The sequence below is a fragment of the Staphylococcus sp. HMSC068C09 genome, assembly GCF_001813735.1.
Taxonomy (GTDB): domain Bacteria; phylum Bacillota; class Bacilli; order Staphylococcales; family Staphylococcaceae; genus Staphylococcus; species Staphylococcus hominis.
In genome coordinates this window covers 1-57,671 of sequence record NZ_KV813733.1, presented here as the reverse complement: position 1 = coordinate 57,671, position 57,671 = coordinate 1, and the positions used below count along the sequence as shown (strand labels likewise).

Annotated in this window: 56 protein-coding genes (1 of these 56 running past the window's edge); 42 read left to right on the top strand and 14 right to left on the bottom strand. The window is 30.4% G+C overall.

Features of this window, described 5'->3' with window-relative positions; genetic code table 11:
* Both HMPREF2930_RS01150 and HMPREF2930_RS01145 read right to left on the bottom strand, forming a co-directional pair.
* Window positions 1-886 carry the 5' portion of a manganese-dependent inorganic pyrophosphatase gene (locus HMPREF2930_RS01150; RefSeq protein ID WP_017175256.1) on the bottom strand. 44 nt of this gene lie to the left of the window's left edge, so only the first 886 of its 930 coding nucleotides appear in the window; the start codon lies at window positions 884-886; its stop codon lies beyond the left edge, outside the window.
* Window positions 887-934: 48 nt separating this feature from the next.
* Window positions 935-1,495 carry a cysteine hydrolase family protein gene (locus HMPREF2930_RS01145; protein WP_002450084.1) on the bottom strand — a complete coding sequence of 187 codons (561 nt, stop codon included), beginning with the start codon at window positions 1,493-1,495 and terminating at the stop codon, window positions 935-937.
* Window positions 1,496-1,628: 133 nt separating this feature from the next.
* Between HMPREF2930_RS01145 and HMPREF2930_RS01140 the strand changes: the two genes are divergently transcribed.
* Together HMPREF2930_RS01140 and HMPREF2930_RS01135 are read left to right on the top strand one after the other, a co-directional pair.
* Window positions 1,629-2,711 carry a glycosyl hydrolase family 28-related protein gene (locus HMPREF2930_RS01140; protein ID WP_029376776.1) on the top strand — a complete coding sequence of 361 codons (1,083 nt, stop codon included), beginning with the start codon at window positions 1,629-1,631 and terminating at the stop codon, window positions 2,709-2,711.
* Between the two features lie 266 nt (window positions 2,712-2,977).
* Window positions 2,978-4,537, top strand: coding sequence for an SLC13 family permease (locus HMPREF2930_RS01135; protein ID WP_017175254.1), 1,560 nt, complete (start codon window positions 2,978-2,980; stop codon window positions 4,535-4,537).
* Between the two features lie 180 nt (window positions 4,538-4,717).
* Here the strand turns inward: HMPREF2930_RS01135 and pheA are convergent, their stop codons facing one another.
* Together pheA and HMPREF2930_RS01125 are read right to left on the bottom strand one after the other, a co-directional pair.
* Window positions 4,718-5,518 (bottom strand): prephenate dehydratase, encoded by an 801-nt coding sequence (pheA, locus tag HMPREF2930_RS01130; RefSeq protein ID WP_017175253.1) that lies wholly within the window; start codon window positions 5,516-5,518, stop codon window positions 4,718-4,720.
* Window positions 5,519-5,548: 30 nt separating this feature from the next.
* Window positions 5,549-6,616 carry a nitric oxide synthase oxygenase gene (locus HMPREF2930_RS01125; RefSeq protein WP_017175252.1) on the bottom strand — a complete coding sequence of 356 codons (1,068 nt, stop codon included), beginning with the start codon at window positions 6,614-6,616 and terminating at the stop codon, window positions 5,549-5,551.
* Between the two features lie 178 nt (window positions 6,617-6,794).
* On the opposite strand from HMPREF2930_RS01125, the gene HMPREF2930_RS01120 reads away from it, so the two are divergent.
* From HMPREF2930_RS01120 to HMPREF2930_RS01075, 10 genes are all read left to right on the top strand, one after another.
* Window positions 6,795-8,264, top strand: a complete 1,470-nt coding sequence (locus tag HMPREF2930_RS01120) for a nicotinate phosphoribosyltransferase (RefSeq protein WP_017175251.1) — start codon at window positions 6,795-6,797, stop codon at window positions 8,262-8,264.
* A complete protein-coding gene (gene nadE / locus HMPREF2930_RS01115) occupies window positions 8,257-9,093 on the top strand; it encodes an ammonia-dependent NAD(+) synthetase (protein ID WP_017175250.1) in 837 nt (278 codons plus the stop codon). Before HMPREF2930_RS01120 ends, nadE begins: the two co-directional genes overlap by 8 nt.
* Before the next feature lie 110 nt (window positions 9,094-9,203).
* A complete protein-coding gene (locus tag HMPREF2930_RS01110; protein WP_017175249.1) occupies window positions 9,204-9,809 on the top strand; it encodes a DUF2179 domain-containing protein in 606 nt (201 codons plus the stop codon).
* Window positions 9,790-9,972 (top strand): NETI motif-containing protein, encoded by a 183-nt coding sequence (locus HMPREF2930_RS01105; protein ID WP_002455112.1) that lies wholly within the window; start codon window positions 9,790-9,792, stop codon window positions 9,970-9,972. The genes HMPREF2930_RS01110 and HMPREF2930_RS01105 overlap by 20 nt, the downstream gene beginning before the upstream one ends.
* Before the next feature lie 222 nt (window positions 9,973-10,194).
* A complete protein-coding gene (purB, locus tag HMPREF2930_RS01100) occupies window positions 10,195-11,490 on the top strand; it encodes an adenylosuccinate lyase (protein WP_017175248.1) in 1,296 nt (431 codons plus the stop codon).
* Window positions 11,491-11,594: 104 nt separating this feature from the next.
* Window positions 11,595-11,897 carry a YerC/YecD family TrpR-related protein gene (locus HMPREF2930_RS01095; RefSeq protein ID WP_017175247.1) on the top strand — a complete coding sequence of 101 codons (303 nt, stop codon included), beginning with the start codon at window positions 11,595-11,597 and terminating at the stop codon, window positions 11,895-11,897.
* 159 nt (window positions 11,898-12,056) lie between these two features.
* Complete coding sequence (locus tag HMPREF2930_RS01090; protein WP_017175246.1) at window positions 12,057-12,749, top strand: heptaprenylglyceryl phosphate synthase; 693 nt, start codon at window positions 12,057-12,059, stop codon at window positions 12,747-12,749.
* Window positions 12,749-14,941 carry a DNA helicase PcrA gene (gene pcrA, locus HMPREF2930_RS01085; RefSeq protein ID WP_070597196.1) on the top strand — a complete coding sequence of 731 codons (2,193 nt, stop codon included), beginning with the start codon at window positions 12,749-12,751 and terminating at the stop codon, window positions 14,939-14,941. The genes HMPREF2930_RS01090 and pcrA overlap by 1 nt, the downstream gene beginning before the upstream one ends.
* A gap of 3 nt (window positions 14,942-14,944) precedes the next feature.
* On the top strand, window positions 14,945-16,948 hold the full coding sequence (ligA, locus tag HMPREF2930_RS01080; protein WP_017175244.1) for an NAD-dependent DNA ligase LigA: 2,004 nt from the start codon (window positions 14,945-14,947) through the stop codon (window positions 16,946-16,948).
* 11 nt (window positions 16,949-16,959) lie between these two features.
* Window positions 16,960-18,159 carry a CamS family sex pheromone protein gene (locus HMPREF2930_RS01075; protein ID WP_017175243.1) on the top strand — a complete coding sequence of 400 codons (1,200 nt, stop codon included), beginning with the start codon at window positions 16,960-16,962 and terminating at the stop codon, window positions 18,157-18,159.
* Between the two features lie 59 nt (window positions 18,160-18,218).
* On the opposite strand, the gene putP is transcribed toward HMPREF2930_RS01075, so the two are convergent.
* Entirely contained in the window at window positions 18,219-19,757 is a 1,539-nt protein-coding gene (gene putP, locus HMPREF2930_RS01070; RefSeq protein ID WP_017175242.1) for a sodium/proline symporter PutP, read from the bottom strand.
* A 421-nt stretch (window positions 19,758-20,178) separates the two neighbouring features.
* Between putP and gatC the strand changes: the two genes are divergently transcribed.
* From gatC to dinB, 7 genes are all read left to right on the top strand, one after another.
* Window positions 20,179-20,481, top strand: a complete 303-nt coding sequence (gene gatC / locus HMPREF2930_RS01065) for an Asp-tRNA(Asn)/Glu-tRNA(Gln) amidotransferase subunit GatC (protein WP_002450027.1) — start codon at window positions 20,179-20,181, stop codon at window positions 20,479-20,481.
* A gap of 1 nt (window position 20,482) precedes the next feature.
* Window positions 20,483-21,940: an Asp-tRNA(Asn)/Glu-tRNA(Gln) amidotransferase subunit GatA gene (gatA, locus tag HMPREF2930_RS01060; RefSeq protein ID WP_017175241.1), complete on the top strand. Its 1,458-nt coding sequence runs from the start codon at window positions 20,483-20,485 to the stop codon at window positions 21,938-21,940.
* Window positions 21,941-21,952: 12 nt separating this feature from the next.
* Window positions 21,953-23,380 (top strand): Asp-tRNA(Asn)/Glu-tRNA(Gln) amidotransferase subunit GatB, encoded by a 1,428-nt coding sequence (gatB, locus tag HMPREF2930_RS01055; protein ID WP_017175240.1) that lies wholly within the window; start codon window positions 21,953-21,955, stop codon window positions 23,378-23,380.
* A 313-nt stretch (window positions 23,381-23,693) separates the two neighbouring features.
* A complete protein-coding gene (locus HMPREF2930_RS01050) occupies window positions 23,694-24,614 on the top strand; it encodes a diacylglycerol kinase (RefSeq protein ID WP_017175239.1) in 921 nt (306 codons plus the stop codon).
* Window positions 24,615-24,744: 130 nt separating this feature from the next.
* Window positions 24,745-26,106, top strand: coding sequence for a 23S rRNA (uracil(1939)-C(5))-methyltransferase RlmD (gene rlmD, locus HMPREF2930_RS01045; protein ID WP_037541699.1), 1,362 nt, complete (start codon window positions 24,745-24,747; stop codon window positions 26,104-26,106).
* Between the two features lie 136 nt (window positions 26,107-26,242).
* Window positions 26,243-26,791, top strand: a complete 549-nt coding sequence (locus HMPREF2930_RS01040) for a DUF3267 domain-containing protein (protein WP_017175237.1) — start codon at window positions 26,243-26,245, stop codon at window positions 26,789-26,791.
* Between the two features lie 108 nt (window positions 26,792-26,899).
* Window positions 26,900-27,970, top strand: coding sequence for a DNA polymerase IV (gene dinB, locus HMPREF2930_RS01035; protein WP_017175236.1), 1,071 nt, complete (start codon window positions 26,900-26,902; stop codon window positions 27,968-27,970).
* 27 nt (window positions 27,971-27,997) lie between these two features.
* On the opposite strand, the gene HMPREF2930_RS01030 is transcribed toward dinB, so the two are convergent.
* Window positions 27,998-28,555: a 3'-5' exonuclease gene (locus tag HMPREF2930_RS01030; RefSeq protein ID WP_017175235.1), complete on the bottom strand. Its 558-nt coding sequence runs from the start codon at window positions 28,553-28,555 to the stop codon at window positions 27,998-28,000.
* Between the two features lie 239 nt (window positions 28,556-28,794).
* On the opposite strand from HMPREF2930_RS01030, the gene HMPREF2930_RS01025 reads away from it, so the two are divergent.
* Window positions 28,795-30,120 (top strand): lipid II isoglutaminyl synthase subunit MurT, encoded by a 1,326-nt coding sequence (locus HMPREF2930_RS01025; RefSeq protein WP_017175234.1) that lies wholly within the window; start codon window positions 28,795-28,797, stop codon window positions 30,118-30,120.
* Window positions 30,108-30,827, top strand: a complete 720-nt coding sequence (locus HMPREF2930_RS01020; RefSeq protein ID WP_017175233.1) for a lipid II isoglutaminyl synthase subunit GatD — start codon at window positions 30,108-30,110, stop codon at window positions 30,825-30,827. The genes HMPREF2930_RS01025 and HMPREF2930_RS01020 overlap by 13 nt, the downstream gene beginning before the upstream one ends.
* Before the next feature lie 44 nt (window positions 30,828-30,871).
* On the opposite strand, the gene HMPREF2930_RS01015 is transcribed toward HMPREF2930_RS01020, so the two are convergent.
* On the bottom strand, window positions 30,872-31,861 hold the full coding sequence (locus HMPREF2930_RS01015) for an FUSC family protein (RefSeq protein ID WP_017175232.1): 990 nt from the start codon (window positions 31,859-31,861) through the stop codon (window positions 30,872-30,874).
* A 173-nt stretch (window positions 31,862-32,034) separates the two neighbouring features.
* On the opposite strand from HMPREF2930_RS01015, the gene map reads away from it, so the two are divergent.
* From map to vraR, 5 genes are all read left to right on the top strand, one after another.
* Window positions 32,035-32,787: a type I methionyl aminopeptidase gene (gene map / locus HMPREF2930_RS01010; protein ID WP_017175231.1), complete on the top strand. Its 753-nt coding sequence runs from the start codon at window positions 32,035-32,037 to the stop codon at window positions 32,785-32,787.
* Between the two features lie 676 nt (window positions 32,788-33,463).
* Window positions 33,464-33,850, top strand: coding sequence for a hypothetical protein (locus HMPREF2930_RS01005; protein WP_017175230.1), 387 nt, complete (start codon window positions 33,464-33,466; stop codon window positions 33,848-33,850).
* A gap of 21 nt (window positions 33,851-33,871) precedes the next feature.
* Window positions 33,872-34,573, top strand: a complete 702-nt coding sequence (gene liaF / locus HMPREF2930_RS01000; protein WP_017175229.1) for a cell wall-active antibiotics response protein VraT — start codon at window positions 33,872-33,874, stop codon at window positions 34,571-34,573.
* Entirely contained in the window at window positions 34,570-35,604 is a 1,035-nt protein-coding gene (locus HMPREF2930_RS00995; protein WP_017175228.1) for a sensor histidine kinase VraS, read from the top strand. The genes liaF and HMPREF2930_RS00995 overlap by 4 nt, the downstream gene beginning before the upstream one ends.
* A 1-nt stretch (window position 35,605) precedes the next feature.
* A complete protein-coding gene (vraR, locus tag HMPREF2930_RS00990; RefSeq protein WP_002450048.1) occupies window positions 35,606-36,235 on the top strand; it encodes a response regulator transcription factor VraR in 630 nt (209 codons plus the stop codon).
* 78 nt (window positions 36,236-36,313) lie between these two features.
* On the opposite strand, the gene HMPREF2930_RS00985 is transcribed toward vraR, so the two are convergent.
* The 3 genes from HMPREF2930_RS00985 to HMPREF2930_RS00975 form a co-directional block, all read right to left on the bottom strand.
* Window positions 36,314-37,516 carry a YihY/virulence factor BrkB family protein gene (locus tag HMPREF2930_RS00985; RefSeq protein ID WP_017175227.1) on the bottom strand — a complete coding sequence of 401 codons (1,203 nt, stop codon included), beginning with the start codon at window positions 37,514-37,516 and terminating at the stop codon, window positions 36,314-36,316.
* A gap of 91 nt (window positions 37,517-37,607) precedes the next feature.
* Entirely contained in the window at window positions 37,608-37,889 is a 282-nt protein-coding gene (locus tag HMPREF2930_RS00980) for a hypothetical protein (protein WP_002450075.1), read from the bottom strand.
* A gap of 5 nt (window positions 37,890-37,894) precedes the next feature.
* Entirely contained in the window at window positions 37,895-38,359 is a 465-nt protein-coding gene (locus HMPREF2930_RS00975) for a low molecular weight protein-tyrosine-phosphatase (protein ID WP_017175226.1), read from the bottom strand.
* 141 nt (window positions 38,360-38,500) lie between these two features.
* Between HMPREF2930_RS00975 and HMPREF2930_RS00970 the strand changes: the two genes are divergently transcribed.
* The 3 genes from HMPREF2930_RS00970 to HMPREF2930_RS00960 are packed head-to-tail and all read left to right on the top strand — an operon-like array spanning window position 38,501 to window position 40,532.
* A complete protein-coding gene (locus HMPREF2930_RS00970; protein ID WP_002450082.1) occupies window positions 38,501-38,707 on the top strand; it encodes a DUF1128 domain-containing protein in 207 nt (68 codons plus the stop codon).
* Between the two features lie 11 nt (window positions 38,708-38,718).
* Window positions 38,719-39,966: an aminopeptidase gene (locus HMPREF2930_RS00965; RefSeq protein WP_017175225.1), complete on the top strand. Its 1,248-nt coding sequence runs from the start codon at window positions 38,719-38,721 to the stop codon at window positions 39,964-39,966.
* A gap of 32 nt (window positions 39,967-39,998) precedes the next feature.
* A complete protein-coding gene (locus HMPREF2930_RS00960) occupies window positions 39,999-40,532 on the top strand; it encodes an acyl-CoA thioesterase (protein WP_017175224.1) in 534 nt (177 codons plus the stop codon).
* A gap of 302 nt (window positions 40,533-40,834) precedes the next feature.
* Here the strand turns inward: HMPREF2930_RS00960 and yfkAB are convergent, their stop codons facing one another.
* Window positions 40,835-41,980 carry a radical SAM/CxCxxxxC motif protein YfkAB gene (yfkAB, locus tag HMPREF2930_RS00955; RefSeq protein ID WP_017175223.1) on the bottom strand — a complete coding sequence of 382 codons (1,146 nt, stop codon included), beginning with the start codon at window positions 41,978-41,980 and terminating at the stop codon, window positions 40,835-40,837.
* Between the two features lie 143 nt (window positions 41,981-42,123).
* Here yfkAB and HMPREF2930_RS11350 point away from each other — a divergent pair, with 143 nt between their 5' ends.
* The 7 genes from HMPREF2930_RS11350 to HMPREF2930_RS00925 all read left to right on the top strand — a co-directional run bounded on the left by HMPREF2930_RS11350 (window position 42,124) and on the right by HMPREF2930_RS00925 (window position 47,761).
* Window positions 42,124-42,285, top strand: a complete 162-nt coding sequence (locus HMPREF2930_RS11350; RefSeq protein ID WP_002450046.1) for an SE1561 family protein — start codon at window positions 42,124-42,126, stop codon at window positions 42,283-42,285.
* A 108-nt stretch (window positions 42,286-42,393) separates the two neighbouring features.
* Window positions 42,394-42,912, top strand: a complete 519-nt coding sequence (locus HMPREF2930_RS00950) for a type 1 glutamine amidotransferase domain-containing protein (RefSeq protein WP_017175222.1) — start codon at window positions 42,394-42,396, stop codon at window positions 42,910-42,912.
* Window positions 42,913-43,363: 451 nt separating this feature from the next.
* Window positions 43,364-44,176 (top strand): monofunctional peptidoglycan glycosyltransferase SgtB, encoded by an 813-nt coding sequence (gene sgtB, locus HMPREF2930_RS00945; protein WP_017175221.1) that lies wholly within the window; start codon window positions 43,364-43,366, stop codon window positions 44,174-44,176.
* Between the two features lie 168 nt (window positions 44,177-44,344).
* Window positions 44,345-45,148 (top strand): recombination regulator RecX, encoded by an 804-nt coding sequence (gene recX / locus HMPREF2930_RS00940; RefSeq protein WP_017175220.1) that lies wholly within the window; start codon window positions 44,345-44,347, stop codon window positions 45,146-45,148.
* Window positions 45,141-45,455, top strand: coding sequence for a YfhH family protein (locus HMPREF2930_RS00935; RefSeq protein WP_002455132.1), 315 nt, complete (start codon window positions 45,141-45,143; stop codon window positions 45,453-45,455). Before recX ends, HMPREF2930_RS00935 begins: the two co-directional genes overlap by 8 nt.
* A 15-nt stretch (window positions 45,456-45,470) precedes the next feature.
* A complete protein-coding gene (locus HMPREF2930_RS00930; RefSeq protein ID WP_017175219.1) occupies window positions 45,471-46,988 on the top strand; it encodes an ATP-binding cassette domain-containing protein in 1,518 nt (505 codons plus the stop codon).
* Between the two features lie 8 nt (window positions 46,989-46,996).
* Entirely contained in the window at window positions 46,997-47,761 is a 765-nt protein-coding gene (locus HMPREF2930_RS00925) for a teichoic acid transporter (RefSeq protein ID WP_019835724.1), read from the top strand.
* A 117-nt stretch (window positions 47,762-47,878) separates the two neighbouring features.
* Here HMPREF2930_RS00925 and HMPREF2930_RS00920 read toward each other — a convergent pair whose 3' ends face one another.
* Window positions 47,879-48,856: a metal-dependent hydrolase gene (locus HMPREF2930_RS00920; protein ID WP_017175217.1), complete on the bottom strand. Its 978-nt coding sequence runs from the start codon at window positions 48,854-48,856 to the stop codon at window positions 47,879-47,881.
* Between the two features lie 135 nt (window positions 48,857-48,991).
* On the opposite strand from HMPREF2930_RS00920, the gene mutY reads away from it, so the two are divergent.
* From mutY to HMPREF2930_RS00905, 3 genes are all read left to right on the top strand, one after another.
* A complete protein-coding gene (gene mutY / locus HMPREF2930_RS00915) occupies window positions 48,992-50,038 on the top strand; it encodes an A/G-specific adenine glycosylase (RefSeq protein ID WP_017175216.1) in 1,047 nt (348 codons plus the stop codon).
* Between the two features lie 92 nt (window positions 50,039-50,130).
* Window positions 50,131-50,673, top strand: coding sequence for a nucleoside tri-diphosphate phosphatase (locus HMPREF2930_RS00910; RefSeq protein ID WP_017175215.1), 543 nt, complete (start codon window positions 50,131-50,133; stop codon window positions 50,671-50,673).
* A 154-nt stretch (window positions 50,674-50,827) separates the two neighbouring features.
* Entirely contained in the window at window positions 50,828-52,564 is a 1,737-nt protein-coding gene (locus HMPREF2930_RS00905) for an ABC transporter ATP-binding protein (protein ID WP_017175214.1), read from the top strand.
* 77 nt (window positions 52,565-52,641) lie between these two features.
* Here the strand turns inward: HMPREF2930_RS00905 and HMPREF2930_RS00900 are convergent, their stop codons facing one another.
* Both HMPREF2930_RS00900 and HMPREF2930_RS00895 read right to left on the bottom strand, forming a co-directional pair.
* Complete coding sequence (locus tag HMPREF2930_RS00900) at window positions 52,642-53,736, bottom strand: FUSC family protein (RefSeq protein WP_017175213.1); 1,095 nt, start codon at window positions 53,734-53,736, stop codon at window positions 52,642-52,644.
* 154 nt (window positions 53,737-53,890) lie between these two features.
* On the bottom strand, window positions 53,891-55,180 hold the full coding sequence (locus HMPREF2930_RS00895) for a glutamate-1-semialdehyde 2,1-aminomutase (protein ID WP_070597194.1): 1,290 nt from the start codon (window positions 55,178-55,180) through the stop codon (window positions 53,891-53,893).
* An 80-nt stretch (window positions 55,181-55,260) separates the two neighbouring features.
* Here HMPREF2930_RS00895 and HMPREF2930_RS00890 point away from each other — a divergent pair, with 80 nt between their 5' ends.
* From HMPREF2930_RS00890 to perR, 3 genes are all read left to right on the top strand, one after another.
* A complete protein-coding gene (locus HMPREF2930_RS00890; RefSeq protein WP_017175211.1) occupies window positions 55,261-55,716 on the top strand; it encodes a peroxiredoxin in 456 nt (151 codons plus the stop codon).
* A 5-nt stretch (window positions 55,717-55,721) separates the two neighbouring features.
* Window positions 55,722-56,672 carry a phosphoglycerate dehydrogenase gene (locus HMPREF2930_RS00885; RefSeq protein WP_017175210.1) on the top strand — a complete coding sequence of 317 codons (951 nt, stop codon included), beginning with the start codon at window positions 55,722-55,724 and terminating at the stop codon, window positions 56,670-56,672.
* A gap of 95 nt (window positions 56,673-56,767) precedes the next feature.
* Window positions 56,768-57,217 (top strand): peroxide-responsive transcriptional repressor PerR, encoded by a 450-nt coding sequence (gene perR, locus HMPREF2930_RS00880; protein ID WP_017175209.1) that lies wholly within the window; start codon window positions 56,768-56,770, stop codon window positions 57,215-57,217.
* Window positions 57,218-57,671 lie beyond the last annotated feature (454 nt).

Genomic DNA, 57,671 nt, shown 5'->3' with positions numbered 1-57,671 from the left:
TACGAGAAACTACACCTGATAAGAAAGCCATACCATCATCTAATTGAACATTGAAGGCTTGACCAACTTTATCCTTTTCAGCCCCGACAACTAAAATTTTAGAATCACTGTTAATAATATCAGTGACAACTAATACAAATAAATCATATTTTTCGTTTGCACTTGTTTCTAACATTGCTTTTTCCAATTCATCTTTACGATTTAAGACTTCATCAATATCTACAGTATTGACTTGAGCAATACGAGTAACATAATCTCCCATATTAAATGATTTAGCATCCATATTTAATAACTCTTCAGCAGATTTATCAGTTGTTGAAGCACCTGCTTTCAACATTTCTAAACCATATTCATCTAAATCGACATTAGCAATGTCTTTTAATGCTTTAGCAGTATTTACATCTTCTTCAGTACATGTTGGAGATTTAAATAATAAACTATCTGAAATAATAGCTGAAATCATTAATCCAGCAATTTCAGGTTTAATCTTAAAGTTACGTTCTTTATACATTTTATAAAGAATTGTAGCAGTACAACCTACAGGTTCTGCACGATAGTATAAAGGGCCTGCTGTTTCAAAGTTCGCAATTCTATGATGATCTACGACATTCACAATATTCGCTTTAGCAATAGTTTCAGCACTTTGTTGGAATTCATTGTGGTCAACTAAGATAACGTCTTGACCTTCTAAATCATCATTTAATAAAGTTGGTGCATCAACTTTAAAATGATCTAATGCATATTTTGTTTCAGCACTCACTTCACCTAAGCGATAAGGAGTTGCTTCAGAATTTCCAGTTTGTTGTTCAAAATCAGCCATGATAATAGCTGAAGATATTGCATCTGTATCCGGATTTTGATGTCCAAAAATATAAGTTTTTGCCATTGATTTATTCACCCTTAATTTTTAAATTTATCCTTATTTTAGCATGTTTTAATTGATAACTTCTACCTTTGCACCTAATGAGTTTTTAAAATGAGCTAAAGCGAACTGATGACCCTCTTCATTAAATGAGGCAACACCTTGTTCAGGGATGATAATATGATAGCCTAAATTATAAGCAGAAATTGCTGTATGGAGTACACATATATCAGTACATACACCTACAATTTCAACAGTATCAATATGTCTTTCTCTTAATAAACTATCTAAAGCAGTACCATAAAAAGAATCATAACGTCGCTTATCTAAATAATGTACAGTATCTTCATTTTTATATTTATCAAAAAATGATTTTACCTTACCATATAATTGACGACCTGAAGTGCCTTCAATGTTATGTGGTGGGAATAATTTAGTTTCAGGATGATACGGGTCTTCTTCAAAATGTAAATCCATCATGAAAAAGATATTATCATGTTGATGTTGATATTGATTGAGTCTTTCTACAATAAACTGTTCAATATCTTGGCCTGGTTTACCACAAGTTAATCGACCGTCATCAGCGATAAAATCATAAGAATAATCTACAACAATCAATGCTTTGTTAGTCATAATAAACATCCCTTTCTTAATAAATGTTTGAATACCTTAAAAAATGTATAATATTAAATTATAAATATAGTATAGCTATACACCATTATGGTTACAAATATATTTAATAACAACATAAGATAGGGGATAAAAAATATTGATCAATGCACAGGATTTTGGTTTAAAAGGAAAACATAAACGAAGAGATACTAAAGCTATACAAAAAGCACTTAATGCCGCAAGATACGGAGAACATACAGTTTATATACCATCTGGGACTTATTATATTAGTAAAGCATTAGTGATATATAATCATACCACTTTAATATTAGAAGATGATACCATCTTGCAGCGTCACTCGAGAGATGCATTGTTAAAAAATGGTAAAAAATTTGGTTTCTATCATGGATATCAAGGAAATGGGCATATTAAAATAAAAGGTGGTATATTTGATATGAACGGTTCAAAGTACCCCTATAATAATACCGCAATGTCTATAGGTCATGCTGAAGATATCGAGTTAATAGATATTACAGTACTTGATGTTGTAGGTGGACATGCACTAGATGCTTGTGGAATCAATGGTTTATATATTAAGAACTGTAAGTTTAAAGGCTTTTTTGATGTAAATGGTGATCGCTCATTTTCTGAAGCAATTCAATTAGACATTCAAGTGCCTGGGTCATTTCCTAAATTTGGTACGACTGATGGCACGATTACCAAAAATGTTGTCATTGAAGATTGCTATTTTGGAAATTCAAACCAATATAAAATGCAAGCTTGGAATAGAGCGATAGGCTCTCATGCCAGTCGTTATAATCGCTTTTACGAAAATATTCATATAAGGAATAATGTGTTTAACGGAATGAATGAATATGCATTAACTCCGTTAAAATCAAAGACAATGTTTATCTCAAATAATACCTTTATAAATTGTAATGGTGGTATTCGTTTTCTTGGAGTTAAAGATGGAAAAAATGCGGCTGATGTTTCTACAGGACAAGTTCAAAAGACTCAAGCTGGAGATAATTTGACTGTAACCGGTAATCATTTCGAAGGAGAAATGAAAAGAGATGCTATACACGTGAGAAGTTATAATAATGTAAAACATACTAATGTTTTTATTGCAGGTAATTCGTTTAATCATTCGACACAAAGATTACATTTAGAAGATATTTCTAATTTGACATTTAATCAAAGTGATAAAGTTAAAGTTAAAAAAATTAATATTGATTAGTATTTAATTTAAAAAGGTATAATTATAGATGAAAAATAAATGATACGCGCTTTATTATGATATATAATAAAGCGTTTTCTTTTATGTTATAATATCATTATTTTCTTTTATGTTATAATATCATTATATATTTTCAAAAAAGTCAGATTTCTATGAGGCTTGTTTGCAATATAATAGGTATCAAATCAACTTTGTTGAGATGATGCCATATTTCTAAAAATAGAATATATTAAGTTAAGTTTCTAATTTTAAAGGGGGAGAATTAGATGACTAAGCAATCAGGTTTTCGAAGAAATGCACAATACTTAACATTTTTTTCTAAAAAAGATCATACAAATCAATCTTATTCTATGGGGCAATTATTGGGGCTCATTTTAGGACCGTTATTGTTTGTTCTTATCTTATCATTCTTTCATCCAGTAGAACTTCCTTTCAAAGGGGTATATGTTTTAGGAATTACGGTGTGGATAGCTATTTGGTGGATTACAGAAGCGATACCAATTGCTGCAACGAGTTTTTTACCACTCATACTTTTGCCTTTAGGACATGTACTTTCGCCTGAACAAGTCTCTTCTGAATATGGTAATGATATTATCTTTTTATTTTTAGGTGGTTTTATTCTTGCAATTGCTATGGAAAGGTGGAATTTACATACACGTGTAGCTTTAACTATTATTAGATATATTGGGGCAAGCACGAGTAAAATATTATTAGGATTCATGATTGCTACAGGATTCCTATCAATGTTTGTATCAAATACAGCGGCTGTTATGATAATGATACCTATTGGTTTAGCAATTATTAAAGAAGCGAATGAGTTGAAAGATGATGACGTTAAATCAGATAGTATTTCGAAATTTGAAAAATCACTTGTTTTAGCAATTGGTTATTCTGGGACCATCGGAGGATTAGGTACACTTATTGGAACACCGCCACTCATTATACTAAAAGGACAATTTGAACAACATTTTGGACAAGAAATTAGCTTTGCTAAATGGATGATTGTTGGTATTCCTACAGTCATTATTTTAATAGCACTAGCATGGGCTTATTTAAGATTTATCGCATTTAGACATGATCTGAAGTATTTACCGGGTGGTCAAACATTGATTGAAGATAAACTCAATCGTCTTGGTAAAATGTCTTATGAAGAAAAAGTAGTTCAAGCTATTTTTATTCTTGCCAGCTTACTATGGATAACAAGAGAATTTATTTTAAAAAATTTTTCAATAACATCTGAAGTTGCAGACGGTACAATTGCAATATTTATTTCTATTTTACTTTTTATATTTCCGGCTAAAAGTAAAGAAAAGCATAAGCGAATTATTGATTGGGAAGTGGCAAAAGAATTACCATGGGGTGTACTTATATTATTTGGTGGAGGCTTAGCTTTAGCAAAAGGAATTTCAGAAAGTGGTTTAGCAAAATGGCTAGGTGAGCAACTGAAAATGTTAGATGGGGTGCATCCACTAGTAATCGTTATTGTCATTACAATATTTGTGTTATTTTTAACAGAAGTGACTTCGAATACAGCAACTGCTACAATGATTTTACCTATTCTTGCTGCGCTATCTGTAGCAGTAGGTGTACATCCATTGTTATTAATGGTACCTGCAGCTATGGCAGCAAACTGTGCTTACATGTTACCAGTAGGAACACCCCCAAATGCTATTATATTTGGATCAGGTAAGTTGAGTATTAAAGAAATGGCTAAAGTAGGAGTTTGGGTTAATTTAATTTCTGCAGTGATTATTATAGTAGTTGTTTATTTCTTAATGCCACATATTTTAGGATTTGATATTTCTGACACATTAAATTTAAAATAAAATTAAATATCTTGAAATCATATATTCATTATGTATGTTTTATCTTAATACTTTAAATAAATACATAAAAAGAGCCTGGGACATCATGAGTTCATGAGTGATCCTAGGCATTTTTAATATGATGCGGTTAGATTTTCAGAATGAGAGGATAACTTCAACACAAATATTGTCCACTCTATTTTATTGACGATGAAAAGCGCCAATAATTTTTACTGAAAAATCTAATGTTTCTAATATCGAGATAACTTTATTCAAATTATCTGATAGACCGGTATCTGCTTGTACAAAGAAACGATACATACCCAGTTGAGTTTTCAGTGGTCTTGATTCAATCCATGATAAATTAATATCAAATAATGCAAATGTAGTCAGTATACTTGCCAGTAATCCAGCTTTGTCATACTTAGGGGTAATTAATAGCATTGTGTTATTCGTTTTAGACTCAAAGTTATTATCATTTTTTATGACTAAAAAACGTGTAACATTATGCGGATAATCTTGAATATTACTCTCTATAGCAGTATATCCGTACATTTCACCACTACCCACAGGAACAATGGCAGCTACATCTGAGGAAATTTTTTCTAATCCTTGAATCGTACTGTCAACATAATCGTAAGAAAATTGATGTTTTTGAATGTATTGGCTTGTTTGACTGATGGCTGGTGCGATAGAGTATACCTTTTTTATATTTTCTACCTTTGAATCACTTGTCGCATATAAACCAAAATTAATATCTAAATGTATTTCCCCATGTGCAAAAACATGTTGTTGAGCCAGTGCATCTGCCACAATGTTTATAGTTCCTTCAATTGAATTTTCTATTGGTACAATTGCTACAGATTGAGCGTCACTATTTACTGCCTTAATGACTTCGTATAAATTAGACTTTGGTATGAAATTAAAGTTATCTTTTGAAAAATATTTTTTAGCAGCTAAATATGAAAATGTACCTTCGGGACCTAAATAATATAAATGCATGATGAATTGTCACCTCATGAATCTTGTACACTAGTGGAATGGACATTTCATCGGTATCGCTTTTTTATAATGGAAATTAGGATCTTTAATAATATTTTTGTATCCATGATGATAATTAGCAGTTAACGTTGGCGATAACGGTGGGGCTAACCATGACCATTTTCCAGTAACATCACGATGATGCTGTTCCTCTTTTTCTTCAAATAATTCAAATTGTTTAGCAGCAGTTAAGTGGTCAACAATAGAAACACCCTGTGATTTAAAAGAGTGATAAACTGCATAATTTAATTCTACTAATGTACGATCTTTATTAAATGAATTATTTTTAAGTGTACCAAATTCAAATGTTTCTGCAACTTTTTCAAGCAAATTATAGCGGTAAGTATCAGTAAAATTACGAACTGCAATTTCAGTGACCATGTACCAACCATTAAAAGGAGCAGTTGGATATGTAATTCCACCTATTTTCAAATCCATATTAGAAATAATAGGAACACCATACCATTTTAAATGTAAATCTTTCAGCTTTGGAAATTGATCATGTTCTATATCAACTTCTTTAATCAATGAAGCTGGAAATTCATGATATTTTATAGGTGAATTTGGTAATTGATAAATAAGAGGAAGCACGTCAAAGTCTGAACCTTTGCCTTTCCATCCCAAATGATTAGCTAATTGCGTTATCTCGCGTTCTGATGGATCGCCTTTATCTTCATATCCTGCGTAACGTATTAATTGATTGTTATATATTTTAGGTGCATCAGTTGAAGAAAATATAGTGATATATGGTTTGATTTTACCGCCATTTGTTGCTTTGCTTAAATGATTATGAAGCGCATCTAAGAAATGTTGTTCTGTATAAATATCTCGTGCATCCACAACGTTTAATGATTCCCAAAATAAGCGGCCGACACATCGATTGGAATTACGCCATGCCATTTTAGCACCATAATTTAGTTCTTCATAAGTATGTGTATAAGTACCTGTTTGATTGATTTCTTTCTCTATCTCAGTGATACGTTTAGAAATAATATGATTTGAGTAATTTAATTCACCATACATAGTTTGGATAAAATTTTTAGCTTCTTCTAATAGCATATAAACACCTCAATAGTATTATAAGCGAGTAACTGATATAACACATACAATAAATACTTATGTCATGAATTTGTCGAATTAAAAAAATTTAATTTTTAAATTAAAGACTATTATCGAAAATACTCACTATTACTGAATTGTGATAAAATATACAAAAAGGTTGTTAGGAGAGATGAGGATGTATCGTTACGAAGATGATAGTTTAATGTTACATAATGACTTATATCAAATAAATATGGCAGAAAGTTACTGGAATGACGGTATTCATGAAAGAAATGCAGTGTTTGATTTGTATTTCAGAAATATGCCATTTGGAAGTGGATATGCTGTTTTTAATGGGTTAAAAAGGATGATTCAATTTATAGAAAACTTCCATTTTAGTGATTCTGATATCGAATATTTACAATCAATAGGATATAAAAATGATTTTTTAAAATATCTTAAAAATTTGAAATTTACAGGGAATATTCGCGCGATGCAAGAAGGGGAATTGTGTTTTGGGAATGAACCATTATTACGAGTAGAAGCGCCATTAATTCAAGCTCAACTTATTGAAACGATTTTACTTAATATTGTAAATTTTCATACGCTTATTACAACGAAAGCTAGTAGAATTCGTCAAGTTGCACCACAAGATACGTTAATGGAATTTGGTACACGACGTGCACAAGAAATTGATGCCGCAGTTTGGGGAGCGCGTGCAGCATATATTGGTGGGTTTGATTCAACAAGTAATGTCCGAGCAGGCAAATTATTTGATATTCCAGTTTCCGGAACTCATGCTCATGCACTCGTTCAAACATATGGTGATGAGTATAAAGCATTTAAGATTTATGCAGAACGACATAAAAATTGTGTGTTTTTAGTAGATACGTTCCACACTTTAAAATCAGGGGTACCAACTGCAATTAAAGTTGCAAAAGAATTAGGAGATTCCATTAATTTTATAGGTATAAGATTAGATTCTGGTGACATTGCATATTTATCGAAAAAAGCTCGTCGTATGCTTGATGATGCAGGCTTTAAAGACGCAAAAATCATTGCTTCAAATGATTTAGATGAGCAAACAATTACCAGTTTAAAGGCACAGGGTGCAAAAGTAGATTCTTGGGGTGTAGGGACTAAATTGATCACGGGTTATGATCAACCAGCCTTAGGAGCAGTTTATAAGCTTGTCGCTGTTGAAAATAATGAAGGTGAATATGTAGATCGTATCAAGCTATCAAATAATGCGGAAAAAGTTACTACGCCTGGTAAGAAAAAAGTATATCGTATTATTAATACTAAAACTGGCAAGGCTGAAGGTGACTATATCACGCTTGAACATGAAAATCCTAATAAAGAAAAACCATTAAAGATGTTCCATCCAGTTCATACTTATAAAATGAAACATGTTAAGCATTTTGAAGCGGTTGATTTACATCATTCAATTTTCGAAAATGGTAAGTTAGTTTATGACTTACCAAGTGAAAAAGAAACTCAAGATTATTTAAAACAATCATTATCACAATTGTGGGAAGAAAATAAACGTTATTTAAATCCACAAGAATATCCAGTAGATTTAAGCACAAGTTGTTGGAATAATAAACAAAAGCGCATTCTTGAAGTGACAGAACATGTTAAGGAAATGGAGGAAGACAATGACTAATTTACAAGATATCGTAGTAAAAGAAATGAAAGTAAAGAAACATATTGATAGTCAACAAGAAATTCGTGAGATTATCCAATTCATTAAAAATTATGTTCAATCACATACATTTATTAAGTCATTAGTACTTGGTATATCTGGTGGTCAAGATTCTACACTCACTGGTAAATTAGCGCAATTAGCAGTTGAAGAACTCCGTAAAGAAGGAAGAGAATGCCAATTTATAGCAGTTAAACTTCCCTATGGTAAACAAAAGGATGCTGATGAAGTAGAAGATGCACTTCATTTTATTCAACCTGATGAAGTGATTACAGTTAATATTAAACCGGCAGTAGATCAAAGTGTAGCATCATTGAAAGAAGCGGGTATTGAACTTACAGACTTCCAAAGAGGAAATGAAAAAGCAAGAGAGCGCATGAAAGTACAATTTTCTATTGCTTCAAATCGTAGTGGTATTGTTATAGGAACGGACCATTCAGCTGAAAATATCACAGGTTTTTATACTAAATACGGTGATGGTGCTGCTGATATTGCACCTATTTTTGGACTGGATAAACGCCAAGGTAGACAGCTTTTGGAATATTTAGAAGCGCCATCACATTTATATGAAAAAGTGCCTACTGCTGATTTAGAAGATGATAAACCTCAATTACCTGATGAGGAAGCATTAGGGGTAACTTATAATCAAATTGATGACTACTTAGAGGGCAAAGAAGTACCAAGTGATGCAAAAACAACGATAGAGAATCATTATGTTAAAAATGCACATAAAAGAGAATTGGCATATACTCGCTATACTTGGCCTAAACATTCACATGCAAAAGAATAAATGAATACGTTAATAATTAAATGATTTAATTACTATTAGTTTTTAGTGACAAAATTATTTGTGACTGATAAAATTATTTCGAATTTTAGTTAAATGAAATGAGGAATAATATGTCAGTAATAACGTCAAATCCATGGATAATGGTATTAGCGATATTCATCATTAACGTTTTTTATGTTACATTTCTTACAATGCGCACAATTTTAACGTTAAAAGGATATCGTTATATGGCAGCAGTAGTAAGTTTTTTTGAAGTTTTAATATATGTTGTTGGATTAGGGCTAGTGATGTCTAGTTTAGATCAAATTCAAAATATTATTGCATATGCCTTTGGATTCTCAATAGGTATCATTGTTGGAATGAAAATTGAAGAAAAGCTTGCGTTAGGCTATACAGTTGTAAACGTAACATCTTCAGAATATGAGCTCGATTTACCTAAAGAGTTACGAAATTTAGGTTATGGTGTTACTCACTATGAAGCACATGGTAGAGATGGAAGTCGAATGGTAATGCAAATTTTAACACCTAGACGTTATGAACGAAAATTAATGGAAACTGTTCGTAGTTTAGATGAAAAAGCATTTATCATTGCGTATGAACCTAGAGCCATTCACGGTGGATTCTGGACTAAAGGTGTTCGAACTAAGAAAGTAAAAGCATATGAAGTAGAAGAAATAGAAAGTGTTGTGGAACATAGTGAAGTTCAAGGTAAATGAAAATGAAACTATTTCAGATTGTATTGCACGTATGAGAAAAGAAGGATACATGCCAGTCAGACGTATTGAAAAACCTGTGTACTTTGAAGATAAACAAGGAAATATAAAGATATTACGACAAGATATTCAATTTGTTGGTAAGAAAATCGAAAACGACATTTAATAACTGCTCATATATAGGTCTTTGACACTTTAGAAGTCAGAGACCTTTTAATATTTTTATAAAGTTCGTAAACCTATATTCAATTAGAATAAAAAATCTTTATACTTTTAGTATAGAATCTGTTAAACTATAAATATAGAGTTAAATACGAACTATTTTACTTAAAATCGATTTAATGTACAGCTTTTTATAAAAATAATTACATAAGATAGGAGTTTAATAATGATTGAACGTTATTCAAGAGAAGAAATGTCTAGTATTTGGACAGACCAAAATAGATATGAAGCATGGTTAGAAGTTGAGATTCTTGCTTGTGAAGCCTGGAGCGAATTAGGGTATATTCCTAAGGACGACGTAAAAAAAATTCGTGAAAATGCTAAAGTTGATGTCAATCGTGCAAAAGAAATTGAACAAGAAACACGTCATGATGTAGTAGCATTTACAAGACAAGTATCTGAAACACTTGGAGAAGAACGTAAATGGGTTCATTATGGATTAACTTCTACAGATGTTGTAGATACTGCATTAAGTTATGTAATTAAACAAGCTAATGAAATTATTGAAAAAGATATTGAACGCTTTATTAAAGTACTTGAAGAAAAAGCTAAAAAATACAAATATACATTAATGATGGGTCGTACACACGGTGTTCATGCTGAGCCAACTACTTTTGGCGTAAAAATGGCATTATGGTATACAGAAATGAAACGTAATTTAAAACGTTTTAAAGAGGTACGTAAAGAAATTGAAGTTGGGAAAATGAGTGGTGCAGTAGGAACATTTGCCAATATCCCTCCTGAAATTGAAAGTTACGTTTGTAAACATCTCGGAATTGACACAGCCCCTGTATCAACTCAAACACTTCAACGTGATCGTCATGCTTATTACATTGCAACTTTAGCGTTAATTGCGACATCATTAGAAAAATTTGCTGTAGAAGTTCGTAATTTACAAAAAACTGAAACGAGAGAAGTTGAAGAAGCATTTGCAAAAGGTCAAAAAGGATCATCAGCAATGCCGCATAAACGTAATCCAATCGGTTCAGAAAATATTACAGGTATTTCAAGAGTGATTCGTGGTTATATTACGACTGCTTATGAAAATGTCCCATTATGGCATGAACGAGACATTTCTCATTCTTCTGCAGAGCGAATTATGTTACCAGATGTAACAATTGTATTAGATTATGCTTTAAATAGATTTACTAATATTATCGACCGTTTAACAGTATTTGAAGATAATATGAGAAATAATATCAATAAAACATTTGGTCTTATTTTCTCACAACGCGTTTTACTTGCATTGATTAATAAAGGTATGGTTCGTGAAGAAGCATACGATAAAGTACAACCTAAAGCAATGAAATCTTGGGAAACTAAAACACCTTTCCGTGAACTTATAGAACAAGATTCAACCATTACAAATGTTTTATCTAAAGAAGAATTAGACGAGTGTTTTGATCCAAAACATCATTTGAACCAAGTTGATACCATTTTTAAACGTGCTAATTTAGAATAGTTTACTAATATAGTTTTAGTATTTTCAATTGAAATAACTACACTTTAATTAATTAATGCGTTAAAATATAGTTATATTTAATTTGAAAATAGGGGTTGCTTGAGATGCAAATTGAAAAATTAAGAGGAGAAGCATTGGATGAATTATTTGATGCTATCTTAACACTTAAAGATAGAGAAGAATGTTATCAATTCTTTGATGATTTATGTACAGTCAATGAAATTCAATCTTTATCTCAAAGACTTCAAGTTGCTAAAATGATAAAGCAAGGTTTTACTTATGCAACTATAGAAAAGAAATCTGGTGCATCAACAGCTACGATATCTAGAGTTAAACGCTCACTGCAATGGGGTAATGATGCGTATACAATGATTTTAGATAGATTAAATGTTGAAACAAAAGAATAAATAAAGAGAGACAATTGCTTAGCTAAAAATAGCAATTGTCTCTTTTTTGTGAATATAATTTTTACAATTTATACTAGTATAAACTTAGTGTATTGATTTAGAATTGCAAAGGTAAAAATGCTATAATTTAGTGTATGTTAAAAGAAGGAGTTATGGATAATGTATGACATTAGAAAGTGGCAGCATGTATTTAAACTTGATCCTGCCAAAGAGATTAGCGACGAAAATTTAGAAGCCTTATGTATGTCAGATACTGATGCCATCATGATTGGTGGGACAGACGATGTAACTGAAGATAATGTCATTCATCTTATGAGTAGAGTTAGAAGATATCCATTACCTTTAGTACTAGAGGTTTCAAATTTAGATAGCGTAATGCCTGGCTTTGACTTTTATTTTATACCTTCAATATTAAATAGTAATGATGTGACGTATCATAATGGTTTGCTTCATAAAGCATTAAAACAATATGGTCATATGATTAATTTTGAAGAAGTGATGCTTGAAGGGTATGTCGTTCTTAATCCAGATAGTAAAGTAGCCAAACTGACACAATCAAATACTCAGTTAGATGTTGAAGATATTGAAGCTTATGCTCAACTCGTTGAAGAAATGTATAAGTTGCCAATTTTGTATTTAGAATATAGTGGTACATATGGAGATAAAGATATTGTAAAAGCCGCTTCCCAAATGTTAACCCATACACAATTATTTTATGGTGGCGGTATTAGTTCTTTAACTGAAGCTAAAGAAATGAAAAACTATGCCGATACAATTATTGTAGGTAATATTATATACTCAGATATTAAAAAAGCTTTAAAAACTGTAAAAATAAAGAAGGAGTCGAAATAATGAATGCTCTAGTAAGTAATATGAATAAAGAACAAAGTGAAGCAGTTAGAACGACAGAAGGTCCTCTGCTTATCATGGCTGGCGCAGGTTCAGGTAAAACAAGGGTGTTAACACATCGCATAGCCTACTTATTAGATGAAAAAGATGTGTCTCCGTATAACATTTTAGCTATTACCTTTACTAATAAAGCTGCAAAAGAAATGAAAGAGCGTGTGGAACACTTGGTTGGTGAAGAAGCTCAAGTGATTTGGATGTCAACGTTCCATTCAATGTGTGTAAAGATTTTAAGAAGAGATGCAGATCGTATTGGAATTGAACGCAACTTTACCATTATTGATCCAACTGATCAAAAATCTGTAATTAAAGATGTACTTAAAAATGAAAATATTGATAGTAAACGTTTTGAACCGAGAATGTTTATTGGTGCCATCAGTAATTTAAAAAATGAATTGAAAACGCCCGAAGATGCGATGAAAGAAGCAAATGATTTTCATTCACAAATGGTTGCAACAGTATATAGTGGATATCAACGTCAACTGTCTAGAAATGAAGCATTGGATTTTGATGATTTAATCATGAAAACGATTCGTTTATTTGAACGTGTACCAGATGCATTAGAATACTATCAAAATAAATTTCAATACATCCATGTAGATGAGTATCAAGATACAAATAAAGCACAATATACACTTGTTAAATTACTTGCAAGTAAATTTAAAAATTTATGTGTTGTAGGTGATTCTGATCAATCAATATATGGATGGCGTGGTGCAGATATTCAAAATATATTATCTTTCGAGGAAGACTATCCTGAAGCAAAGACCATTTTCCTAGAACAAAATTATCGATCAACAAAAACCATTTTAACAGCTGCAAATGAAGTGATTAAACATAATACTGAACGGAAGCCTAAAGGGTTATGGACTGCAAATAATGGTGGAGAAAAGATTAAATATTATGAAGCGATGACTGAACGTGACGAAGCAGAATATGTAGTTCGTGAAATTATTAAACATCGTAAGTCTGGAAAAGACTATAATGATATGGCAATTTTGTATCGAACAAATGCACAATCACGTGTGTTAGAAGAAACATTTATGAAATCAAATATTCCTTATACGATGGTTGGAGGCCAAAAGTTCTATGATCGTAAAGAAATCAAAGATCTATTAAGTTATTTAAGAATAGTAGCAAATAGTAATGATGATATTAGTCTTCAAAGAATTATTAATGTTCCTAAAAGAGGGATAGGACCATCATCAGTTGATAAAATTCAACGATATGCACTAGATAACAATATTAGTATGTTTGATGCATTAGGAGAAGTGGATTTTATAGGGCTCTCTAAAAAAGTAACTCAAGAATGTATACAATTTTATGAAATGGTTCAAAACTTAATTAAAGAACAAGAATTTTTAGAAATTAGTGAGATTGTTGAGGAAATACTTGGAAAATCAGGATATCGTCAAATGTTAGAACATGAACAAACAATTGAATCACGTAGTCGTCTTGAAAATATTGATGAATTTATGTCTGTACCTAAAGACTATGAAAAAGATACACCTTTAGAAGAACAATCATTGATTAACTTTTTAACTGATTTATCACTTGTCGCAGATATTGATGAAGCACAAATTGATAGTGGTGTAACGTTAATGACCATGCATTCTGCAAAGGGATTAGAGTTCCCAATTGTATTCTTAATGGGTATGGAAGAATCACTTTTCCCTCATATTAGAGCAATTAAAAGTGATGACGAACATGAGATGGAAGAAGAAAGACGAATTTGTTATGTAGCCATCACACGTGCAGAAGAAGTGTTATATATTACACATGCAACTTCTCGTATGTTATTTGGACGTTCACAAGCAAATCTACCATCACGCTTCTTAAAAGAAATTCCTGAAGAATTATTAGAAACACCAGCAAAATCAAAACGACAAACAATCACTTCTAAGTCAACTACATCGTCAAAACGTGGTTTTAGTAAACGTACGACTTCTACTAAAAAACAAGTATCTGCTTCAGATTGGAAGGTAGGAGATAAAGTGACACATAAATCATGGGGCGAAGGTATGGTGAGTAATGTAAGTGAAAAAAATGGCTCTGTTGAATTAGATATTATATTTAAATCTGAAGGTCCTAAGCGTTTATTAGCTCAATTTGCGCCTATCGAAAAAAAGGAGGATTAGTAAATGGATAACATTCAAAATCGTGTCAATGAACTGCATGATTTATTAAATCAATATAGTTACGAATATTATATAAAAGATAATCCTTCTGTACCTGATAGTGAATATGACAAATTATTACGTGAATTAATTGACATTGAAAATGCACATCCTGAACTAAAAACTGACGATTCTCCAACAGTTAGGGTTGGTGGAGAAGCTCAATCATCATTTGAAAAAGTAAATCACGAAACACCTATGCTTAGTTTAGGTAATGCTTTTAATGAAGAAGAACTAAGACGTTTTGATGAACGTATTCGAGAACATATTGGTAAAGTGGAATATATGTGTGAGCTAAAAATTGATGGTTTAGCAGTTTCTTTAAAGTATGAAGATGGACGATTTGTGCAGGGATTAACGCGAGGAGATGGTACCACAGGAGAAGATATTACAGAAAATCTACGTACTATTCATGCGATTCCTCTTAAAATTAAAGAACCTTTAAATGTCGAAGTTCGTGGAGAAGCATATATGCCACGTCGTTCCTTTATGAGATTGAATGATGAGAGAGAAAAAAATGAAGAACAACCATTTGCTAATCCACGTAATGCAGCAGCAGGTTCTTTAAGACAATTAGATCCTAAATTAGCTGCTAAACGTAAACTAAGTGTCTTTTTATATAGTGTAAATGATTTTACAGATTTTAACGCTACTACTCAAAGTGATGCATTAGATGAATTAGATCGTTTAGGTTTTAAAACTAATCATGAACGTGCACGCGTAGAAGATATAGAGGGTGTACTAGAATATATTAAAAAGTGGACTAAACAACGTGAACAGTTATCTTATGATATTGATGGAATTGTTATTAAAGTGAATGATCTTGATCAACAAGACGAAATGGGATTTACTCAAAAATCTCCACGTTGGGCAATAGCTTATAAGTTTCCAGCCGAAGAAGTTGTCACAGAACTTAAAGATATTGAATTAAGTATAGGACGTACTGGCGTCGTTACACCGACAGCCATTTTAGAACCTATTCGTGTTGCGGGTACTACAGTTTCAAGAGCATCGCTTCATAATGAAGATTTAATTAAAGAACGTGATATTAGAATCGGTGATAGCGTTATAGTGAAAAAAGCTGGAGATATTATTCCTGAAGTCGTAAGAAGTATTATTGACCGTCGTCCAAATGATGCAAAACCATACCGTATGCCAACGCATTGTCCAAGTTGTGGTCATGAATTAGTGCGTATTGAAGGAGAGGTTGCGCTTAGATGTATCAATCCAAAATGCCAAGCTCAACTTGTGGAAGGATTGATTCATTTTGTTTCTCGACAAGCGATGAATATAGACGGACTAGGAAATAAAATTATTCAGCAACTGTATCATCATCAACTTATTAAAGATGTAGGTGATATTTTCTATTTAACTAAAGAAGATTTATTGCCTTTAGAACGAATGGGTACAAAAAAAGTAGAAAACTTATTAAGCGCTATTGAACATGCAAAACAAAATTCTTTAGAACATTTATTATTTGGTTTAGGTATACGACATCTTGGCGCCAAAGCAAGTCAAATTTTAGCAGAGAAATTTGAAACCATGGATCGTTTACTTAAAGTAACAGAAGAAGAACTGATAGCGATTCATGATATTGGAGATAAATTAGCACAATCTGTAGTAACGTATCTAGATAATGAGGATATTAAAGCACTTATTGAAAAATTAAAAGATAAAAATGTCAACATGACATATAAAGGTGTTAAATCCTCTGAAATTGAAGGACATCCAGAATTTCAAAATAAGACTATTGTTCTTACTGGAAAATTACAACAAATGACACGTAAAGAAGCAACAACATGGTTAGAAATGCAAGGTGCTAAAGTAACAAGTAGTGTAACTAAAAGTACAGATTTAGTAATAGCTGGTGAAGATGCTGGCTCAAAATTGTCTAAAGCTGAACAATTTGGTACAGAAATATGGTCCGAATCACAATTTATTGAAAAACAAAATGAAATATCAGAATAGAGGAGAACGTAATGAAGCGGTTATTATTATTAGTTATAACGTCGCTTATGATATTGACAGCGTGTGGCAATGGGAATGATAAAAATAGTCAGTCAAATAATAAGCAACAAGAACAAAATTCAAATAATGTAAAAACAGTTGCCACTGATCAAGAAGTTCAAGGAGATAATTATCGTACAATCTTACCATTTAAAGAAAGCCAAGCTCGTGGAGTATTACAAGATAATATGGCTAATAGCTATAACGGTGAAGATTTCGAAAATGGTTTATTACATCTAAGTAAGTCTGTATTTCCAACTGATAATTTTTTATATCAAGATGGGCAGTATTTAGACAAAAATACAGTTAACGCATATTTAAATCCCAAGTATTCTAAAGACGAAATTGATAATATGAGTGAAAGTGAAAAGGAATCAAAAAAAGCTACTGAAAATTTAGGTCTTAATCCATCACATGATGGAGAAACTAAACCAGAAAAAATAGCAGAAAGTTCTCCTGCTTATTTATCTAATATCTTAGAACAAGATTTTTATGATACAAATGATACAAAAGGAAAAACAATTAAAGGCATAACAATTGGTCTTGCTATGAATAGTGTCTATTATTATCAAAAAGAAAAAGATGGAGAAACATATAGCAAATCGCTAGATAATAAAGAAATTGAAAAACAAGGTAAAGCAATGGCTCAAGAGTTACTTACACGCCTTAGAGCAAATAAAGATTTGAAAAATATTCCAATTCACTTTGCAATATATGTTCAATCGAGTCAAGATGCAATTACGCCAGGACACTTTATTGCTAATACTACTGTTGATGACAAACAAACTAAAATTAATAAATGGAATAAAATTGATGAGATTTCAGCACTTTTACCTTCAACAGAAGCAGAAAAATATGACAAAAATCTAAATAATAATTTTAAGCAATTTAATGATGATCTTCAATCTTATTTCTCTAATTTTACTCAAGCAATTGGAAAAGTGAAATTTGTAGATAAGAAACCTAATAAACTAGTGATTGATTTGCCAATCGATTACTATGGTCAAGCTGAAACAATAGGAATTACACAATATGTAACAGAACAAGCTAAGAAATATTTTGATAATATAGATAGTTACGAAATTCGTATAAAAGATGGTAACAATTCAAGAGCACTTATTAGTAAAACAAAAGATGACAAAGACCCACAAGTCCATATTTATAGTAATTAATCAAAAAGAGGTTGTGACACGTCGTGTCACAGCCTCTTTTTGATATTCAATAAATTAATTTATTTTTCGCGAACAATGGTTTTAACTTGATTTAACTGTTGTTCAATAGAATAGTTTGATTTATAGGTGAAGATGCTAACAAGGTATGTAACGATTACACTACTAATAAAACCAGGTATAATTTCATACATACCAAATAGTTCATTAATATTAGCAAGTGGTTTAACCCAGACAATCCAAATAATGACTACGAGAGCTCCAGCAATCATACCACTTATCGCACCCGCACGTGTTAGTTTTTTCCAATATAAAGAAAAAAGAACAAGTGGACTAAACGCTGCACCAAAACCAGCCCAAGCATTTCCGACTAGGTTTAATATAGTGTCATTAGGAGACCAAGCAATAGCAAGAGCTACAATGGCCACAGCTAACACAGATAATCTGCCTACAAGTACAAATTCTTTTTGATGTGACTGAGCATGTTCTTCACCGCGAATGAGCTTATAGAAATCTTCTGTAAGTGAGCTTGAAGTCACTAATAATTGTGAAGAAATTGTACTCATAATAGCAGCTAGAATGGCAGCAAGTAAGAATCCACCTACTAAAGGATGGAAAAGAACTTGGCTCATTATAATAAATAATGTTTCTGGATCGTCCATTTTAATATGATTTTTCGAAATAAAAGCAATTCCAGTTAACCCTACACCCACAGCTCCAAGTAAACCTACAATCATCCAACTTATTCCTAAGCGTCGTGCTTTAGGTAAAAGTTTGTGAGATTTAATAGACATAAATCGTACAATAATATGAGGCTGACCAAAATAACCTAATCCCCATGCAAATAATGAAATCATACCTAAAAAAGTAGTGCCTCTAAATAAATCCATATTAGTTGGTTTCATTTCAGCTACTTGATGGAATGTATCCCATCCACTAAGTTGTATCAAAGCAACTATTGGTACCATTACCATTGCGATAAGCATGATAACCCCTTGGAAAAAGTCAGTAATAGAAACAGCTAAATATCCTCCGAAAAAGGTATATAAAATGACAATAATTGCGACTGAAATAAGTCCCCAATGATAATTTAATCCAAATGCGCTTTCGAATAATTTACCTCCAGAAACGAAGCCAGAGTGCGTATATAAAGTGAAAAAAATAACAATAATAAGACCAGAAATAATTTTAATGATATTATGTTTATCATTAAGACGATTTTTGAAAAAATCAGGGAGCGTAATTGCATCTCCAGCAACTTCTGTATATACTCTAAGCCTTGGTGCAACAACTAGATAGTTAACATAGGCACCAATAGTTAAACCAATCGTAATCCATATTGCCGATAAACCTGTGCTATAAACTGACCCTGGAAGTCCCATAATCATCCAACCACTCATATCTGAAGCACCGGCTGATAAAGCAGTAATATATGGGCCTATATTTCTCCCACCTAACATATACTCACTTAAATTGCCGGTTGCCTGTTTATAACCATAGTAACCAATCACTAGCAGAATAATAAAATAGATTGCAATCATAATATAAGTCTGCCAGCTTGTGTTAGCATGAGTACCTAAATTTGCACCTAATACAAACATTGTAATTACCCCCTTTAAAACTTTTAAATTTATATTTTTCAACAACATTGTACTGAAAAAAGAAATGACGATTTTTAAATTAGTTACATGTAATATTATACAATGATATTTATAGATTAGAGAAGTAAAATTTTATCTATAAATAACAGTTTATTTCAATATAATGATAAGCGTTAACAAGAATTATAGTATAGATAAAAAATAATTCATTTTATTATATAACGTTAATATTAATAAATTATTAATAGAAATTAATGTATATTTATAGATAACTATATAAATGAGTTACATAAGAAAGTTATTTTAATACTTAACTTTGCTAAGAATAGTTAATACACTGAGTATAATAAATATTTAGATTTTTAACTGAAAATTTGATACAATTTTATGATGAATGAGTAATAAGGAGGCTTTTTTAATAATGACTAAAGTTACACGCGAAGAAGTTGAACATATAGCACATTTAGCAAGACTTCAAATTTCTCCTGAAGAAACTGAAGAAATGGCTAATACACTTGAAAGTATCTTAGATTTTGCAAAGCAAAATGATTCAGCAGATACTGAAGGTGTGGAACCAACATATCATGTCTTAGATTTACAAAATGTGTTACGTGATGATAAAGCAATCGAGGGTATTCCTCAAGAACTTGCATTAAAAAATGCGAAAGAAACAGAAGACGGTCAATTTAAAGTACCAGCTATCATGAATGAGGAGGACGCTTAAGATGAGTATTCGTTATGAATCTGTTGAAACACTTTCAGAAATGATTAAGAGTAAAAAAATTAAACCTTCTGAAGTAGTTAAAGATATTTATGATGCTATTGAAGAAACAGATCCAACAATTAAATCATTTTTAGCTTTGGATAAAGAAAATGCAATTAAAAAAGCTAAAGAATTAGATGAGTTACAAGCTAAAGATCAATTTGAAGGTAAATTATTTGGAATCCCAATGGGAATTAAAGATAATATTATCACTAAAGATGTCGAAACAACTTGTGCAAGTAAAATGTTAGAAGGTTTTGTACCGATTTATGAATCAACAGTGATGAATAAATTACATCAAGAAAATGCAGTGTTAATCGGCAAATTAAATATGGATGAATTTGCAATGGGTGGTTCTACAGAAACATCTTATTTCAAAAAAACTGTCAATCCATTTGATCATCAAGCAGTTCCAGGAGGATCTTCTGGAGGTTCAGCTGCAGCAGTAGCAGCAGGACTAGTACCATTTAGTTTAGGGTCTGATACTGGTGGATCAATCAGACAACCAGCTGCATATTGTGGTGTAGTAGGTATGAAACCTACATATGGCCGTGTATCACGTTTTGGTTTAGTTGCTTTTGCATCTTCATTAGATCAAATTGGGCCAATCACTCGTAATGTTAAAGATAATGCGATGGTATTAGAAGCAATTGCAGGTGCAGACAAAAATGACTCTACAAGTGCACCGGTTGAAGACGTTGATTTTACTTCAGAAATTGGTAAAGATATCAAAGGTCTTAAAATTGCACTTCCTAAAGAATACTTAGGAGAAGGTGTTAGTGAGGAAGTAAAAATCTCTGTAAAACAAGCAGTAGAAACATTAAAGTCACTTGGTGCAGAAGTTGATGAAGTATCATTACCAAACACTAAATATGGTATTCCTTCTTATTATGTAATTGCATCATCTGAAGCATCTGCAAACTTAGCACGTTTCGATGGTATTCGTTATGGCTACCATTCAAAAGAAGCGCAAACATTAGAAGAATTATACAAAATGTCTCGTTCTGAAGGCTTTGGAGACGAAGTTAAACGTCGTATCTTCTTAGGTACATTCGCATTAAGTTCTGGTTATTATGATGCATTTTATAATAAATCTCAAAAAGTTAGAACATTAATTAAAAATGACTTCGATAAAGTATTCGAAAATTATGATGTTGTTGTAGGACCTACAGCTCCAACAACAGCGTTTAATTTAGGCGAAGAAATTGATGATCCTTTAACAATGTATGCAAATGACTTATTAACTACGCCTGTTAACTTAGCTGGTTTACCTGGCATTTCTGTGCCATGTGGCCAATCAAACGGACGTCCAATCGGTTTACAATTTATTGGTAAACCATTTGATGAGAAAACATTATATCGTGTGGCATATCAATATGAAACACAATTTAACTTACACGACGCATACGAAAAATTATAAGGAGTGGAAATAATGCATTTTGAAACAGTTATCGGACTTGAAGTTCACGTTGAATTAAAAACAGACTCAAAAATGTTCTCTCCATCACCAGCGCATTTTGGGGCTGAACCTAACTCAAACACTAATGTTATTGATTTAGCTTATCCGGGTGTCTTACCTGTTGTAAATAGAAGAGCAGTAGATTGGGCGATGCGTGCGTCAATGGCTCTAAACATGGACATTGCTACAAATTCTAAATTTGATCGCAAAAACTATTTTTATCCAGATAATCCGAAAGCATATCAAATTTCTCAATTTGATCAACCAATCGGTGAAAATGGATATATTGATATTGAAGTTGATGGTGAAACGAAACGTATTGGTATTACTCGTCTTCATATGGAAGAAGATGCTGGTAAATCAACTCATAAAGATGGTTACTCTTTAGTAGACTTAAACCGTCAAGGTACACCATTAATAGAGATTGTATCTGAACCAGATATTCGTTCTCCTAAAGAAGCATATGCTTATTTAGAAAAATTACGTTCAATTATCCAATATACTGGTGTATCTGATTGTAAAATGGAAGAAGGTTCACTACGTTGTGACGCTAATATTTCATTACGTCCTTACGGTCAAAAAGAATTCGGTACTAAAACTGAATTGAAAAATCTAAACTCTTTTAACTATGTTAGAAAAGGTTTAGAATACGAAGAAAAACGTCAAGAAGAAGAATTATTAAACGGTGGTACGATTGGTCAAGAAACACGTCGTTTTGATGAATCTACTGGTAAAACTATTTTAATGCGAGTTAAAGAAGGTTCTGATGATTATCGTTACTTCCCAGAACCAGATATTGTACCTTTATATGTCGATGATGAGTGGAAAGAACGTGTGCGACAAACCATTCCAGAATTGCCTGACGAACGTAAAGCTAAATATGTTAATGAACTAGGCTTACCTGAATATGATGCACATGTATTAACCCTTACTAAAGAAATGTCTGATTTCTTTGAAGGTGCGATTGAACATGGCGCAGATGTTAAACTAACATCTAACTGGTTGATGGGTGGCGTTAATGAATATCTTAATAAAAATCAAGTAGATTTAGAAGATACAAAATTAACTCCTGAAAATCTTGCTGGAATGATTAAGCTTATTGAAGATGGAACAATGAGTAGTAAAATTGCCAAAAAAGTATTCCCAGAATTAGCTGAAAATGGTGGAGATGCTAAACAAATTATGGAAGATAAAGGTTTAGTTCAAATCTCAGATGAAGCTACACTATTAAAATTTGTTAATGAAGCTTTAGATAATAATCCACAATCTGTTGAAGATTATAAAAATGGTAAAGGCAAAGCTATGGGCTTCTTAGTGGGTCAAATTATGAAAGCTTCAAAAGGTCAAGCTAATCCTCAAAAAGTCAATCAATTATTAAAACAAGAATTGGATAAAAGATAATAGCTCATCTCATATGAGGTATTAAATATAAGTTTAAGATAAACTGTTCACAAAGTGTTTGAGATTGTGAACAGTTTTTTATTCATATTTCTAAAGAAAAGGATATTGGATTTCAATAGGATAGATAAGCAAAGTATTTAGTTTGTTCCTAGTGTCAAAAGAATGAGATATTCTTTACTTCGGTTAGTTTATTACAACAATTGTACAACAAAATGATACCTACAAAAATTTAAAAGAATGGGTATAAATACTTTTAACTCATTCATAAATCATTTAATATAGTGTTATGTAATAAAAAGTAGAGGGATAACTTATGAGAAAACGAGCAAGAATCATTTATAATCCAACTTCTGGAAAGGAGCTATTTAAACGCACTTTACCAGATGTTTTAATAAAATTAGAACGTGCAGGTTATGAAACAAGTGCTTATGCAACTGAACGAGAAGGAGATGCTACACTTGAAGCGGAACGTGCACTTGAACAAAACTATGATATTATTATAGCCGCTGGCGGTGATGGCACTTTAAATGAAGTTGTAAATGGAATTGCTGAACAACCCAATAGACCTAAATTAGGTATTATACCTATGGGTACAGTGAATGATTTTGGACGAGCTTTACATTTACCAAATGATATTATGGGTGCAGTAGATGTTATTATTAAAGGTCATACGACAAAAGTAGATATTGGAAAAATGAATAACCGATATTTTATAAATTTAGCTGCTGGAGGTAAGCTCACGCAAGTATCCTATGAAACACCTAGTCGCTTAAAATCTATTGTTGGACCTTTTGCATATTATATAAAAGGTTTCGAAATGTTGCCGCAAATGAAGGCAGTCGATTTGAGAATTGAATATGATAATGAGGTATTCCAAGGGGAAGCACTATTATTCTTACTAGGGCTTACCAATTCAATGGCAGGCTTTGAAAAACTTGTACCTGATGCTAAGTTAGATGATGGGTATTATACTTTAATTATCGTTGAGAAAGCAAACTTAGCTGAATTAGGCCATATCATGACATTAGCTTCTAGAGGTGAACATACCAAACATCCTAAAGTAATATATAAAAAAGCAAAATCAATTAATATTTCATCATTTACAGATATGCAATTAAATGTAGATGGAGAATATGGTGGTAAATTACCTGCAAACTTTTTAAATTTAAAACAGCATATTGAAGTTTGTACTCCTAAAGATATTTATAATGATGAGATATCTGAAAATCATTAAAGTATTTAAGAATTAAACGAATTAGGGAAAATGAAATAAGAAGTTAAAAAGAGGTTATCTATAATTTCTAGTTTGAAAAGGTAAGAAGTTATACGTACCTCTTTTTCATATGGAGTGAAAAATAATAGTGATGATTAATAAAAATGATGTAATAAAAGGAAAAGTGATAGATTTAACGCATGAAGGACATGGTGTGATTAAATTAGATCGTTATCCTATTTTTGTTCCTAATGTGTTAATTGATGAAGAAGTAGAGTTTAAGGTAATTAAAGTAAAGAAAAACTTTGCTATTGGTAAACTATTAAAAGTACTAAAACAAAGTGAGCAAAGAGTAACACCTCCTTGTATATATTATGAGAAATGTGGAGGATGCCAGTTACAACATATGTCTTATGAATCTCAGCTAAAAATGAAAAAACAACAAGTTGTTAATTTATTTCATAAAAAGGCGAAATTAGAGGAAACAGTGATTCACGATACTATTGGTATGAATCATCCATGGCGGTATAGAAATAAATCCCAGCTTCCTGTAGGTAAAGATAAAAATAATAAAACGATAATGGGATATTATCGTCAAAGAAGTCATGACATCATTGATATGGATAGTTGCTTAATTCAAGATGAAAAACAACAAGAACTAATGAATGATATAAAACAGTGGTTAAATGAATTGAATGTAAGCATTTATAATGAAAAAAATAAAAAAGGGTTATTACGTCATGTAGTCATTCGAACAAGTCATTATACAAATGAAGTTATGATTATATTTGTAACAAATGGTTCTAAATTTAAAGAAGCTGAAACGCTAGTACATAGACTAACAGAGGTATATCCTGACATAACAAGTATTAAACAAAATATTAATAATTCACATTCAAATGTCATAATGGGTAAGCAATCGATGACTTTATATGGAAAAGATAAAATTACAGATAAGTTAAGTGAAACTATTTTTGAAATTAGTGATCAATCGTTTTATCAAATTAATTCTGTTCAAACAGAAAAATTATATCAGAAAGCTATTGACTATGCTCAATTAAGTGGAAATGAAATTGTTTTAGATACATATTGTGGTATAGGAACGATTGGGCTTTACATGGCATCAGTGGCTAAACATGTATATGGTGTCGAAATTGTGCCATCAGCTATTGAAGATGCCAAGCAAAATGCTTTAATTAATCATTTTGATAATACAACGTTCGAATGTGGTAAAGCAGAAGAAGTGATAATTGAATGGAAACAAAAAGGAATAGAACCTGATGTTATCATGGTCGATCCTCCACGAAAAGGATGCGATCAAGTCTTTATAGAAACATTATTAGAGTTAGCCCCTAAGCGCATTATCTATATTTCATGTAATCCTTCAACACAACAAAGAGATGCTCAACTTTTAGCTAATCTATATCATTTAAAAGAAATAACACCAGTCGATATGTTTCCACATACAACACATATTGAAACTGTGGCCTTATTCGAAAGAAAAACAGTGTAATTAAATTAAAGTAAATGAGGAGAAGTTTATTAAAATAAGATTACAAAGGGTTTAAGTTATTTATAATCGCTTTCATTCTAACACTTCTACATGTATACTATGAAAGAGTTTTAGTGAAATGAGTGGAGGTTGACAGATGCACAAAATTGATTTATCACACAATCGAATCAAAATATCAAAATTACTTACCATTCAAGTTGTTATGATGTTATTTGCAATTTTATTTACATATAAGTGGGCAGTTAATTATGTTGATATTATTGAACAACGTTTTTTGACAAATGTCATTTATGGAATACTTGGTTTTATTGGAGTATTAATTATTCACGAATTAATACATAAATGTTTATTTTTTATTTTTTCTAAAGGACAGAAACCACAATTTAAATATAAAAATGGAATTTTGCTCATTTATTTGTCATCTAAATACTTTAATAAATGGCAATTTTGTGCAGTCATGCTTGCACCATTAGTAATCATTACAATAGGGTTAATGATTTCATTTTACCACTTTGCTTACTCTTCTATTATATTTATATCAAGCATACACATCGGATATTGTTTGATTGATATATATCTAGCAGGTATAACAATTATTAACAAATTTAAATATATTCGTTCTACTGATGAAGGTATCTTTATGTATCATCATTTGCCTATATCTATAAATAATGATTATGAATAAACATCTGCATAAGTCTTAATATTATTATAAATGCATTTATAAAGTGTTTTCTTTTAGGGTGCAGTATAATAGTATTGAGGCTTATTTTATTTAAAAAGGAGTGAGACAATGACAGAAAGGAGAATCGTTCATATTGATATGGATTGTTTCTACGCTCAGGTAGAAATGAGAGATAATCCTAAATTACAAGGAAAACCTGTCATTGTAGGTGGAAAAGCAAGTCATCGAGGAGTCGTTTCAACCGCTTCATATGAAGCACGTAAATATGGTGTTCATTCAGCAATGCCTATGTCGCAAGCACATAAACTATGTCCAAATGGGTACTATGTTAGAGCAAGATTTGATGTATATCGTGAAGTTTCAAGTAAGATAATGGAAATTTTTAAACAGTATACTGAAATTGTAGAACCTTTAGCACTAGATGAAGCGTATTTAGATATTACTCATTTAGTTAAACCTCATCGATCAGCATCAAAAATTGCTTCAAACATACGTAAAGATATCTTCAATAAAACAGGTTTAACGTCTTCTGCTGGTGTTTCTTATAATAAATATTTAGCTAAATTAGCTAGTGGAATGAATAAGCCTAATGGAATGATGGTTATTCATTATCAGAATGTGCATGACATACTAATGAACTTAGATATAGGTGATTTTCCAGGCGTTGGAAAAGCTTCTAAAAAAATCATGCATGAACATGATATTTATACTGGTAAAGATTTATATAGCAAATCGGAATTTGAATTGATTCGCTGGTTTGGAAAAAAAGGACGAGGACTTTATCAAAAAGCAAGAGGCATTGATGATAGTGAAGTAAAAGCAAGTAGGATTCGTAAGTCAGTAGGAACCGAACGTACTTTTTCAACAGATATTAATGATGATAAAGAGATTCTACAAAAAATATGGGAACTTTCTCGTAAAACATCTGAACGATTAACTCAATTGCAAAAGTCTGGCACAACAGTTACTGTCAAAATTAAAACGCATCGCTTTGAAACTTATTCTAAACAAAGAAGTTTGAGAGAAGCGGTAAGTAAAGACATTGATATTTATAATATAGCTTATGATTTATATCATGAATTAAAAGACCCTGATGTACCTATCAGATTAATTGGTGTTACAGTAGGTCATCTAGAGCAATCAACATATCAAAATATGACCATTTATGATTTCATTTAAAGATAGAAATAGATAAGATGTTTTAAATTATCTATTTCTATCTTTTAAATTTTTACCATGAAATTGAAGCACACTTTGTAAGCTATCATAGTGTTTTAATAATCTATAAGTAATCATTGCGCAAGCTTTTGCGTCATTCAGGGCATCATGATGGCCATGAAAATTTAAGTTGTAATGGTTCATTAGATGTTTTAATCCATATCGATAAGCTTTGATCGTACGTCTAGCAAGTTGATATGAGCAGAAATAGGTAAGTGAGGGAACAGCTATGTTTAAATGTTTTAAGCTTTGATGTAATACACCCATATCAAAAGCAGCATTATGTGCCACTACGGGTAATTGATTTATAAATTGCAACATATATGGAAAGACTTCTTTAAAATCTGGCGCACCTTTAACATCCTCAGGATGAATACCATGAACATGAATATTTGTTTCCGAAAAATAGTCATGAGGATTAACAAGCGTGTAAAACGTTTCGACTATTTCGTTATCTACTACTTTTACCATGCCAACAGAACAAATACTTGTTCTTTTTTTATTTGCAGTTTCAAAATCCAAAGCTATAAATGAATTTTTAAGCATTCTATATTCCTTTCTAAATATTTAAAATGAATTATTCACAGTTTAACAGAAAGTACGATTTAAATATAAATAATTGCTTTTTTCATAATCTATAGATAACAGAGTAAAAAATAGATACGGAATTTAAAGGGAAAAAGTTATAATTAGAAGTGTATTTTGTTACTTTTAATTGAGAATATTTTTTGTTACTTTAGATACATGATATAATTACTCGAGTGAATTATGCGAGGAGGAAAGACATGAGACAATGGACAGCAACACACTTGGCTAAACTAGCACGCAAGATAAGTATCGCAGCAGGAAAAAAAGGAACTGATTTACCAGGTCAAATTGCTCGCAAAGTAGATCAAAATATTTTACGAAAGTTAGCTTCACAAGTTGATGATATTGTTTTTATCAGTGGAACAAATGGTAAAACAACAACTTCCAATTTGATTGGGCACACTTTAAAAGCAAATAATATTGAAATTATACATAATAATGAAGGTGCTAACATGGCTGCTGGAATTACTTCGGCATTCATCATGAAAAATGTAAAAGATATTAAAGTAGCGGTCATTGAAATTGATGAGGGTTCAATTCCAAAAGTATTAAAAGAAGTTACACCTTCAATGATGGTATTTACTAATTTCTTTCGTGACCAAATGGATCGATTTGGTGAAATTGATATTATGGTTAATAATATTGCAAAATCAATTAGTAATAAAGGGATTAAATTAATTTTAAATGCCGATGATCCATTTGTAAGTCGTTTGAAAATAGCGAGTGATACAATTGTATATTACGGAATGAAAGCCCATGCACATGAATTTGAACAAAGTACTATGAATGAAAGTAAATATTGTCCGAATTGTGGTAGATTATTAACTTATGATTATACCCATTATAATCAATTAGGACATTATCATTGTGAATGTGGATTTAAGCGTGAAACACCTAAATATGAAGTTTCACAATTTGAGGTGCAACCATTTATTGATATGGATGTGAACGATGCGCACTTTGAAATGAAAATTGCTGGTGATTTTAATGCTTTTAATGCACTTGCTGCATATTCAGTATTAAAAGAGTTAGGCTTAAATAATGATGCAATTCGTAAAGGATTTAAAACATACACTTCAAATAATGGTCGAATGCAATACTTTAAGCGTGGTCAAAAAGAAGCAATGATTAATTTAGCTAAAAATCCTGCTGGCATGAATGTGAGTCTATCAGTCGGAGATCAACTTAAAGAAAAAAAAGTATATGTTATCAGTCTGAATGATAATGCTGCTGATGGCAGAGATACATCTTGGATTTACGATGCGGATTTTGAAAAGTTACGTAATCAAAATATAGAAAAAATTATTGTAACGGGTACAAGAGCAGAAGAATTACAACTTAGACTGAAATTAGCTGAAGTAGATGTTCCAATTATTTTAGAGAAAGATATTTATAAAGCTACAGCTTTAACTATGAATTATGCAGGCTTTACAGTAGCGATTCCAAATTATACATCACTTTCACCTATGTTAGAACAACTTAATCGCTCATTTGCAGGAGGACGTCAGATATGTACGAATTAACAGTTTTTCATTTTATGTCGGACAAATTAAATTTATATAGTGATATAGGAAATATTATTGCTTTAAAACAGAGAGCAAAAAAACGCAATATTAATTTAAAAGTTATCGAAATTAATGAAACTGAGGGAGTTACATTAGAAAATTGCGATATTTTCTTTATTGGTGGGGGTAGTGATAGAGAACAAAGTATCGCTACTAAAGAGTTAAGTAAAATTAAAACTATATTAAAAGATGCAATAGAAGATGGAATGCCAGGTTTAACCATTTGTGGTGGATATCAATTTTTAGGTACTAAATATATTACTCCTGATGGTACAGAGTTAGAAGGACTTGGAATTTTAGACTTTTATACAAAGTCAAAAACAGATCGTTTAACAGGAGATATCGTAATTAAAAGTGATACATTTGGAACAATAGTAGGTTTTGAAAATCACGGTGGTCGTACATATCATAACTTTGATACATTAGGTCATGTAGTAACCGGGTATGGTAATAATGATGATGATAAAAAAGAAGGTATACATTATAAAAACTTATTAGGAACTTACCTACATGGGCCTATATTACCGAAAAATCATGAACTTACTGATTATTTATTAGAGAAGGCATGTGAACGTAAAGGAATTCCATTTACACCAAAACAATTAGATAACACTGAAGAAGAAGCGGCGAAATATGTTATTATTGAACGTTCAGAAAAAGAATAAAAACGTTGGATGACTTGAATTATTTCAATTCATCCAACGTTTTTTTATGCTTTAACAAATCGATTATCTAGTAAATTGTAGATAAGTAAAATTTCATAAATAACGTGACTCTTAATTTGATTCTTATCGAATTCTTCTAGTATTTTGACTGAAGATTTTAAAGTAGATATAGATTTAGATTCTCTTTTAAAAACTCCATCTAAAGGGATATTGTTGATACTATTACTAATTTTTATAATTGCCATTTTTTCCTCAGTAGTAAAACAAATATTTACGTTTTTTGGTAAATAAATAATATTTGATAAATGTGTAGCAAGAAGTCTATCAATATATGCTCTATTTGACATATCTTTTAATTGTTTCCATTTATCTTCGTTATTTTTATGATAGCGTAATTCATCTCGTTGATAATTCATTAAAGTATCTGTTTTTTTATTCATATCAGATAAGGTTGCTAATGATGTATTACTATTATCTGAATCAAATTTTCCTAATAATAATTCATGACATCTAGAAGCGAATAGTTCATACAAATTATTTTCTGAATGAATTAAGTTCTCTTCGATTTGATGATAATATTTAGGCGGTAATACGAAAAAATTTACTAATCCAGCAGTTACTAGACCAATTAAAGCTGTTAAGAGTCTTGAGAAAAAATTAAAAAGATAGGCTTCATGAATACCAGGTATCATAGCAACTGAAGTTAATACTGCAACAGTTGTACCAACTTGGAGATTTAATTTTGTACACGCTAAAATAGTAAAAATAGCACTAAAGGTGTAAGTAAATGGAGATTGATCGCCGAAGATATAAGTAAAAATAACTGCAAACAATGCACCTATGACGGTAGCAGGAAGTCGACGATAACCTTTTCGTAAAGAAGCTTTAGCAGTTGGTTCAATCGAAACAATTGCTGTTAAAATAGCAAATATAGGAGTTAAGTTTAATAGTAAACAAAATAAAGTTGTTAGAAAAGTAGCTAGACCCGTTTTTATTGTTCTAGCGCCTATAATATGTTTATACCATTGATTCATATTGTTAAATCCTCTCAAAGAACGAACGTGATGATTATAATGTTAGAATAAGTTTAATATCAAGTTTGATGTAGTGAGACATCAAGTCAGTAGATATTACATTTCTTATTTAGTATATCAAAAAATTTTTGGTATAATAAGGTGGAATATTTTTTAAAAAGGAACGGGATAATATGATTGTAAAAACAGATGAAGAATTACAAGCGTTAAAAGAAATAGGATATATATGTGCAAAAGTGCGAGATACAATGCAAGAAGCAACTAAACCTGGTATTACTACAAAAGAATTAGACAATATCGCTAAAGAATTATTTGAAGAACATGGTGCAATCTCAGCACCTATTCATGATGAAAAATTCCCAGGTCAAACTTGTATTAGTGTTAATGAAGAAGTCGCTCATGGAATACCTGGTAAACGTGTTATTCGTGAAGGGGACTTAGTTAATATAGATGTTTCAGCATTAAAAAATGGATATTATGCAGATACTGGCATTTCTTTTGTAGTAGGAGAAGCGGATAACCCTTTAAAACAAAAAGTATGTGATGTAGCACTTGAAGCATTTGATGCAGCAATGGCTAAAGTAAAACCAGGTACAAAACTAAGTAATATTGGTAAAGCGGTACATGCTACAGCACGTAAAAATGATTTAACTGTTATTAAAAATTTAACAGGTCATGGTGTAGGACAATCTTTACATGAAGCGCCAAGTCATGTTATGAATTATTATGATCCTAAAGATAAGACGCTTTTAAAAGAAGGCGTAGTCATTGCAGTAGAACCTTTTATTTCATCTAAAGCAACATTTGTTACTGAAGGCAAAAATGACTGGGCATTTGAAACTAAAGATAAAAGCTTTGTGGCCCAAATTGAGCATACTGTCATTGTTACGAAAGATGGTCCGATGTTAACAACAAAAATTGATTAAGAAAAATGAAGTTGAAAAGAAGTCATTTTGATGTCGTCGTCCCATACTGATAATGATTCCACAACATAGAGATGTTCCATAAAGAACGTCTCTATGTTGGGATTCAGCGTCTCTGATGATGTTGAAAAAACTTGTGATAAAATGTATTTTCAAGAATTATTAGTATATTAAAAAGAGTCCGGAACATAAAGTTTCTGGATAAGTGAAAAAAGACAATTTCTATGCCTAAGACAACAATGATGTCTTAGGCTTTTTTATGACCAACGTTGTTCTACTTTGCCAAATTTCCAAATAAGAGTGGACATAAAACATGTAATCAAAAATAAAGCTACCAAAAAATAGCTTAATTAGTCAAAGCGAATCGACTGAACAATATTACAAAATACACATTTTACTGAAACACCTAAAAGAATAGACTTTAAAAACACAACACCAAATAATAAATAGTTAGTATCAGCGATAAATGAAAAACTAAATTTGAACATGTGAAGTAAAAAATGTTTAAGATATATGGATACCACCTTAAATCACTCTTTTCAATAGTATTCAACTCATATCCTTATTTTTAAATTAAAATTAATCGTACTTAAGTATGAGAAGAAAATGGTTCCTAGGACTATATTAAGTAAGATTCCACTCATTTATAATAAAGTTTAGTAAACAACGAGGTGGTTCTATGAATTATTTAGATTTATATTTACAACACTTTTTAAAAATAATTATAAAAAATAATATTAATGATTATCGTTCATTATTAGATGATAAGCTTCAGAGTATGGAACGATATATAAAATATTTAAAAAATAAAAAAGAAAAAATCAATACTTTAATTGACAGTTTATCTGCTACACTAGAGAATAAGTATATTGATATGATAAATATGTACAATATAAAGAATGCTCAGGAAGTTCATAATAATGAAATAGATTTATTAAAACAACGATTAGATAAATTTGAAGCATATTATGCCAAAATTGAAGCTAGTATTCATCGTTGTACGAAAGAACGTATTGCTGCAGAAGAACAATATGCAATAATTGAACAAATGAGTTATGTAGCTTAATTAAAATCAGGAGGCGACACATTGACACGTAAATATATATCTACTGAATTATTAATTATTTTTACAGCGCTAATGATTATCGCTAACTTTTATTACATCTTTTTTGAAAAAATTGGATATTTATTTATTTTATTATTAGGATGTATATTAATTTATGTAGGGTACCTTTACTTTCATAAAGTAAGAGGGTTATTGGCGTTTTGGATAGGAGCACTACTCATAGCGTTTACCTTGTTATCCAACAAATATACGATTATTATTTTATTTATATTTTTAGTAATAATCATTATTAGATACTTAGTTTTTAAATTTAAACCTTTGAAGATTGTGGCCTCGGAAGAAGAAGTGACCTCTCCTCAATTTATTAAACAACGTTGGCTAGGTGAACAACGTACTCCAGTATATGTATATAAATGGGAAGATGTGCAAATTCAACATGGGGTTGGAGATATTCATATTGATATGACAAAAGCAGCAAACATCAAAGAAAATAATACGATTGTAGTTAGACATATTTTAGGTAAAGTACAACTGATTGTTCCAGTTAATTATAATATTAATCTTCACATGGCATCATTTTATGGTACCGCTTATATAAATGGAGAAGCATATAAAGTAGAAAATAATCATGTCCAAGTAGAAGAAAAACCGAAAGAAGAAAATTATAGTGTAAATATATATGTATCAACATTTATTGGTGATGTTGAGGTGATTTATCGATGAATCACTATTTAAGAGCAATAGGATCCATGCTTATTTTAGTGTATAGCATGCTAACTGCGTTTTTATTTATAGATAAAGTTTTTGTAAATATTATATATTTTCAAGGAATGTTCTATACTCAAATATTTGGTATACCTGTGTTTCTATTTCTTAATTTAGTGATTATTTTACTTTGTATTATCGTTGGCTCTGTATTAGCTTATAAAATAAATCAGCAAAATGATTGGATAAAGAATCAAATTGAACACGCCATTGAAGGTGAAACGGTAGGTATTAATGATAAAAACATAGAACTATATAATGAAACAATTGATATTTATCAAATGTTAGTGCCTTTAAATCAAGAATTACAGCGATTAAGAATCAAAACTCAAAATTTAACAAATGAAAACTACAATATGAATGACATTAAAGTAAAAAAAATTATAGAAGATGAGCGTCAGCGTTTAGCAAGGGAATTACACGATTCAGTAAGTCAACAACTTTTCGCAGCAAGTATGATGTTATCAGCGATAAAAGAAACAGAACTAGAACCACCCCTTAACCAACAAATTCCAGTACTTGAGAAAATGATACAAGAATCTCAATTAGAGATGCGAGCGCTGTTACTACATTTGCGACCTTTAGGACTCAAGGATAAATCATTAGGGGAAGGTATTAAAGATTTAGTCATTGATTTACAAAAGAAAGTACCTATGAAAGTCATTTATGATATACAAGATTTTAAAGTGCCTAAAGGAATTGAAGATCATCTATTTCGAATTACACAAGAGGCAATTTCAAATACATTAAGACATTCTGATGGAACTAAAGTGACAGTCGAATTATTTAATCATCAAGATTATTTATTATTAAGAATTCAAGATAATGGTAAAGGCTTTAACGTAGATGAAAAAGTAGAACAAAGTTATGGATTGAAAAATATGAGAGAACGTGCATTAGAAATAGGTGCAACGTTTCATATCGTATCTCTACCAGATTCAGGAACTAGAATAGAGGTAAAAGCACCTTTAACGAAAGAGGAGGGTTAATATGACGATTAAAGTATTATTTGTAGACGATCATGAAATGGTTAGAATTGGTATTTCAAGTTATTTATCTACTCAATCTGATATTGAAGTAGTAGGAGAAGGATCATCAGGAAAAGAGGCAATTGAAAAAGCACATACGTTAAATCCTGATTTAATTTTAATGGATTTGTTAATGAATGATATGGACGGTGTAGAAGCGACGACACAAATAAAAAAAGATTTGCCTCATATCAAAGTAGTCATGTTAACAAGTTTTATAGAAGATAAAGAAGTATATAGAGCACTTGATGCAGGGGTGGATAGTTATATATTAAAAACGACAAGTGCCAGTGATATTGCAGAAGCAGTTAGAAAAACATATCGTGGAGAATCTGTATTCGAGCCAGAAGTTTTAGTAAAAATGAGAAATAGAATGAAGAAGAAAGCAGAATTATATGAAATGCTCACTGAACGTGAAATGGAAATATTGTTATTAATTGCTAAAGGCTATTCTAATCAAGAAATTGCCAGTGCTTCACATATTACAATTAAAACAGTAAAAACACATGTGAGTAATATTTTAAGTAAACTAGAGGTACAAGATAGAACACAAGCGGTTATTTATGCATTCCAACATAATTTAATTCAATAATAAAAAGCTCCTTATAAAGAAGTCAAAAAATGACTATCTCATAAGGAGGTTTTTCGTTAAAAGTTTTCTTTTCTATAGCTATTTATCTTTATCAAATTTATCTTTAATTTTATCAACAAAAGAGTCTTGTTCACTATGTTTATCATTGGGTGTAGGATCCACATCATAATTTTTTTCATATTTAGATGATGCTGTAGAATCGTATTCATATTTTGTATTCTCATTGTAATGATTTTCATTATTATCATCATGTTTTAAGGCAGCTTCTTCAGGTGTAGAACCTTTAATGACATGTCTTTGATGAATAATTGCATTAATTTCAGCACCAATAATGATAATGAAACATGTAATGTAAATCCATAGTAATAAAATGATGATTCCAGCAAGACTACCATATGTTTTAGAATAGTTGCCAAAGTTAGATAAATACCAACCAAATGCAAATGATCCTAATAACCATACAATAGAAGTAAAGATTGCACCAGGATATACAGATTTAAACTTAGTTTTAACGTTAGGTGCTACTGAATATAATGTTAAGAATAAAATAATAATAACAATAAGTGGTAACAATATACGCACTAAATCAAATATCCAAGCGACTTGTTGATCTAAACCTAACGGACCAAATAGATGATCTTTAATAAAATTACCAAATGTAGGTAATGTTAGAGCGATAGCTAATACAATAGCCATAACAATTGTAAACAAAATGCTTAATAATTTAAGAACAATAGGATTACGAGCATCTTCAACATCATAAGCAACATTAAATGAATTCATAATTGCTGTCATACCATTTGATGCTGACCAAATAGCTAAAATCAAACCAACTGATAATAAGCTACCACTAGAGTTACTTGTAATATCTTTAAAAATTTTAGTAACAACGTCAGCAGTCTCAGCAGGAGCATTTTGACTAACTAAGTCTTTAATTTGCTGAGGATCAATTTGGAATAATGGTAATAAAGTTAATAAAAAGATTAACATTGGGAATAAAGCTAATACAAAGTGATACGTCATTTGAGCCGCTAAACCTGAAGCATCATCTTTACCAATACGATAAATAAGATAAGATAAAAAATTAGAATTTTTAGTGTATTTTGCAGGTTTATTCAACCTAGAAACGAAAAAAACTTGTTTATCTTTTTTAGGCTTCTTTGATTGAAATTCCTGAGGTTCTACGTATGTACGATCAACCTTTATTTTCTCTTTATTTTCTGTCTCTTTTTCCTTAATAGAGTTAAGGTACTTAGAGTTTGATTGATTTTTTTTTGACATAGGCGTCTCCTTAAAAATTAATTCTAAAATAAAGGCAAAACTACCTAAGTAAAAAGGAATTTTGCCTTTATTTTCTGTCAATTATATTTGATTAGCTAAGACGATTGTTTTTACGATTTACAAATGTATCTTTAGCATCTTTAATTGATTTTTCTAATTCTGGATTATTACGACGAATTTCTTCGATCGTATCTTTCCAATACAATACTTCATTTTTAATTGAAGTAATTTTAGAAGGTTTACGAGAACGATTACCTTCTTTAATGTCTTTGAATGATTGTACTAATGCATTACGTGTTGATTTATCTGCTAAAGTAGCAGCTCCACCAACGATAGCACCAATAATAATACCTGGAACAAATTTGTTTTCCATTTTAGTTACCCCTCTTTCAAATTAGTATCTTTAACGATGAAATCTATTAAATTGTCACAAGATGATTGTACCATGTCATATACACCTTCAAAATTATTTGTGTAATAAGGATCAGGCACATCAGTCTCTTCCATGTTACTAAATTCTAGCAATTTGAACAATTGACCTTTAAGATTGGGATTAATTGATTTAATATTATCCACATTACTTTGGTCCATAGCGATAATATAATCAAAATCATCATCAGGTTCAAATAATTCACTAACAATACCATCAAAAGGTATATGGTGTTGTTTCAGAATTTTTTGAGTACCTTGATGAGGAGGTTCACCTAAATTCCAACGTCCAGTACCCCTAGAATGTACAATAACATCAGAAATACCGCGTTCTTTTAATCGTTGACGCATGATTGCTTCAGCCATTGTAGAACGACAAATATTTCCAAGACATACAAAAGCTACATCTACCATCTTGTACTCCTCCAAACTTTAATATATAAACTATTTTATAGTTATTTTTAACATTTATAAAGCCATAATTTTACTAATTTCTATAAAAGTTTAATAAATTTTTATACTTTGATAAAATATGATAATAAAGAGGTGAAACAAATGGCACAGAATAATGAACAAATGATTAAAAATATTCGAAAAAAATTAAATATTGTAAATCAATCTTTAATTAATCCAGAAAAATTTAAAGATACAGATACAAAGGATATTAAAGACATTCATGATTTTGTTATGTCTAAAGATTCATTTTCACCAAGTGAAATTACAGCAATTGCTGATGAATTAGGTAATTTACGTCACGAGTAAGGAGAATTTAAATGGCCAATCAAGATTATCAAGACAAATTAAAACAATATGCAGAATTATTAGTAAAGGTAGGTATGAACGTTCAACAAAATCAACCTGTGTTTATAAGAACTTCTGTAGAAACTATAGAATTAACGCGCTTAATTGTCGAAGTAGCCTATAAAGAAGGCGCTTCAGATGTAAGAGTGGTATATACAGATCCTATTTTAGAACGCTTAAAATATGAAAATGAAGCTGTTGATTATTTTGAAAATCATGCTGTTAAAGCTTATGATGTTGAAGAGCGTATGGATTATGCTCGTAGAGGAGCAGCGAATTTAGCACTTATTTCCGGTGATCCAGATTTATTAAATGGCATTGATGCAGAAAAATTAAAAGCGTCTCAGTTTAATTATGGACAAGCATTCAAAGGGTATATGGAAGGTAGCCAAAAAAATGCATTTCCATGGGTAGTAGCTGCATTTCCATCTAAAGCATGGGCAAAACGTGTATATCCTAATTTGCCTGAAGAAGAAGCATACAGTCAATTTATCGATGAAGTATTCGAAATTGTACGTGTGGATGGAAATGACCCAATAACAAATTGGGAGCAACATGTGAAATCTCTAAGTGTACATGCAAATAAACTTCAAGAAAAAAATTATAAGGCATTACATTATATGTCTGAAGGCACTGATTTAACAGTAGGACTACCAAAAGGACATATTTGGGAAGATGCAACAAGCTATGTAAATGGAAATCAACAACCATTTATTGCTAACATCCCAACGGAAGAAGTATTTACTGCACCAGATAGAAATCATGTAGATGGCTATGTAACTAATAAATTACCATTAAGTTATAATGGTAATATTATTGATGGATTCACTTTAACATTTAAAAATGGTGAAATTATCGATGTTAAAGCAGAAAAAGGTGAAGAAGTTTTAAAAGATTTAATTAGCACAGATGAAGGCTCTAAGCGATTAGGAGAAGTTGCTCTAGTTCCAGATGATTCGCCAATTTCAAATCGTAATACTATCTTTTATAATACTCTATTTGATGAAAATGCATCTTGTCATCTTGCTATTGGTTCAGCCTACGGGTTTAATATTAAAGGTGGCACAGAAATGTCTACTGAAGAAAAAATAGCAAGTGGGTTAAATGATTCTAATGTTCATGTGGATTTTATGATTGGAAGTTCAGATCTAACGATATATGGTATTTTACAAGACGGCTCTAAAGAATTAGTTTTCGAAAATGGGAATTGGGCACAATAACTCATTTAAATTAGGAATAGGAGAAATAAAGTATGTCAAATTCTCAAGTTAATAAAAAATCTATGTCTGAATCAAAAAGTATTAAAACACGACAAGTATTTCCTCAAGATACCAATCATCACCATACAATGTTTGGTGGATCATTGATGGCTAATATTGATGAAATAGCTGCAATTACAGCTATGAAACATGCGAATGCACAAGTGGTTACTGCTTCTACTGACTCGGTGGATTTTTTAAGACCTATAAAAACAGGGGATATTACGTCTTATGAAGCAATGGTAAGTTACGCAGGATCAAGTTCAATGGAAATTTGTGTGCAAATTATTATTGAAGATGTGCTAAATAAGGAAAGACATTTAGCAGCATTGAGCTTTTTAACATTTGTTGCCCTAGATGAAAATGGAAAACCAACACGTATTCCTAAAGTGTACCCTGAAACTAAAATAGAAAAGTGGTTCTATGAAGGAGCACCAAAACGTGTTCAACGAAGAAAAGAACGACGTGAAGAAAGTAAAAAAACCATTGAATTTTTATCTGAAGCACAGCACATAGAAGATATTTAAGATTTATAATAAAAGTCAATACATATGATATAAATTATATGTATTGACTTTAAATTATACGAAAGGGTTTTAGGGCCTTGTTTTTTAAAAATAATTCAATGTAAAATTACATATAAATACAAAGTGTTTTGGTGAGACTCTTGAGGCAATAGGATATGCTAAAGACTACAGGCTGAAGTTGTGCCCTAAGAAAGCGAGTCAACAATACGCAGTATTGTAAATAAAATAGCCAGTAAATGAGTTTACAATAAACTCATTTACTGGCTATTTTGCTAGGAATTATGTCCCAGTTTCTTTTAATTTTATTGAAAACTATGTTCAGTGTGCATTGTGATTTCATTTTCTCTAAAGTTTGTATTTGGATAATACATATTTTTAACTAATACATTTGGTCCTAAACATTGGAAAGCTTCACAATGACAATTTAAAGATTTTGCTAAATCTGTTGATAACCAAGCATCAAATACATCTGTGAGCTTATCATTTTTAATATTAGAAATTGTTCCGTTTTCATCACCAAAATCTGTTACAATAACGTCCCCACTAAATACATTTACATTTAAGCGACTACGGCCATCTGGGTCATTTCGAACAGTAACATTTTTTTCATTTCTTAATCGTTCAAGTAAAAGTTGGTCATTTTCATCGTTTATGCAAGGATAGATTGGGAGAGTACCAAATAACATCCAAGTATTTTTATCACGAATGTCTAATAAATGATGAATAGCTTGCTTCATGTCTTTTAATGATAATACATTGAGTTGACTTGCAAAATCTGCTGGATACATAGGATGAACTTCATGACGACTACACTTCATATCATTAACAATTTCTTTATGTATGTTTTCTAAATGTGGTAGGGTATTTTGATTTAACATTGTTTCTGCTGAAACAAACATCCCTTGGTCAGATAATGTACTAGCATTATCTAGCATTTGTTCATATAATTTTAACTTTGCTTTTAAAGGAGGTTGTTTTTTCATTGCGCCAAAGCCCACCTCTGCAAATTCTTGGATGGTACCCCAATTATGAGAAATGTGCATGACATCAATATACTCAGCAATTTCTAGATATCGATCTTGAGGTAACGTTAAATTAGAATTCATTTGCACATATATGCCTCTTTGATGCGCATATTTTAATAATGGTTTAACAACATTATTTATAGATTTCTTTGAAAACATAGGTTCTCCACCTGTAATCGACATAGTACGTAAATTGGGAATTTCATCTAAACGTTGATAAATAAGATTCATAGGTAATGGATCAGGATCTTTTGTTTGTAATGTATAACCAACTGCACAGTGACTACATCTCATATTACATAAATTTGTTGTGGTAAATTCTACATTACTCAAAGTGAGTTGATCGAATTGTTTAATATCATTATAAGCTTCCCACGGATCATTATAAATTGAGATTGCTTGTTTAATTTTTGATGTTGTCATTATAAAAACTCCTAAACTTTTAAAACATTCTTCTTTATAAAATTACAATAAATATTATTAGAATTATATCTCTTTTTGTCAAATTTTGTTAGGATAGTTATGAATAAAAGCTAAAAATATTATATATAAGGAGTTAAATTCCGATGGATGAAAAACAAACTATTGAACAAATTAAAACAAGATTGTCTAAATTTTTAGAAGATATTGACCACGTTAATCCTGATGAAGTAAGTGTAAAAGATATTGATGAATGGATTGGATTATTAGATCAATTAGAAGAAAAAGTTAAGTTAGTTTCTAAGTAATTGTGGAGTATGAAAAAGTTTTTAACTAAATTTAATATTTATGTTTAAACCATCTTAAATTTGTCTATAATTAAATATAATAAAACGAAAGAAAAGGTGATTTTGGTTATGACTAAAAAAGTAGCAATTATTTTAGCTGATGAATTTGAAGATATAGAATTAACAAGTCCTAAAGAAGCATTAGAAGAAGCAGGATTTGAAACTGAAGTTATTGGAGATACTGCGAACGCTGAAGTTGTTGGGAAACATGGCGAAAAAGTTACAGTAAATGTAAGTATTGCTGATGCTAAACCAGAAAATTATGATGCAATATTAATTCCTGGTGGTTTCTCTCCAGATAATTTACGTGGAGATGCAGAAGGACGTTATGGAACATTTGCAAAATACTTTACTAAAAATGATGTTCCAACATTTGCTATTTGTCACGGACCTCAAGTTTTAATTGATACTGATGATTTAAATGGTCGCACTTTAACTGCAGTATTAAATGTTCGTAAAGATTTATCAAATGCAGGTGCCAATGTTGTTGATGAATCAGTAGTAGTTGATAATAATATTGTAACAAGTCGTGTACCTGATGATTTAGATGATTTCAATAGAGAAATCGTTAAAAAATTAAATGATTAATTTAAAATAACTTTTTGAAAGTTATATTTGAGCCTGAGACATGTGTAATTGTCTCAGGCATTTTTAATGTGTTGATAGTCGATGATTGAATTACAATGTAACTGTATTCTGGATAGGCTCCAATGAAACTGAGAATGTATCATTACAAGTCGTGTCAATTCATAAGCGTCTGATTGATTTGTTTTCCTTGTTTTCTAGAAATGGAGAAAATACGTTTTAAATGTTACTTTTAAAAATTCATATATTTATGAACTTAATATCGTTTTTTAAATCCGCTTATCCATCTTTAAAAAATCCTTCTCTATCTTCTTCAAAGTAACTTGAAAATTTGAGCGATATAAAAACCAATGATACACCTTGAGACTGATTTTTGATTGTTTATATAGATAAAAATAATACTTACTGTTAAACTCTCAATTATAGAGTGACCTTTAAGTAAAGGAGCAATCCCATGAAAAGAAGACAAAGAGATAACTATCCAAAAGAGAAAACAACTTATTATCAAAATGAGCCTTATTATAATACCTATTATCAACCTGTGGGTTCACCACCGAAAAAGAAGAAAAGTAAACGGCTCTTTCTAAGAATGTTTATTATATTTCTGATTATATTTGCTTTGTTTACTGGATTAATGTATTTTTTATCATCTAGAGCGAATGTCGATGATTTACAAACGATTGAAAATAAGAGTAATTTTGTATCATCAGACAATATGCCGAATTATGTTAAGGGCGCATTTATATCTATGGAAGATGAACGTTTTTCTAAACATCATGGATTCGATATCAAAGGGACAACACGTGCATTATTTTCAACGATTGGTGAACGTGAGGTACAAGGCGGGAGCACCATTACTCAACAAACTGTAAAAAATTATTATTACAATAATGAACGTTCATTTACACGTAAACTAAAAGAATTATTTGTCGCGCATAAAGTTGAACAGCAATACAGTAAAAATCAGATATTAAGTTTTTATTTGAATAATATTTACTATGGTAATAATCAATATGATATTGAAAGTGCAGCAAATTACTATTTTGGTGCAACTACAAATCAAAATAATAGTAGTTATCCGATTATTACTGTATTACAAAGTGCAATGCTAGCAAGTAAAGTTAATGCCCCAAGTGTATATGATATTAATAACGTATCAAATAATTTCAAGAATCGAATTAAAGTGAATTTAGAAAAAATGAGACAACAGAATTATATTTCTGACAGTCAATATCAAGAAGCCTTATCGCAACTTAATAATTATTAATATAGTAATATAACAATTTAATTAAATATAAACTAAGAGTGAGAATGAGAATAAATAAACTTCCATTTCGCTCTTTTTTAATATCAAATACTATATGTGTTAGATTTTCTGTTATAAAATAAATATATTATTAAAATACAATTTTTAATTAGTATGAGGAGAATAATGATGCCGAAAATTACTAAAATAGAAGTTCAAAAAAATAATAAAGAACGATTTAATCTCTTTCTTGACGAAGCATTTGAAATGGGAATTGATATAGATACACTCGTTAAATTCAATTTGAAAAAGAATCAAATGATAGATGCTGCAGAAATGGAAAAAATTCAAAAATACGAACACTATCGTCTAGGAGTTAATATGGCAATACAATATTTATCATATAAAAAACGAACTGAAAAAGAAGTTAGTGATTATTTGAAAAAGAATGATATTAATGAAATGGCAGTAGAAAAAGTGATTGAATATTGTTATAAAGAGCAATATATTAATCATGAAGATTATGCTGAAAGTTTAAAAAATACAATGATCAACACAACAGATAAAGGACCTGAAGTATTTAAACAAAAACTATACCAAGTTGGAGTAGAACCTAATATTATAGATAGATATGTTAAACGATATGAAGAAGAGCAACCTATAGAATCTATCATTCATGTTGCTAAAAAAATAATGAAAACTAAAAAAGGTCCTGTTGTTAAAGTAAAGCAAAAAGTAATGCATAGCTTAATCCAAAAAGGATATACAATAGAAACTGCACAATATGTACTTAATGAGTTAGACTTTGCTCAAGACGAAGAAGTGCTAGATGACTTATTACAAAAGGATTTAGAAAAAGTTTATAATAAACAATGTCGTAAATATGATGGTAATACATTAAAAATGAAAACAATAGAAGCACTTATGAGAAAAGGATATAATTATGATAAAATAAAAATTAAATTAGCAGAAAGTGGTATTTTAGATGAGTGACAAAAGATTAAGTGAAATGTCTGAACAGGAATTGAGACATGAAATACAATTATGTAAAGAAAAAATGCGTAAAGCTGAAATGAATGGCATAATGAATGAATATGATGTTTATGAAAGTAAAGTCATTGTAGCTGAGAGTTATTTAGTCGATCGTTCTAAAATTAATATAGGCAGAATGTATAAATTAAATGATGGTAGTGAACAATACTTTAAAGTTGAACGTTTAAAAGGGGTTTTTGCTTGGGGTTATAGAATAAATAGTACGAATCCTGAAGAGGGTTTACCCATTGCATTATTAAAAATTTAGAAGGATGTAACACAAATGGGAAGTTCAATCGTTTTAAAATTATTAAATGTTACACAATACTATAGAAACCAAAAGAATAGAAAGTGGTATTTGCCGTTTGGATATGGCGCGGAAGACATAGAATTAAATAAAATAACTTTACACATTTATCAAGGAGAAGCTCTTGCACTCATAGGAGAACCTGGTTCATCCAAAACATTGATTGGAAGAATTATGGCACAAGATATTGCACCTGATAGAGGGAAAGTTGTACAATCAGCAAGTATTTATTATGGAGATATAAAAAACAAACATTTATTAAATATGTCTGTTAAAAGTTATATTGAAGAAACACAATGCTTATTTAATTACGAGACGTCTTCACATATTGTCGATCAAATTATTAAATATGCGCATTTAGATGATAAATCTTCGATTCAAGTGAATAAACTTAGTCACTCTGAGTATGCGCAATTGATTTTAAGTGTTGCAAGAGTTTGTAAAACAGAAATTATTATTTTAAGTCATATTCTCGAATATCTTGATGAAGCTTTTTTAAATAAGGCGAAACAACTTTCAAAAGACTATGTGTCTAATGACTTATCAATTATATTTGTAGACGATGATATTTCTAAAATATCTCAAGTAAGTAACTATGTTACATGGATTTCTCACGGACAAGTGCGTATGGAAGGGTCTTTAAATGACGTTTTACCAGTATTTAATGATCATGAAAGAGATAGATTAAGTATCGAAGATGAAGAAACACTTAAGAATTTTGATTTGGATTGGAAGAAAAGTAGAAGTAGATTGCCGGAAATGAGTTATAACTTTAAAAGAGTCGAACGATACAAACATGTTAAAGTTCCGGATTTTATAGTTAAATTTTGGACGCTTTTAGTTTCAACGTTAATCGTCTTAGTGTTACTTGGCGCACTGGTAGTGAATAATATAGGGAAAATTGAAATTCCTATCAACGAATCTCAGAAGAAAGTTCAAAATCAAGACACGGATTCTTTTGAAAATAAATTGTCTTATGGAATTGTTCTACATGATGAAGTGACATTATCAAATCATCAAGATATTGAAATGCCAAAATATTCTTTTGTGACGATTACTGGAGAAAGTGCTTCAAAATACCGCTTAATTGTCGATGATGATACATATGAAGTAGGTAAGAACAAAATTTATTATTTTAATCCTGCTGCATTATATGAAACGCATAAATTTAGTACTTTAGCGCCTTATATGAAGTCAAACTACAGTAAGTATGTTGATTATTTTAATACTCAATTACATAAACCACATAAGCAAGTGAAAAAGACGCTTGTTCCTGAAAAAGATCAACGATTTGTGGTGCCTATTACACAACAACCTATTAAAATGTTATTTAATGATGAGGATAAGTTAACTGGTTTTGTATTTCCTATAGTAGATAAATCAAAATTAGAGCGTAAATTTAATATTAAAAGTAATGTATGGATTTCAAAATTAAATAATGGATATTTAATTGCAGATATGAAAAATAGTAAATGGATTTATATCGAATTGTAGGTGTAAACATGATAGATAAGTTAATATTATATTTTAAACATTTTCCATCTCTTTTACATTTGGCTAAAGCAAAAGTAAAAGAGACTTGGAAATATGATGTGATTTTATTTTTAATACAATTAATTATCATTAGTATCATAATTGGAGTGATGTATTTATTTAATACAGAAGAAATTGAAAAGGCCCAATGGATATATCGAATGATTGCGTTCTATACTTTTGTAACCATTGCTTATATTATATATAAATCATTCAAATTATATAAGTATGATTATCTTATTGCTAAATCATTTCAACTCACACCTATTATTACGCCCATCCTTAATGCACTGATAGGGGCTATCATCATCTGTGTTTTATCATTGATTACATCAATCTTTAAGCCAGTAAACCTTGAAACATCGGTGATATCTTTTGTTTATTTTATACTAATGTCGATTATATTTATTGTTTTTATATCAATAACATTAAGTTTATTGACTTTAATAAGTAAAAAAGTATTTAAATTTTATGTGGTAGCAACAATTGTGTTATTCTTTTTAGTACCTATCATTTTTATACCTAACAATAAGGCAAATATGATTGATCAAATATTAAAAATTAATCCATTATATTATTTGATTGACGGATTATCATCTTCAATTGTTTTTGGAGCTGTAAATATGTACAATATTGTGTATCATATTTATTTTATTGCTTTTTTAGTATTAATTGGAGTTATCAATTTTATTTTAACTCGACTTGTTGCCCATAAGAAATATGAATATATTTAATATATGAGTGAATCGTTATAAATAACATATATTTTTTATAATTTTATAATAATAACCCCTAAATGACTGTCAATAAGTCATCTAGGGGTTGTTTAAATTATAGTTAAAGTTAATAGATTAATGAGAGTACAATTTTTTTTGAAGTTTTTCTTCTGTAAATACCCATCCAATATAGGAATGGTCAATTTTTTGATCTTGAGTAAGATGTGCAATTGCTGCAAAAGAATAATGTCCTTTATTTAGATAACGTAAATCTATCAATCTTATCTCAGTTGTTTGATCATCAAGTTTACGTATTTGCCAACGATAGATAGAAGAGAATTTTAAAAACGTTCTTATTTCAGGATTACTTTTTATTTGCCATAAAAGTGTATCAGATGAGAATTGTTGACGTTTTACTTTATCACTAAACGTTATATTACGACCATAAGCTCTACCTACATAATCATAGCTTTCAGTTTGAATAGCTACACGCCATTCCATAAATTTCATAGTAGGTGCAACAAAAATTTTCACAGGATGATGTTCATCATGAATGAGTTTCAACGCTTGAGATTTGATTATTGATTGCATTTTAAATCTAACGATATAATAAATAATTAAAACGCCAATAATTGGAAAGAACACTAGATATGGATGAATGCCTAATAACCATAGCGTGATTCCAATACATAATATTAAAAAAATAATTGGATCGAATGTATTGATTACACCGAGTTGTATCCACTTATTTGATATAGGTCTAAGTGCTTGTGTACCATATGAATTAAAGATATCTACAAAAACATGTAAAAAGACCGCTAACTGAGCCCACATCCATATATGAGTCACATCTACATGTGGAAAGATAACGTATATTATAAAAGCAAGTAATATTGGCCATAAAATCGTAAAGGGTATGGAATGTGTAATACCACGATGATGTGAAATATAAGTTGCATTATTTTTTAATTTTAAAACCGTATCGCCATCAGGTATTAAAGAACCCGCAATTAAAGTTGTTGCAGTAGCTGTCATAGAATGTGACATTGCTGGGTCTTGTGTAGCTAAAGCAGTTAGTCCAATGCCGATAGCAATATGAGTGGCTGTATCCATAAAAGTTCACTCTTTTCATCTTGATTTAATATATATTATAATCTAAAAATTAGAATAACAAAATTAAGATACTTATCAAATATTAGAAAGTATTATAACTTATAAATTTTTTTATGTAAGAGAAAGGATAATTTAATGTTAAATGAAACGACATTTAAAAATAATATTGTGACATGGTTTGAGAAAAATCAACGAGAAATGCCTTGGAGAGAAACAACTAATCCATATTATATATGGCTAAGTGAAGTTATGCTTCAACAAACACAAGTTAAAACGGTCATTGATTATTACAATAAATTTATTCATCGATTTCCTACAGTTAAAGCGTTAAGTGAAGCAGAAGAAGATGAAGTATTAAAGTATTGGGAAGGTCTTGGATATTATAGCCGTGCCCGCAATTTTCATACAGCAATTAAAGAAGTACATCATAATTATAATGGTGAAGTGCCATCATCCCCTAAAGTTTTTGGTGAATTAAAGGGAGTAGGTCCATATACTCAAGCAGCTGTAATGAGTATTGCTTTTAATCGCCCTTTAGCTACTGTAGATGGAAATGTGTTTAGAGTATGGACTCGACTTAATAATGACTATCGTGATATCAAATTACAATCTACTAGAAAATCATTTGAAAAAGAGCTTCAACCTTTTGTACAAGAAGAAGCGGGTACGTTTAATCAATCAATGATGGAATTAGGTGCAACAATATGTACACCTAAGAATCCGTTATGCCTATTTTGTCCAGTGCAGGAAAATTGTGAAGCATTTCGAAAAGGAACTACGTTAGAGTTACCTATCAAGACTAAAAAGCAAGCTAAGAAAATAATTAATCAGGAGGTTTTTTTAGTCAGAAATCAGAAAGGTCAATATCTGATTGAAAAACGTCAAGAAAAGCTACTTAATGGTATGTGGCAATTTCCGATGTTTGAAAGTCCTAATGGGATTCAAAAACTAGAATATAAGTTAAACCAGTCATTAACTTTAGCTGAGAACGCAATATTTCAATTAAAGCATCAATTTACACATAAAACTTGGAATTTAAATGTTTATAGTGTGATTGAAGATATAAATATTGACTCAGCACAATTACCAGACTTTATGGAATGGTTTGATTTAGAAAATCGAGACGATTATTCTTTCCCAGTATCAATGAGTAAAATATATGAGTTTATTGTTGGTAAATAGAAAAACATATTATCTCTCTATATCTCTTTAAAGAAGTTTAAAAAAATATGGTATAATTCGAATTGTAAAAACTTTAAAAGGTGGTGTGGAGTATGGTTAAAGAATCCATACCTAAAGAAGGCGAAAATATAAAAATCCAAAGCTATAAACATGATGGAAATATTCATAGAGTATGGTCTGAAACAACGATTTTAAAAGGAACAGATCACGTCATCATTGGTGGGAATGATCATACCTTAGTAACTGAAAGTGATGGACGTACATGGATTACTAGAGAGCCTGCAATCGTGTACTTTCATTCTGAGTATTGGTTTAATGTAATTTGCATGTTTAGAGAAGATGGTATTTACTATTACTGTAATTTATCTTCGCCTTTTGTATGTGATGAAGAAGCTTTAAAATATATTGATTATGATTTAGATATTAAAGTTTATCCAAATGGTAAATATCATTTATTAGATGAGGATGAATATGAACAACATATGAAACAAATGAATTATCCTCATGAAATAGACGTAATACTCAGAAGAAATGTAGACATTTTACAACAATGGATAGAACAGAAAAAAGGTCCTTTCGCTCCTGACTTTATAAAAGTTTGGAAACAAAGATATAAAAAAATTCGTAATTACTAAGCATAATTGAGGCAAATAGTAATTAATTAGTTTATAGTACTTGAGTAATAAATAAGAGGTTGAAACTACTTGCCTATTCTTAAATAAATGAGTTTATGAATAGAGGGTTCAACCTCTATTCATTTTTTGATAATAAAATTAAGGAGGAGTCAGTGTGATTCGACGATATTTAGAATTTGTTAAACCATATAAATATCGTATTTTCGCAACGATTATTATTGGAATTATAAAATTTGGTATTCCAATGTTAATTCCATTATTAATTAAATATGCGATTGATGGTGTCATTAATAATGGTACATTAACTACCAATGAAAAATTCCATCATCTTGCTATAGCGATAGGTATTACTCTATTTATATTTTTAATTGTGCGCCCGCCAATTGAATACCTTCGACAATATTTAGCACAATGGACGAGTAATAAAATTTTATATGATATTCGTAAGCAATTGTATGACCATTTACAAGCTTTAAGTGCTCGATTTTATGCAAATAATCAAGTGGGACAAGTTATATCGAGAGTAATTAATGACGTAGAACAAACGAAAGACTTTATTTTAACTGGGTTAATGAATATTTGGTTAGACTGTGTAACGATTATTATTGCGCTTTCTATTATGTTCTTCTTAGATATTAAATTAACACTTGCAGCAATTATTATTTTTCCTTTTTATATCTTTACAGTATATTTTTTCTTTGGACGTTTAAGAAAATTAACACGTAAACGTTCACAAGCATTAGCGGAAGTACAAGGATTTTTACATGAACGTGTTCAAGGTATGTCTGTAATAAAAAGCTTTGCAATTGAAGATAATGAAGCGAAAAACTTTGATAAAAAAAATAAAAACTTTTTAAGTAGAGCGTTTCAACATACTTCATGGAATGCCTATTCATTTGCAGCTATTAATACAGTCACAGATTTAGGTCCTATCATTGTTATTGGAGTAGGGTCATATTTAGCAATCACTGGTTCAATTACAGTAGGTACCTTAGCAGCTTTTGTAGGATATTTAGAACAATTATTCGGACCATTAAGACGTTTAGTTTCTTCATTCACAACTTTAACGCAAAGTTTCGCCTCTATGGATCGTATTTTTCAATTAATGGATGAAGACTATGACATTAAAAATAAAAAAGGTGCACAACCTATTGAAATAAAAGAAGGACATATTGAATTAAAAAATGTAAGCTTTAAATATAATGAAGATGAATCTTTAGTTTTAAAAAATATAAATTTAAATATAAACAAAGGTGAAACAGTAGCATTCGTCGGTATGAGCGGGGGAGGTAAATCTACGCTTATTAATCTTATTCCACGTTTTTATGATGTAAGTGAAGGTGAAATTTTGATCGATAGTCATAATATTAAAGATTATTTAACAGGAAGCTTGAGAAATCAAATTGGACTTGTTCAACAAGACAATATTTTATTTTCTGATACTGTAAGAGAGAATATTTTATTAGGACGTCCTGATGCTACTGAAGAAGAAATAATCGAAGCAGCTAAAATGGCAAATGCGCACGACTTTATTATGAATTTACCGAATGGCTATGATACTGAAGTTGGAGAACGTGGCGTAAAATTATCTGGTGGCCAAAAGCAACGTTTATCTATTGCGCGTATTTTCTTAAATAATCCACCTATATTAATTTTAGATGAAGCGACAAGTGCACTTGATTTAGAAAGTGAAGCAATTATTCAAGACGCATTAGATGTTTTAAGTAAAGATAGAACTACACTTATTGTAGCTCATAGATTATCAACAATCACACACGCAGATAAAATTATTGTTATGCAGCATGGCCAAATCGTTGAAACGGGTACACATAAAGAGCTGATTGCTAAAAAAGGTGAATATGAACATTTGTATAGCATTCAAGATTTATAACTAAATAATGAATACTAAAAAAGACAAACTCAACTTTGATAGTTAAGTTTGTCTTTTTTAGTATTGATATTTAATTTTTATAAATCAAAATCTTCATCTTGAATTTCAATATCCGTGTCATTACGATGATACGTAAAGAAACTTAATCTTAGTCTATCTAAATGCTCTAAATAATATCGATATTCTTCAATAGCTGCGATAATTTGCATGATATTCGAATATGAATATTCTACTTGATATGGATTTTGAATTAATTGATATTGAAAAGCATCCATAAGATTTTTCTTTTGAGGATTTAAAATTTGATTATCAAAATCATCTACATTATAACGCGCCTTTTTTGATAAACTTTTTAAAATTTGTTCATGATACGCTGTTAATGAATCTAACTCTAATTTAATTTGAAATAATAAATTATGATTCGTATTATGCAAATCATTTTGATATCTAGCCATACGATTTAATACTTCGTAAGCTTGTCGAGTTGTTCCAACGACCTCTTTAAATAATATCTTTTTACGATTTTGTTGGAAAGCAGCTTTTCTTGTAAACGTACGTTCTTCGTGATAATAGTTATAGATTTGTTCTAATTTTATGATGCGAGATTCTAACTGTTCACCATCTTCTTTTATCTGATGATATTCAGAAGTATCATTAATCACAAGTTTAAACCATATAAATATGTCGGAAGAAATATTAACCGCATTATGATAAATTTTAGTTTCGAATTTTGGAGGTAAGAATACTAGGTTTACAAGTGAAGCACTTAAAACTCCAATCATTACTAAAATAAATCTAAATGTAGCTGCAAGATAAAACGATCCTGTATGTTGCCCCATAATGATTAACGCAGTGACACCTGCTAATGTTGCTACATGCGCCAAGTTTAATTTGTATAAAATGGCGATTAATAGAATGACTGTGATACCCATAATCACAATGTTTTTACCAAAAATGGTTACCATAATCACTGCTAATATAGCACCGATTAAATTACCTGTAGCTTGTTCAGATATCGTTTTCATTGAACGATATATATTAGGTTGCATTGCAAAAATAGCACTTATTCCTGCTACAGATTTCAAACCAACATTATCAGGTAAAAAAGAAGCGATAAAAAGGGCGAGAATGATAGCAATTCCAGTTTTAAGTATACGTGCGCCTAATTTCAAATACAACGCTCCTTTAAATAACAAGTTTATAGTTTAATGTATTTTTAAATTAGTATACACTCAACAAATAAAACTATACAAGTATACGCATATATAAAAACCCAAGAATGTATATTTACGATATGACATTCTTAGGTCCGTTAAATTTTAAATATTATTTCATTTGACTGAAGGCATAGTCAGCCGCTTCTAATGTTCGATCAATATCTTCTTCAGTGTGTTCAGTAGTTAAGAACCATGCTTCAAATTTAGAAGGTGCTAAATTAATACCTTGGTTAAGCATAAGTTTAAAGAATTTTGCAAATGCCTCACCATCAGAATTTTCTACTTGTTCGTAGTGTGTTACTTTTTCATCTGTAAAATAGAGTGTTAGCGATCCATAAATACGATTAATTGTTGCAGTAATATGATGTTTTTCGATAAGTTTATTTAAACCATCTTCTAAACGTTTACCCAAATTATCTAATTTCTCACATACACCATCTTGCTCTAAAACTTCAAGTAATGCAATACCTGCTCTCATTGAAAGTGGGTTACCTGCCATTGTTCCTGCTTGGTATGCTGGGCCTAATGGAGCAACATGTTCCATGATATCTTGACGGCCACCGTAGCCACCGATTGGTAATCCACCACCAACAATTTTACCAAATGCTGTTAAATCTGGATAAACATTTAATAAATCTTGTGCAGCGCCATAATGGAAGCGGAAAGCAGTGATGACTTCATCGTAAATCACTAAAGCCCCATGTTCATGAGTGATGTTGTTAACTTCTTCTAAAAAGCCTGGTTGAGGTTTTACCATACCAAAATTACCTACAATAGGTTCTACTAATACAGCTGCTACTTCATCTCCCCAATGTGACATGGCTTCTTTATAAGATTCAATGTCATTGAAAGGTACAGTAATGACTTCTCTAGCGACACTTTCAGGTACACCAGCTGAATCTGGAGAACCTAATTGAGAAGGTCCGCTTCCTGCAGCAACTAATACTAAATCAGAATGGCCATGATAAGACCCCGCAAATTTAATAATCTTATTTCTTTTAGTATAAGCTCTAGCAACTCGAATTGTAGTCATTACTGCTTCTGTTCCAGAATTAACAAAACGAATTTTTTCTAATGAAGGAATAGCTGCTCGTAATTTTTTACTAAAATCAATTTCAAGTTCAGTCGGTGTACCATATAACACACCTTTAGCCGCTTGATCTTGGATAGCTTCAGTAATATGAGGATGAGCATGACCAGTGATTATAGGACCATATGCTTGTAAATAATCAATGTACTTATTTCCATCGACATCGTAAAGATAAGCGCCATGACCTTCACGCATAACTACGGGAGCACCTCCGCCAACAGCTTTATAAGAGCGTGAAGGAGAATTAACTCCACCTAAAATATATTCATTTGATAACTTTTGAAGACGTTCACTTTCAGTGAAATTCATAGAGTATCAACCTTTCTTATTTAATAATATTCATTACTATCGTAACATAATAATTATAATATGAAGAAATGAGTGATACGATGTTAAAAATAGGAGATCTTTTTCCAAAATTTGAATTAGAGAATCAAAATGGTGAATTAATTACTAATGAAAAAATTATGGGAGAAAAAACAATATTATATTTCTACCCACGAGATAACACACCAACGTGTACAACAGAAGCATGTGACTTTAGAGATAATATACAATACTTTAATGATATGAAAGTTAAAGTTTATGGTATTAGCGGGGATTCTAGAAAAAAACACGAAAACTTTATTAATAAGCATCATTTGAATTTTGATTTGTTAGTTGATGATGAATTTAAGTTATCGAAGGCAGTAGGAATATATCGTTTGAAGAAAAGTTTTGGAAAAGAAAATATGGGAATAGTGAGAACAACGTTTGTAATAGATGAAGCGGGATATATTACAAATATCATTGAAAAAGTAAAAGTTAAAACACAAATAGATGAATTAAAACAAATGCTGGAGTGAGATAAATGAAAATCGTAAGCTTGAAACGTTTAGGTAATATAGAAAATGAATTAATAGAAAAGTATCCTGATATTTCATTTTTGTTTTATGATAAAGCAGATAATATTCCAGATAATGAAAAAAAAGAACTCGAGGTATTGATAGGGTATGACGGGGAGATTAATGAAAGATTTATAAAGTCTTGCCCGAATTTAAAGTGGATTGCATGGTATGCAACAGGCGTAAACAATCTACCATTAGAGTATATTAAGAATAAAGGAATTATTTTAACCAATACTAGAGGAATACAATCAAAGCAACTTTCAGAATATATACTAACTTTTATATTAGATGATCATAAAAAAATGAAAACATCATTTATTAATCAACAAAAGCATATTTATGATAGTACTTTGACAGGTAAACGTTTAAAGGATGAAACAATTTTATTTTTAGGTACTGGAGCTATTGCTCAAGATACTGTAAAGTTATTGACACCTTTCGAATTGAAAATAATAGGTGTAAGTAAAACAGGAAAACAAAAAGAAGGATTTAATCAAACATATGAGATAAATGAATTAGACGAACTATTAGGAGAAGCGGATATAATAATTAATACGTTACCAGAAACCAAAGAAACATATCATTTATTAAACAAACATCACTTCCAATTAATGAAGGAAGATACCTTATTTATTAATGTAGGAAGAGGAACTATAGTAGAAGAAGACGATTTAATTGAAATACTTAAAGAAAAATTAATACGTCATGCTTACTTGGATGTATTCGAAAATGAACCACTAGAATCAGAACATCCACTTTATGATTTAGATAACGTGACAATTACTGCACATATAACTGGTAATGATAAAGAAAATAAAAAGGAAGCAACGAAAATATTTGAAAGAAATCTATCTCATTTTCTCAATAAAGAAGAAATAAGTGAGAACGTAGTAGACTTAAAAGATGGCTATTAATATAAAACTTATGGAATAATTGACAATGCCGTATGAAAGTAGTTATATTATTAATAAGATAATAATAATTATAAAGTAGAAAGATGGTGAAAATGATGAGTGCAGAAATAGAATCAATTGAACATGAGCTTGAACAAGCTATAATAGCATTAAGAAAGTCAGGCGTTCGTATCACGCCTCAAAGACAAGCTATTGTTAGATTTTTAATTAGCTCACATACACATCCTACAGCGGATGAAATTTATCAAGCACTTTCACCTGATTTTCCTAATATAAGTGTTGCGACAATTTACAACAATTTAAGAGTATTTAAGAAGATAGGTATTGTAAAAGAATTGACTTATGGAGATGCATCAAGTAGGTTCGACTTTAATACTCATAATCATTATCATGTTATTTGTGAACGATGCGGTAAAATAGTAGATTTCCACTATCCTCAATTGGATGAAATTGAACAATTAGCTCAACACGTTACAAACTTTGACGTAACACATCATCGAATGGAAATTTATGGATTGTGTGAAGAATGTAAAAATAAAGAATAAAGTTAGGCAATGACTTTAATGTCATTGCTTTTTTTGTTTATAAGTAATCAAAGAATTTAAAAGATAAATATTAAATAAAAAATACCATAGAGTTTTAGTATAAAAAATACTCATTAAAGATAATGAATACATTTAGTGTGAAATATTAAACAATTTTATATTATAAAATTCATTGACGTTCAATAATAAACTTGCTATTATATAAAAGTCGTCAAAAACAAAAGATATTGTTTGAAAACGCAAAGTAAATTAGTTTAAAACAATGTTAAGAAAGTGTAATTTTGACTATTGATTATAAAAACAATTTATTATAAGATATTATTTGTTGAAATATTAATTAACTTCAAGAAAAGAAAAATTAAAAAAGTTCTTGACAAAAATAATTAGTATTTGATACAATTAATAAATGTAATTGTTAAAACGAACATTGAAAACTGAATGACAATATGTCAAC

Excerpts from the sequence above, each read along its gene's own strand:
- HMPREF2930_RS01125 (WP_017175252.1), bottom strand. The coding sequence starts at position 6,616 with ATGCTATTAGAAGAAGCTAAAAATTTTATCCAAACTATGTATGGTGAA.
- HMPREF2930_RS11350 (WP_002450046.1), top strand. The coding sequence starts at position 42,124 with ATGGATGAAAAACAAACTATTGAACAAATTAAAACAAGATTGTCTAAA.
- rlmD (WP_037541699.1), top strand. The coding sequence starts at position 24,745 with ATGATTAATAAAAATGATGTAATAAAAGGAAAAGTGATAGATTTAACG.
- HMPREF2930_RS01135 (WP_017175254.1), top strand. The coding sequence starts at position 2,978 with ATGACTAAGCAATCAGGTTTTCGAAGAAATGCACAATACTTAACATTT.
- purB (WP_017175248.1), top strand. The coding sequence starts at position 10,195 with ATGATTGAACGTTATTCAAGAGAAGAAATGTCTAGTATTTGGACAGAC.
- HMPREF2930_RS00995 (WP_017175228.1), top strand. The coding sequence starts at position 34,570 with ATGAATCACTATTTAAGAGCAATAGGATCCATGCTTATTTTAGTGTAT.
- pcrA (WP_070597196.1), top strand. The coding sequence starts at position 12,749 with ATGAATGCTCTAGTAAGTAATATGAATAAAGAACAAAGTGAAGCAGTT.
- mutY (WP_017175216.1), top strand. The coding sequence starts at position 48,992 with ATGTTAAATGAAACGACATTTAAAAATAATATTGTGACATGGTTTGAG.
- HMPREF2930_RS01030 (WP_017175235.1), bottom strand. The coding sequence starts at position 28,555 with ATGCTTAAAAATTCATTTATAGCTTTGGATTTTGAAACTGCAAATAAA.
- HMPREF2930_RS01020 (WP_017175233.1), top strand. The coding sequence starts at position 30,108 with ATGTACGAATTAACAGTTTTTCATTTTATGTCGGACAAATTAAATTTA.
- gatC (WP_002450027.1), top strand. The coding sequence starts at position 20,179 with ATGACTAAAGTTACACGCGAAGAAGTTGAACATATAGCACATTTAGCA.
- HMPREF2930_RS01015 (WP_017175232.1), bottom strand. The coding sequence starts at position 31,861 with ATGAATCAATGGTATAAACATATTATAGGCGCTAGAACAATAAAAACG.
- yfkAB (WP_017175223.1), bottom strand. The coding sequence starts at position 41,980 with ATGACAACATCAAAAATTAAACAAGCAATCTCAATTTATAATGATCCG.
- gatB (WP_017175240.1), top strand. The coding sequence starts at position 21,953 with ATGCATTTTGAAACAGTTATCGGACTTGAAGTTCACGTTGAATTAAAA.
- HMPREF2930_RS01145 (WP_002450084.1), bottom strand. The coding sequence starts at position 1,495 with ATGACTAACAAAGCATTGATTGTTGTAGATTATTCTTATGATTTTATC.
- HMPREF2930_RS00970 (WP_002450082.1), top strand. The coding sequence starts at position 38,501 with ATGGCACAGAATAATGAACAAATGATTAAAAATATTCGAAAAAAATTA.
- HMPREF2930_RS00960 (WP_017175224.1), top strand. The coding sequence starts at position 39,999 with ATGTCAAATTCTCAAGTTAATAAAAAATCTATGTCTGAATCAAAAAGT.
- HMPREF2930_RS01050 (WP_017175239.1), top strand. The coding sequence starts at position 23,694 with ATGAGAAAACGAGCAAGAATCATTTATAATCCAACTTCTGGAAAGGAG.
- HMPREF2930_RS00895 (WP_070597194.1), bottom strand. The coding sequence starts at position 55,180 with ATGAATTTCACTGAAAGTGAACGTCTTCAAAAGTTATCAAATGAATAT.
- perR (WP_017175209.1), top strand. The coding sequence starts at position 56,768 with ATGAGTGCAGAAATAGAATCAATTGAACATGAGCTTGAACAAGCTATA.
- putP (WP_017175242.1), bottom strand. The coding sequence starts at position 19,757 with ATGTTTGTATTAGGTGCAAATTTAGGTACTCATGCTAACACAAGCTGG.
- HMPREF2930_RS01025 (WP_017175234.1), top strand. The coding sequence starts at position 28,795 with ATGAGACAATGGACAGCAACACACTTGGCTAAACTAGCACGCAAGATA.
- HMPREF2930_RS00935 (WP_002455132.1), top strand. The coding sequence starts at position 45,141 with ATGAGTGACAAAAGATTAAGTGAAATGTCTGAACAGGAATTGAGACAT.
- HMPREF2930_RS00985 (WP_017175227.1), bottom strand. The coding sequence starts at position 37,516 with ATGTCAAAAAAAAATCAATCAAACTCTAAGTACCTTAACTCTATTAAG.
- recX (WP_017175220.1), top strand. The coding sequence starts at position 44,345 with ATGCCGAAAATTACTAAAATAGAAGTTCAAAAAAATAATAAAGAACGA.
- HMPREF2930_RS00925 (WP_019835724.1), top strand. The coding sequence starts at position 46,997 with ATGATAGATAAGTTAATATTATATTTTAAACATTTTCCATCTCTTTTA.
- HMPREF2930_RS00950 (WP_017175222.1), top strand. The coding sequence starts at position 42,394 with ATGACTAAAAAAGTAGCAATTATTTTAGCTGATGAATTTGAAGATATA.
- gatA (WP_017175241.1), top strand. The coding sequence starts at position 20,483 with ATGAGTATTCGTTATGAATCTGTTGAAACACTTTCAGAAATGATTAAG.
- HMPREF2930_RS01120 (WP_017175251.1), top strand. The coding sequence starts at position 6,795 with ATGTATCGTTACGAAGATGATAGTTTAATGTTACATAATGACTTATAT.
- HMPREF2930_RS01095 (WP_017175247.1), top strand. The coding sequence starts at position 11,595 with ATGCAAATTGAAAAATTAAGAGGAGAAGCATTGGATGAATTATTTGAT.
- HMPREF2930_RS00965 (WP_017175225.1), top strand. The coding sequence starts at position 38,719 with ATGGCCAATCAAGATTATCAAGACAAATTAAAACAATATGCAGAATTA.
- map (WP_017175231.1), top strand. The coding sequence starts at position 32,035 with ATGATTGTAAAAACAGATGAAGAATTACAAGCGTTAAAAGAAATAGGA.
- HMPREF2930_RS01005 (WP_017175230.1), top strand. The coding sequence starts at position 33,464 with ATGAATTATTTAGATTTATATTTACAACACTTTTTAAAAATAATTATA.
- HMPREF2930_RS01110 (WP_017175249.1), top strand. The coding sequence starts at position 9,204 with ATGTCAGTAATAACGTCAAATCCATGGATAATGGTATTAGCGATATTC.
- pheA (WP_017175253.1), bottom strand. The coding sequence starts at position 5,518 with ATGCATTTATATTATTTAGGTCCCGAAGGTACATTTTCATATTTAGCT.
- HMPREF2930_RS00920 (WP_017175217.1), bottom strand. The coding sequence starts at position 48,856 with ATGGATACAGCCACTCATATTGCTATCGGCATTGGACTAACTGCTTTA.
- dinB (WP_017175236.1), top strand. The coding sequence starts at position 26,900 with ATGACAGAAAGGAGAATCGTTCATATTGATATGGATTGTTTCTACGCT.
- HMPREF2930_RS01090 (WP_017175246.1), top strand. The coding sequence starts at position 12,057 with ATGTATGACATTAGAAAGTGGCAGCATGTATTTAAACTTGATCCTGCC.
- ligA (WP_017175244.1), top strand. The coding sequence starts at position 14,945 with ATGGATAACATTCAAAATCGTGTCAATGAACTGCATGATTTATTAAAT.
- HMPREF2930_RS00975 (WP_017175226.1), bottom strand. The coding sequence starts at position 38,359 with ATGGTAGATGTAGCTTTTGTATGTCTTGGAAATATTTGTCGTTCTACA.
- vraR (WP_002450048.1), top strand. The coding sequence starts at position 35,606 with ATGACGATTAAAGTATTATTTGTAGACGATCATGAAATGGTTAGAATT.
- HMPREF2930_RS01075 (WP_017175243.1), top strand. The coding sequence starts at position 16,960 with ATGAAGCGGTTATTATTATTAGTTATAACGTCGCTTATGATATTGACA.
- HMPREF2930_RS00910 (WP_017175215.1), top strand. The coding sequence starts at position 50,131 with ATGGTTAAAGAATCCATACCTAAAGAAGGCGAAAATATAAAAATCCAA.
- nadE (WP_017175250.1), top strand. The coding sequence starts at position 8,257 with ATGACTAATTTACAAGATATCGTAGTAAAAGAAATGAAAGTAAAGAAA.
- HMPREF2930_RS00930 (WP_017175219.1), top strand. The coding sequence starts at position 45,471 with ATGGGAAGTTCAATCGTTTTAAAATTATTAAATGTTACACAATACTAT.
- HMPREF2930_RS01040 (WP_017175237.1), top strand. The coding sequence starts at position 26,243 with ATGCACAAAATTGATTTATCACACAATCGAATCAAAATATCAAAATTA.
- HMPREF2930_RS00890 (WP_017175211.1), top strand. The coding sequence starts at position 55,261 with ATGTTAAAAATAGGAGATCTTTTTCCAAAATTTGAATTAGAGAATCAA.
- HMPREF2930_RS00980 (WP_002450075.1), bottom strand. The coding sequence starts at position 37,889 with ATGGAAAACAAATTTGTTCCAGGTATTATTATTGGTGCTATCGTTGGT.
- HMPREF2930_RS00885 (WP_017175210.1), top strand. The coding sequence starts at position 55,722 with ATGAAAATCGTAAGCTTGAAACGTTTAGGTAATATAGAAAATGAATTA.
- sgtB (WP_017175221.1), top strand. The coding sequence starts at position 43,364 with ATGAAAAGAAGACAAAGAGATAACTATCCAAAAGAGAAAACAACTTAT.